This window comes from Pseudorhodoferax sp. Leaf265 (assembly GCF_001422365.1).
GTDB lineage: Bacteria > Pseudomonadota > Gammaproteobacteria > Burkholderiales > Burkholderiaceae_C > Pseudorhodoferax.
Genome location: NZ_LMMT01000037.1, coordinates 1 through 57,055 on the forward strand (window position 1 = coordinate 1; position 57,055 = coordinate 57,055).

Sequence of the window (57,055 nt, forward strand, 5' to 3'; positions counted from 1 at the left end):
TGAGATAGCCCCCTGATTCCCCGGCCCCGTCCTGTCGCTTATCTTTGGAGATAGGAACAGGACAGTGCATATGACTAGGCATACGGAGTCAGTAGAGGTAGTCGTCAAAGACCAGCGCCGCAGGCGCTGGTCCCTGGCCGAGAAGGCGGCCCTGGTGCGCCGCACCTACGAGCCAGGCATGAGCGTGTCGCTGGTGGCTCGCCAGGAGGGTGTCTCGGCTGGGCTGCTGTTCCAGTGGCGCAAGCTCGAGCGCCAGGGCGCGTTGACCGCGGTGTCGGCTGGCGAAGCGGTGGTGCCGGCATCCGAGCTGGCGGCCGCTCGCGCGGAGATCGCCAAGCTGCAGCGTGTGCTCGGCAAGAAGACCCTGGAGAACGAAATCCTCAAGGAAGCAGTGGAGTACGCCGCAGAAAAAAAGTGGATTGCGCGCTCGCCCTTGTTGCCCGGGGACGACCAGTGAAAACGGTCTGCCGGACGATGGGGTTGGCGCGCTCACATGTGCGCGACCTGCTCGGGCGCGAGTCGCAGCCACCGCACGCCCATTGACGATGCCGGGCTGCTTGCTGAACTACGCCAGCAGATTGCGCAGCTGCCCAGCTATGGCTACCGACGCGCCTGTGCCTTGGTCAACCGCCAGCGCGCTGCTCAGGGTGCGCCGAAGGTCAATGCCAAACGCGTTTATCGCGTGATGGCGGCAGCCGACCTGCTGCTGCCCAAAGCACCACGCCGGCGCCAGTCCGCACGCACCCATGAAGGCCGTGTGGCGGTCTCGCGCAGCGACCTGCGTTGGTGCTCCGATGGCCTGGAAATCAAGTGCGACTCGGGCCAGACCGTGACGGCCACGTTCACGAAGGATTGCTGTGACCGCGAGGTGATGGCCTGGCGGGCCTGGGAGGGCAAGGGGCTGCCAGGCGAGCCGGTACGCGAGATGCTCATCGAAGCCGTCGAGCGTCGCTTCGGCACGGTGGAGGCGGTGCCGGCAGGCCAGGAGTTGGAGTTCCTGAGCGACAACGGCGGCGCCTACATCGCAGCCGACACCAGGGCGCTGGCGCGTGCACTGGGCCTCAAGCCCATCAACACGCCCGTCTGTAGCCCGCAGAGCAACGGCATGGCAGAGAGCTTTGTGAACACCTTCAAGCGCGACTACGTGGCCCGCATGGACCTGCGTGACGCGCGCACGGTGCTGGCCCAGCTGCCGGCGGCCTTCGAGCACTTCAACGAGGTGCATCCGCACTCGTCGCTGAAAATGCGTTCGCCTCGGGAGTTCAGGCGGCAGCAGGCCACCGCAGCCGACCAGGCGCTTTATTGCGAATAGGGCGGGACCGGGAATACGGGGGCAACATCACGCGTTCGCCTCGGGAGTTCAGGCGGCAGCAGGCCACCGCAGCCGACCAGGCGCTTTATTGCGAATAGGGCGGGACCGGGAATACGGGGGCAACATCAGACCAGCAAGGCGCCATTCGGCTGGCGCGGAGGGACACCACATGTCCTTGCATCTAGTTGGTATGCACGCCGACCTGGTGCGTGTACCGGCCTGCGTGAATCTGAACGCTATCCGAAGGGTAGGCTCTGGCTACACTCGGTTACTTTTGATGATCGGAGATTGCCGTGGCCAAGAAGCGTGTCTTTATTAGCTTTGACTTCGATAACGATGCTCGCATGAAAGACCTGCTTGTGGGGCAGGCGAAGCACGAGGGCTCGCCCTTTGATTTTGCTGACTGGCCCTCTAAAGAACACCTGACGGGCGATTGGCGTGCGAAGATCAAGGCCAAAATGGCATACGTTGACGTTGTATGCGTTCTATGCGGAAAGAACATGGCCACAGCGACTGGGGTTTCGCACGAGATCAACATTGCACGTGAGACGGGAACGCCATACTTCCTTCTCGCAGCCTATTCAGATAGTTACTCGCGGCCAACAGCTGCGGTGGCTGGGGACAAGGTTTATAACTGGACTTGGCCGAATCTGAAGAATCTTGTTGGAGGAGCTCGCTGAATGGCGGATCCAAATGTAGATCGTGCAGGCTTGTTTAATGAAATCGCGGACGGGGTAGAGTATCCGCATAACGAAAAGTGGTACAGCCATCTTCTAGACCAGTATAAGCTTTATGTTGAGATGGCGGACAGAATAAGCCAGCGGAGAGCGACTGCAAACACTTACTTCCTGAGTCTTAATTCTGCAATCCTTGCATTTGTGGGTTATCTCTCCGTTAAAGACACTGGAGAGCACAATTGGATGCTTGCATTAGGTGGTATGGCGCTCACGGTGCTTTGGCATGCGTTGATCGTGTCTTATAGCAATCTCAATACGGCAAAATTTAAAGTAATCCATAAGATTGAGAAGCGACTTCCCATTAGTCCATACGAGGCGGAATGGTTGGCAATGGGAGAGGGGAAAGATCCGGAGTTGTATCGACCCATCAGTCGCATTGAGAAAGGCGTGCCGCTCGTATTCCTCGCACTACATGCTTTGGTCTTCATCCGCTCGTTCCCGTGGTGTGCGCTCTTGTACCTACGCGGGCCTCCGTGGGACGCCTGCGTGTCTTAGGAGCCGGGATGGGGGCCGCTTGCGGTATCATTGACGGTTCCCGTGTGTCACTTTGGTGATTCACAGAACGTTGATACAGCGTTGATTTCCCTAGGGAAACTGGCGCGAGAGCGCGGGTTCGAGTCCCCCCCCCGCGCACCACACCCTATTTCTTTTATCCGAGACCACCATGGCCGTTACCGTTGAAAACCTCGAGAAGCTGGAGCGCAAGATCACCCTGTCGCTGCCGGTGGAAGCGATCCAGAACGAGGTCAACAACCGCCTCAAGAAGCTGGCACGCACCGTGAAGATGGATGGCTTCCGTCCGGGCAAGGTGCCGATGAACGTCGTGGCGCAGCGCTATGGCTACTCGGTGCACTACGAAGTCATGAACGACAAGGTGGGCGAGGCCTTCTCGGCCGCGGCCAACGAAGCCCAGCTGCGCGTGGCCGGTCAGCCGCGCATCAGCGAGAAGGAAGGCGCACCCGAAGGCCAATTGGCGTTCGACGCGGTGTTCGAGGTGTTCCCCGAGGTGGTCATCAACGACCTGGGCACGGCCGAGATCGAGCGCCTGTCGGCCGAAGTGACGGACGAAGCCATCGACAAGACGCTGGACATCCTGCGCAAGCAGCGCCGCAGCTTCGCCCAGCGCGCCCAGGACGCCGCCGCTGCCGACGGCGACCGCGTGACGGTCGACTTCGAAGGCAAGATCGACGGCGAGCCCTTCCAGGGCGGCAAGGCCGAGGACTTCCAGTACGTGGTCGGCGAAGGCCAGATGCTCAAGGAATTCGAAGACGCCGTGCGCGGCATGAAGTCCGGCGAGAGCCGCACCTTCCCGCTGGCCTTCCCGGCCGACTACCACGGCAAGGACGTGGCCGGCAAGCAGGCCGACTTCCTGGTCACGGTCAAGAAGATCGAGTCCAGCCACATGCCCGAGATCGACGACACCCTGGCCAAGTCGCTGGGCATTGCCGACGGCACGGTGGCCGGCCTGCGCGCCGACATCCGCAAGAACCTGGAGCGCGAAGTCAAGTTCCGCCTGCTGGCCCGCAACAAGCAGGCCGTCATGGACGCGCTGCTGACCAAGGCCGAGCTGGACCTGCCCAACGCCAGCGTGCAGGCCGAAATCGGCCGCATGATCGAGAGCACCCGCGCCGATCTCAAGCAGCGCGGCCTGAAGGACGCCGACAGCGCGCCGATCCCCGAAGAGATCGTGCGTCCCCAGGCCGAGCGCCGCGTGCGCCTGGGCCTGGTGGTGGCCGAGCTCGTGAAGAAGAATGCGCTGCTGGCCAAGCCCGAGCAGATCAAGGCCCACATCGACGAGTTGGCCGCCAGCTACGAGAAGCCGGAAGACGTGGTGCGCTGGTACTACGGCGACCGCCAACGCCTGGCCGATGTGGAAGCCGCCGTGATCGAGAACAACGTGACCGACTACGTGCTGGCCCAGGCCAAGGTCACCGACAAGGCGATCGGCTTCGACGAGCTGATGGCGCAGCAGGGCTGATGCCCGGGCGGGCCTTGCGTTGCAACGCAAGGCCCCCATCTGACGCTTGCCAACCCAATTTCCGGAGAAAACATGGCCATCCACAACAGTTCGCTCGAGACCCAGAACCTGGGCATGGTTCCGATGGTGATCGAGCAGTCGGGCCGCGGCGAGCGCTCCTACGACATCTACTCGCGCCTGCTGAAGGAGCGCGTGATCTTCCTGGTGGGCGAGGTCAACGACCAGACCGCCAACCTGGTGGTGGCGCAGCTGCTGTTCCTGGAGAGCGAGAACCCCGACAAGGACATCTCGTTCTACATCAACTCGCCCGGCGGCAGCGTGACGGCCGGCATGGCCATCTACGACACCATGCAGTTCATCAAGCCAGACGTGTCCACGCTGTGCGTGGGCTTCGCGGCGAGCATGGGCGCCTTCCTGCTGGCGGCCGGCGCGAAGGGCAAGCGCTTCTCGCTGCCCAACTCAAAGATCATGATCCACCAGGTGCTGGGCGGCGCACGTGGCCAGGCGACGGACATCGAGATCCATGCGCGCGACATCCTGCGCACCAAGGACCAGATGAACAAGATCCTGGCCGAGCGCACCGGCCAGCCGCTGGAGAAGATCAAGAACGACACCGAGCGCGACTACTTCCTGGAAGCCAACGAAGCCAAGGAATACGGCATCGTGGACCAGGTGATCTCGCGCCGCCCCTGATCCGACCACGCGGCAGCCGCGTGGACTGCGCGGAAAACGGCGCCTTTTTGCTGAAAGGCGCCGTTTTTCGTTTGGTTATCATTGCCCAACGTCTTTTTAAAGGCATTCCTCCATGGCCGAGAAAAAAGGCTCCTCCAGCGAAAAGACCCTGTACTGCTCGTTCTGCGGGAAGAGCCAGCACGAGGTGAAGAAACTCATCGCAGGACCGTCCGTGTTCATCTGCGACGAGTGCATCGACCTGTGCAACGAGATCATCCGCGACGAGGTGCCCGCCGCCGGCGAGGCGCGCGAGGGTCGCGGCGACCTGCCGACGCCGCTGGAGATCAAGAACAACCTGGACAACTACGTGGTTGGCCAGGAGGTCGCCAAGCGCACGCTGTCGGTGGCGGTCTACAACCACTACAAGCGCCTGCGCTACAAGGACAAGGCCAAGAAGGACGAGGTCGAGCTCGCCAAGAGCAACATCCTCCTGATCGGTCCCACGGGCTCGGGCAAGACGCTCTTGGCGCAGACGCTCGCGCGCATGCTGGACGTGCCCTTCGTGATGGCGGACGCCACCACGCTGACCGAGGCCGGCTACGTCGGCGAAGACGTCGAGAACATCGTCGCCAAGCTGCTGCAGAGCTGCAACTACGACGTGGAGCGGGCCCAGCGCGGCATCGTCTACATTGACGAGATCGACAAGATCTCGCGCAAGTCGGACAACCCCTCGATCACGCGCGACGTGTCGGGGGAGGGCGTGCAGCAGGCGCTGCTCAAGCTCATCGAAGGCACGATGGCCAGCGTGCCGCCGCAGGGCGGGCGCAAGCACCCGAACCAGGACTTCCTGCAGATCGACACGACCAACATCCTGTTCATCTGCGGCGGCGCGTTCGCGGGACTGGAGAAGGTCATTGGCAGCCGGCAGGAATCGTCGGGCATCGGCTTCGGCGCCGCCGTCAAGAGCAAGGCCGAGCGCGCGCTGACCGAGGTGTTCCGCGAGGTCGAGCCCGAAGACCTGATCAAGTTCGGCCTGATTCCTGAACTGGTCGGCCGCATGCCGGTTGTTGCCACACTGGCTGAATTGAGCGAAGACGCGCTGGTGCAGATCCTGACCGAGCCCAAGAACGCGCTCGTCAAGCAGTACGCCAAGCTGCTGGCCATGGAGGACGTGGATCTGGAGATCCGCCCCGCGGCGCTCAAGGCCATCGCCCGCAAGGCACTGGCGCGCAAGACCGGCGCGCGCGGCCTGCGCTCCATCCTGGAGCTGTCGCTGATCGACACCATGTTCGAGCTGCCGAACACCGTGAATGTCGACAAGGTGGTCGTCGACGAGTCCACCATCGAAGAAAACAAGGCGCCGCTGCTGGTGTACCGCGAAGCGGCCAAGAAGGCCTGACCGTGCTGCCGGTGTCCGCAAGGGCGGTGCCGGCATTCTTCAACCTCAGCCCTGTCGCTTGCGGCACGGGTTGAAAATGTGACACACGCGACCATATTCGCTGGGTCACACAAAGGATTCTGATGTCCGGTCAAACCCCCCTGCCAGCCAAGCCGCTGGACCTGCCGCTGCTGCCGTTGCGCGATGTGGTGGTGTTCCCCCACATGGTGATCCCGCTGTTCGTGGGCCGTCCCAAGAGCATCAAGGCGCTCGAAGCCGCGATGGAGGCCGAGCGCCGCATCATGCTGGTGGCGCAGAAGGCGGCCGCCAAGGACGAGCCCGCGGTCACCGACATGTTCGATGTCGGCTGCGTCTCCACCATCCTGCAGATGCTGAAGCTGCCCGACGGCACCGTGAAGGTGCTCGTGGAGGGCCAGCAGCGCGCGGGCGTCGATGCCATCCAGGACGGCGAGTCGCATTTCACCGCCACCGTCACGCCGATCGAGCCGGTCGATGCGGGCCAGAAGAACACCGAGGTCGAGGCGCTGCGCCGTGCCGTGATGCAGCAGTTCGACCAGTACGTCAAGCTCAACAAGAAGATCCCGCCGGAGATCCTGACCTCGATCTCCAGCATCGACGATGCCGGCCGCCTGGCCGACACCATCGCCGCACATCTGCCGCTCAAGCTGGACAACAAGCAGGTCGTGCTCGACCTGTCGGACGTGCGCGAGCGCCTGGAGAACCTGTACGGCCAGCTCGAGCGCGAAGTCGACATCCTCAACGTCGACAAGAAGATCCGTGGCCGCGTGAAGCGGCAGATGGAAAAGAACCAGCGCGACTTCTACCTGAACGAGCAGGTCAAGGCGATCCAGAAGGAACTGGGCGAGGGCGAAGAGGGCGCCGACATCGAGGAGATCGAGAAGAAGATCCGCCTCGCCAAGATGCCCAAGGAGGCCTTGAAGAAGGCCGAGGCCGAGCTCAAGAAGCTCAAGCTCATGTCGCCCATGTCGGCCGAGGCCACCGTGGTGCGCAACTACATCGACGTGCTGACCAACCTGCCCTGGAGCAAGCGCACGAAGATCAAGCACGACCTGGCCAATGCCGAGGAAGTGCTCAACGAAGACCACTACGGCCTGGACAAGGTCAAGGACCGCATCCTCGAATACCTTGCGGTGCAGCAGCGCGTGGACAAGGTCAAGGCGCCGATCCTGTGCCTGGTCGGCCCCCCGGGCGTGGGCAAGACCTCGCTCGGCCAGTCGGTCGCCAAGGCCACGGGCCGCAAGTACGTGCGCATGGCGCTGGGCGGCATGCGCGACGAGGCCGAGATCCGCGGCCACCGCCGCACCTACATCGGCGCGCTGCCGGGCAAGGTGCTGCAAAGCCTGTCCAAGGTCGGCACGCGCAACCCGCTGTTCCTGCTCGACGAGATCGACAAGCTGGGTACGGACTTCCGCGGCGACCCGTCGAGCGCGCTGCTCGAAGTGCTGGACCCGGAGCAGAACCACACCTTCGGCGACCACTACGTCGAGGTCGATTTCGATTTGTCCGACGTGATGTTCGTCGCCACCTCGAATTCGATGAACATTCCGCCGGCTTTGCTGGACCGCATGGAAGTCATCCGCCTGTCGGGCTACACCGAGGACGAGAAGGTCAACATCGCGCTGAAGTACCTGCTGCCCAAGCAGCTCAAGAACAACGGCGTGAAGGACGAGGAACTGCTGGTCGCCGAAGACGCCGTGCGCGACGTGGTGCGCTACTACACGCGTGAAGCCGGCGTGCGTTCGCTCGAGCGCGAGCTCTCCAAGATCTGCCGCAAGGTGGTCAAGGGCCTGCAGCTCAAGAAGCTGACGCCGCAGGTGGTCGTCAATGCCGACAACCTCAACGAGTTCCTGGGCGTGCGCAAGTACACCTATGGCCGTGCCGAGAACCAGAACCAGGTGGGCCAGGTGGTCGGCCTGGCCTGGACCGAGGTCGGCGGCGACCTGCTGACGATCGAGGCCGCGACCATGCCCGGCAAGGGTGTGATCACACGCACCGGTTCGCTGGGCGATGTCATGAAGGAATCGGTCGAAGCTGCCCGCACGGTGGTGCGCAGCCGTTCGCGCCGCCTGGGCATCAAGGACGAAGCCTTCGAGAAGCGCGACATCCACATCCACGTGCCCGACGGCGCCACGCCCAAGGACGGCCCGAGCGCCGGCGCTGCGATGACCACGGCCTTCGTGTCCGCGCTGACCGGCATCCCCGTGCGCAGCGATGTCGCCATGACCGGCGAGATCACGCTGCGCGGCGAGGTGACGGCCATCGGTGGCCTGAAGGAAAAGCTGCTGGCCGCGCTGCGCGGTGGCATCAAGACCGTGCTGATCCCGGAAGAGAACGCCAAGGACCTGCAGGAGATCCCGGAGAACGTGAAGAACGGCCTGGAGATCGTGCCGGTCAAGTGGATCGACCAGGTGCTGGAAGTGGCGCTGGAGCGCGTGCCCTCGGCGCTGGCCGACGAGGAGCCGGCCGCGGCTGCGCTGGACGTGCCCGCCCCGGCCGAGGCAGACGCCACGCGCGGTGCCTCGACCAAGCACTGAGAGCGAAAATTTCGGAAGGACTTGCCGAAAGGTCGTTATTTAGCCTATAATCTGAGGCTTCGCGGGAATAGCTCAGTTGGTAGAGCGCAACCTTGCCAAGGTTGAGGTCGAGAGTTCGAGACTCTTTTCCCGCTCCAAACATGTACGAAAGTACAAGGCTGCAGAGAAGGCATCGCTCTGTGGCTGCGAAGAACGATGCGGGAATAGCTCAGTTGGTAGAGCGCAACCTTGCCAAGGTTGAGGTCGAGAGTTCGAGACTCTTTTCCCGCTCCAGATGAAGGCCGCAGAGAGGGCATCGCTCTGCGGCTGTGAAGAACGATGCGGGAATAGCTCAGTTGGTAGAGCGCAACCTTGCCAAGGTTGAGGTCGAGAGTTCGAGACTCTTTTCCCGCTCCAGATCAAAAGGCCTTGCGATTCGTCGCAAGGCCTTTTTTCTTTGGCGGCTTCAGCCGCCCCGGGCCGCGCGTGCCACGCTCACCGGCACCGCGATCGGCAGATCCAGCAGCATCTGCGCCATGCCCTTGCCCAGCGGGTCCATGCGCATGGACGAGGGGCCACCGCCGTCCAGCGCCTCGTGCAGCAGCAGGTTCATGGCCGCGATGCCGGGCAGGTAGAAGCGTTCGACGCGGCCGTGTACCAGGTGCGCGAAGTAGGCCGCCACCACCTGCGGCGTGAGCCGGTTCCACAGCAGCGGCAGCCATTCGGGCCGGCGCGCTACGATGCCGATGTTGGAGATGTCGCCCTTGTCGCCGCTGCGGGCCCAGGCCAGGTCGATCAGCCGGACTTCCGCGGCGGGCTCATCGGGTTCGTGCCATGCCGGCGGTTGCGGCGCCGCTGTCGTGTCGTCGCTCGGCGCGCCTGCGGCCACGTCCACGGCCTGACGCTGGCCGTCCAGCGACATGCTGACCGGCACGGCGTCCTTGCGCAGCAGGAAAGCGAAGGGCTTGACCAGCGGCGACACGGCCGGGCGGCCGCCGCCCGGACTGGTCGTGCCCGGCGCCCAGGAGGTGCCCGACGGTGCGATCTCGCGCGCGAACATGGCCAGCGCGTTCTTGTCCGGATGGTTGGCGACCACGCGCAGCATCACCTCACGGGCCGCGCCTGTGCGCGCATGCGGCCCGTACAGCGTCTCGGCGCCCAGCACCTCGAGGTAGGTCGAGGTGTACGGCGGCAGACCTTGGGCCTGCAGGATCTCGCTCGTGCGCTCGAGGATCGCCTCGCCCGTGCGGCGTGCCTTTTTCGCTGCATCGATGCCGACGAACACCATGCTGCCGGCGCAGCGAAAGCCCTCCAGCTGCGTGGCCGAGACCTTGTAGTGCGGCGTCGGCGCGCTGCCGCGGGCCGGGCCCACGCGCACGCGTTCCGCATCCAGCTGCGTGATCTCGACGCAACGGAAATCGCAGCGCACATCGGGCAGCAGGTAGTCGCCCGGATCGCCGATCTCGTAGAGCAGCTGCTCGGCCACGTTGGCACGCAGCATCCGTCCGCCCGTGCCCTCCGGCTTCGTCACGACGAAGCTGCCGTCGGCGCTGCACTCCACGACCGGGTAGCCCATGTGGGCCCAGTCCGGTACGTCTTCCCAGTCGGTGTGCAGGCCGCCCGTGGCCTGGCAGCCGCATTCGATGATGTGGCCGGCCAGGCTGCCCGAGGCCAGCCGGTCGTGGTCGTCGGCCGCCCAGCCGAAGGCGTGCATGAGCGCACCCAGCGTCACGGCGCTGTCCACGCAGCGGCCCGTGATGACGATGTCGGCCCCGGCCGCGAGGGCGGCCGCGATCGGCGTGGCGCCCAGGTAGGCGTTGGCACTCAGCACCTTCTCGGGCAGCGGTTCACCGGTGAACATGTCGCGCGCGCCGGCCGCGCGCAGCGCCGGCATCTGCGCGCTCACGTCGTCGCCCTCGACCACCGCGATGCGCAGCGCGATGCCCTGCGAATCGGCCAGCGCTTGCAGCGCCGCAGCGCAGCCCTGCGGGTTGATGCCGCCGGCGTTGCTGACCACGCGGATTCCCTGGCGCTTGACCTCGGCCAGCACGGACTTCATCGCGATGTCGACGAAGTCCGTCGCATAGCCCAGCTCCGGCTTCCTGGCCCGCGCGGCGGCCAGGATGGCCATGGTGGTCTCCGCCAGGTAGTCGAACACCAGGTAGTCGAGCCGGCCGCCGCGCACCAGCTGCGGCGCCGCCACCATGCTGTCGCCCCAGAAGCCCGAGGCCCCGCCGATGCGGACGGTCCTGGCGGCGGCAGATGTGCTCATGCGGTGTCTCCTGTCGATGGCAGACAAGCAGCTTAGCCCCTGGCCTCTGCCGCCGCTTGTGTCGAGGCGCTGGCGAAGAAGATTGCAATTTGTTCATTTCGCATCACATAATTCGGCGAGATATCGTTCATTTTTCAGACAAGTAACCATGCCGATCGCCCCCGGTCCCCCGGTGGCGTCCTGTAGACCTTCGCCACGGCGTACAGCCCGTCTTCAACCATGTTCCTCAACCGCTTGCGCGTCGCCCACAAGCTCTGGTCCTCCATGCTGCTGCTGTTGCTCGCCGTCGTCGCGCTCGGCGGCTTGACGCTGTACAACGCCGGCCAGGCGTACCGGCAATCCCTGCTGGCCATGACGGCGGCGAATGCCCTGATCGAGCAGTCCATGCTCTGGAAGGGCCTGACCGAAGCAGCGGTCATCCGCAGCATGGCTTCGGCCATCAGCGCCGACCCTGCGGTGGGCGAGCTCTTCAAGGCCAACGTGGCGGGCGACGCCGACCGCATCGCCAAGCTGCGCGAGAGCATCACCCAGCAGGCCGCTGCGCCCGCGGACCAGGCCCAGCTCAAGGACATCGTCGCCAAGGGCGGCGCGCTGCTGGCGGCCAGCCGGAAGGCCCGCGAACTCGGTGCCGCCGGCGATCGGGCCGCGGCGATCGCACTGGTCCAGGGCGAGTACAGCGCCGCCGCCCGTGCCTACCTGGAGTCGATCGACGTGTTCGTCGAGCTGCAGCGCCGCAAGGGCGTCGACGCGGCTGCCGCGGCCGACGGCGCGCGCGAGGCCAGCGCGTCGTGGGGCGCGGCGGGCGCGGTCGTCGTGGTGTTGCTGGGCATGCTGGTCGCATGGTGGCTGGTGCGTTCGATCCGCCTGCCGCTGCAGGAGTCCATCCGCGTGGCCACGGCCATCGCCGAGGGCGACCTGACGCAGCGCATCGATGCGCGCCGCCTCGACGAATTCGGTGAGCTGATGCGCGCGCTGCAGCACATGAACAGCTCGCTGGCGAACATCGTGGGCAATGTGCGTTCGTCCACCGACAGCATCGCCACCGCCTCCAGCGAGATCGCGCAGGGCAATGCCGACTTGTCCAACCGCACCGAGCAGACGGCCAGCAGCCTGCAGAGCACCGCCGCGTCGATGGAACAGCTGACCGCCACGGTGCAGCAGACCGCGGGCTCGGCCGGTACCGCCAGCCAGCTGGTGGCCTCGGCCACCGAGGTGGCCTCGCGGGGTGGCCAGGTCGTCTCGCAGGTGGTCAGCACCATGAGCGACATCAACACCAGCAGCAAGAAGATCAGCGACATCATCGGCGTGATCGACGGCATCGCGTTCCAGACCAACATCCTGGCGCTCAACGCGGCGGTGGAGGCCGCGCGCGCGGGCGAGCAGGGGCGCGGCTTCGCCGTCGTCGCCAGCGAGGTGCGCAGCCTGGCCGGCCGGTCGGCCGAGGCGGCCAAGGAGATCAAGGGCCTGATCGGCGCCTCGGTGCAGAAGGTCGAGAGCGGCACCCAACTGGTGGCCGACGCGGGCCGCACGATGGAGGAGATCGTGCATTCGGTGCAGCGCGTCAACGACATCATCGGTGAGATCCGCAGCGCCACATCGGAGCAGAGCCAGGGCATCTCCGGCGTCAACCGGTCGGTCGCGGAGCTGGACCAGATGACGCAGCAGAACTCCGCCCTGGTCGAGCAGAGCTCGGCGGCCGCGCAAAGCCTGCGTGAGCAGGCACAAGGCCTGGCCGGGCTGGTGTCGGTGTTCCGGGTGGGTGGCGTGCAGGGCGCACGGCCGGCCTTGCGGGGCTGAGCGGCGCTGCAAGGGGCGGGGCTCCAGCCAGTTCGCGCAAGACCGGGGCGTGCGCTGGCCGCTAGCCTTGGCGGCTACCTGGAGCCCCCATGGACTTTCTCGACGCCCCCGCGCTGCCCTTTTACTTCACGCCCGAGCACGAACAGTTCCGGGCCGCGCTGCGCGGCTTCATCGCGCGCGAGATCACGCCGCATGTGAGCGCCTGGGACGAGGCCGAGACCTTCCCGCGCGAACTCTATGCGCGCGTGGCCGAACTCGGCGTGCAGGGCCTGGGCTATCCTGAGGAGTACGGCGGCACGCCGGCCGACATCTTCTACCAGCTCATCGTGGCCGAGGAGTTCGCGCGCTGCGGCTGTGGCGGCGTGCAGGCCTCGCTGAACTCGCACAGCATCGCGCTGCCGCCCATTCTCAAGGCCGGCAGTGCCGCCATCCAGCGCCGCGTGATCCCGCCCGTGCTGCGCGGCGAGAAGATCGCGGCCCTGGCCGTGACCGAGCCCAGCGGCGGCTCCGATGTGGCCCACCTGCGCACCACGGCCATCCACGATGGCGGGCACTATGTGGTCAACGGCGAGAAGACCTTCATCACCTCGGGCATGCGGGCCGACTTCATCACCACGGCCGTGCGCACCGATCCCGCGGTCAGGGGTGCGGGCGGCATCTCGGTGCTCGTGATCGATGGCGACACGCCCGGCCTCACGCGCACGCCGCTGCGCAAGATGGGCTGGTGGAGCTCGGACACCGCCCACCTGCGCTTCGACAACTGCCGCGTGCCGCTGGCCAACCTCGTGGGCGAGGAGCACCAGGGCTTCAAGGTGATCATGAACAACTTCAACAGCGAGCGCCTGTTCATGGCCGCGCTGGCCTGCGGCTTCGCCGAGGTCTGCCTGCGCGAGGCCGTGGACTGGGCGCGCCAGCGCCAGATCGCAGGCAGCCCGCTGGCCGAGCGCCAGGTGGTGCGCCACAAGCTGATGGACATGACCCAGCGCATCGACGCCGCGCGCACGCTGGTCTACGAACTGGCCTGGCGCATCGAGCACCGGCATGCGCGCCCTGCCCAGCTCGTCGCCCGCGTGTGCCTGGCCAAGGTGCAGGCCACGCAGGCCATGCAGTTCTGCGCCGACCAGGCGGTGCAGCTGCTGGGCGGCATGGGCTTCATGCGCGGCACGGCCAGCGAGCGCATCTACCGCGAGGTCAAGGTCATGATGATCGGTGGCGGGTCCGAGGAGGTCATGAAGGACCTGGCGGCACGGCAGCTGGGCTTGTAGCCAGTTGGCACAAGACCCCCGGCGGGGCGCTGCCTAAGCTGCCGGCACCACCCTGGCCCAGAGCACCATGAGCACCATCGAGTCCATCATCTCCCCCGGCAGCGACGCCTTCGAAGCCAACCGCACCGGCATGCTGGCCTTGCTCGAACGCGTGCACGGCTACACCCAGCGCAGCGTTGCCACCTCGGGCAGGTCGCGCGAGCGCTTCGCGCAACGCGGCCAGCTGCTGCCGCGCGAGCGGCTCGCGTTGCTGCTGGACCCGGGCACGCCGTTCCTGGAGATCGGCGCGCTGGCCGGGCTGGGCCTGGACAACCCCGACCTCGACAAAAGCGTGCCGGGCGGTGGCGTGATCGGCGGCATCGGCTGGGTGTCGGGCGTGCGCGTGATGGTCAATGCCTCCGACTCTGGCATCGACGCGGGCGCGCTGCAGCCCATGGGCATTCCCAAGCAGCTGCGCCTGCAGGAACTGGCCCTGGAGAACAAACTGCCCTACGTGCAACTGGTCGAGAGCGCGGGTGCCAACCTCATGACCTACCAGGTCGAGGAGTTCGTGACGGGCGGCAACCTGTTCCGCAACCTCGCGCGCCTCTCGGCCGCGGGCCTGCCCGTGGTCACCGTCACGCACGGCTCGTCCACGGCCGGCGGCGCCTACCAGACCGGTCTGTCGGACTACATCGTCATGGTGCGCGGCCGCTCGCGTGCCTTCCTGGCCGGCCCCCCGCTGCTCAAGGCCGCCACGGGCGAGATCGCGACCGAGGAGGAACTCGGCGGCGCCGAGATGCACACCAGCATCTCGGGCCTGGGCGACTACCTGGCCGAGGACGACCGCGACGCGATCCGCATCGCGCGCGAGATCCTGGACGGCATCGACTGGCAGCGCGGCATGCCGGCAGAGCCCCCACGCAGCTTCAAGCCGCCGCGCTACGACGCCGAGGAACTGCTGGGCATCATGCCCATGGACCACAAGCGGCCGGTGGACATGAAGCAGGTCATCGCGCGCATCGCCGACGACTCCGAGTTCCTGGAGTTCGGCGCGAACTACGGCAGCGCCACGGTGGTCGGCCACATCAAGATCGAAGGGCTGCCGCTGGGCATCGTGACCAACAACGGCCCGATCGACCCGGCCGGCGCGAGCAAGGCCACGCACTTCATCCAGGCCTGCTGCCAGAGCCGCACGCCCATCCTGTACCTCAACAACACGACGGGCTTCATGGTCGGCAAGTCCTACGAGGAGGCCGGCATCATCAAGCACGGCTCCAAGATGATCCAGGCCGTGACCTGCGCCACGGTGCCGCAGATCACGATCTACTGCGGTGCCTCCTTCGGCGCCGGCAACTACGGCATGTGCGGGCGCGGCTTCCACCCGCGCTTCTGCTTCTCCTGGCCCAACGCCAAGACCGCCGTGATGGGCGGCGAGCAGGCCGCGCAGACCATGGTCAACGTGACCGAGGCGGCGATGCGGCGCAAGGGCGGCGAAGTCGACCGCGACAAGCTGGCGGAGATGGAGCGCCGCATCATCGAGCGCTTCGACAGCCAGATGAGCGTGTTCACGACCAGTGCCCGCATGCTGGACGATGCCGTGATCGACCCGCGCGACACGCGCGAGGTGCTGGCCCGCGTGCTGTCGATCTGCCGCGAATCGGAGCTGCGCCAGCCGCAGCCCATGCAGTTCTCCGTCGCCCGCCCTTGAGGAATACCCCCATGCAACTGACGCCCGAACACGAGAGCGTGCGCGACACGCTGACCCGCTTCATCGACAAGGAGGTCAATCCCCATGTCGACGAATGGGAGCGCGCGCAGATCTTCCCGGCCCACCAGGTCTTTCGCCGGCTCGGCGAGCTGGGCATGCTGGGCCTGACCAAGCCCGCGGAGAACGGCGGCGCGGGGCTGGACTACTCGTACGGCGCCGTGATGGCCGAGGCCCTGGCCCACATGCACTGCGGCGGCATCCCCATGGCCATCGGCGTGCAGACCGACATGGCCACGCCGGCGCTGGCCCACCGCGGCAGCCAGGAGCTGCGCGAGGAGTTCCTGGCGCCCGCCATCGCGGGCGAGTACGTGGCCTGCCTGGGCGTCTCCGAGGTCGGCAGCGGCTCCGACGTGGCTTCCGTGAAGACCACGGCGCGCAGGGAGGGTGGCGACTACGTCATCGACGGCGGCAAGATGTGGACCACCAACGGCACGCAGGCCGACTTCTGCGTGGTGCTGGCCAACACCTCGGAAGGTTCCTCGCACAAGAACAAGTCGCTGATCGTCGTGCCCATGAAGACGCCCGGCGTCAGCGTGGCGCGCAAGCTCGTCAAGATGGGCATGCACGCGTCCGACACGGCGCAGCTGCACTTCGACAGCGTGCGCGTGCCGCAGCGCTACCGGATCGGCGAGGAGGGCATGGGCTTCATCTACCAGATGGAGCAGTTCCAGATCGAGCGGCTATGGGGCGCGCTGAATGCGGGGGCGATGGCGCAGCGCGCCATCGACACCACCGTCGCCTACACGCGCGAACGCCGCGCCTTCGGCCGTTCCATCCTCGACAACCAGTGGGTGCACTTCAAGCTGGCCGAACTGCAGACCGAGGTGGCGGCCCTGCGTGCGCTGAGCTGGCAGGGCGTGCAGGAGGTCGTGGCCGGCCAGGACGCCACGCGCACCGCCACCATGGCCAAGCTCAAGGCCGGCCGCGTGGTCCGCGCCGTGGCCGACGGCTGCCTGCAGTTCTGGGGCGGCATGGGCTACATGGACGAGACGCCGATCTCGCGCATCTTCCGCGACGGCCGCCTGACCTCCATCGGAGGCGGCGCTGACGAGGTCATGTTGCAGATCCTCTCCAAGTTCATGGGCACCTTCCCCTCGGGCCATTGAGATGTGCGCAGCTTCCACCCCCTTCCGCAAGATCCTGATCGCCAACCGCGGCGAGATCGCGCTGCGCATCATGCGCACCGCGCGCGCCCAGGGCTACCGCACGGTGGCCGTCTACTCCACGGCCGATGCCGGCGCGCGCCATGTGCGCGAGGCCGACCAGGCCGTCTGCATCGGCGAGCCGCTGCCGGCCCAGTCCTATTTGCGCATCCCCGCGCTGATCGAGGCCGCGCGCCTGGCCGGTGCCGATGCCGTGCATCCGGGCTACGGCTTCCTGGCCGAGAACGCCGACTTCGCCCAGGCCTGCCAGGACGCCGGCCTGGTCTTCATCGGCCCTTCGGCCGAGGCCGTCCGTTCCATGGGCCACAAGGCCGGCGCCAAGGCGCTCATGCTGGAGGCCGGCGTGCCCTGCATCCCGGGCTACCAGGGCGAGGACCAGGGCGAAGCGCGCATGGCACAGGAGGCCACGCGCATCGGCTACCCCGTGATGGTCAAGGCCACGGCCGGCGGCGGTGGGCGCGGCATGCGGCTGGTTCCCTCGGCAGATCAGTTCGCCGACCTGCTGCGCAGCGCGCGCTCGGAGGCGCAGAGCGCCTTCGGCGACCCCGAAGTGATCCTCGAGCGCGCCATCGTGGAGCCGCGCCACATCGAGATCCAGGTCTTCGCCGACCGCCACGGCAACGCCATCCACCTGGGCGAGCGCGACTGCTCTGTGCAGCGGCGCCACCAGAAGCTCGTGGAGGAGGCGCCGTCACCGGCGGTGGACGCCGCGCTGCGTGCGCGCATGGGCGCCGTGGCCGTGCAGGCCGTGAAGGCCATCCGCTACGAAGGTGCAGGCACGCTGGAGTTCCTGCTCGATGGCGACGGCAACTTCTACTTCATGGAGATGAACACGCGCCTGCAGGTCGAGCACCCGGTCACCGAGGCCATCACGGGCCTGGACCTCGTGGCCCTGCAACTGCGTGTGGCGGCCGGCGAGCCGCTGCCGCTCACGCAGGAGCAGGTGCGCTTCGAAGGCCATGCCATCGAAGTGCGCCTGTGCGCCGAGGACGCCGACCAGAACTTCATGCCGCAGAGCGGCAGCATGGCGCTGTGGTCCATGCCCGAGGCCCTGCGTGTGGAGCATGCGCTGGCTTCGGGGGCCGAGATCCCACCGTACTACGACTCCATGATCGCCAAGCTCATCGCGCACGGCGAAACGCGCGAGGCGGCGCGCCGCAAGCTGCTGGCGGGCCTGGAGGACGCCGTGGCCCTGGGCGTCACGACCAACCAGGCCTTCCTGCAGCGCTGCCTGGCGCACCCGGTGTTCGCGGCCGGCGGCGCCACCACGGACTTCATCGCCCGGCACCAGACGGCCTTGCTGGCGCCCGACCCCGTGCTGCGCGCGCGCGCTGCGGCGCTGGCGGCCGTGCTGCTGCTCCAGACGCAGGCGCCGGACGCGCGCGCGCAGGCCGGGCACATGACCTACAGCCTGCCCGTGGGCCTGCGCTTCACGCTGGGTGGCGAGACGCTGGAGGCCCGCGTGACCCAGCCGCGCCGCCACCGCTACGTGGTGGAGATCGGCGGCACGCACGCGACGCTGGTGCTCGACGAGGTCGGTGCGCAGGCCCTGCGTTTCAGCTGCGAGGGCCTGGGCGAGCGGGCGTGGTTCCGCCGCGACGGTTCCAGCCTGCTGCTGCACTACCGCGGCCAGCCGCTGCGCGTGCAGGACCTCACGCGCGCCGCCGCCGTGCGCCAGGGCGAGGCGGGCGGCGACGGCAAGCTGCGCGCCTCCATGAACGGCCGCGTCGTCGCCGTGCTCGCAGCCGTGGGCGAGGCCGTGCAGGCTGGCCAGGCACTCGTGACGCTGGAGGCCATGAAGATGGAGCACATCCACGCGGCGCCGCGTGCGGGCCGCCTCGTGGCGCTGCATGTGAAGGCTGGCGACCAGATCGCGGCCCAGCGCGTGGTCGCCGAGATTGCGGATTGAACACCGGGAGACACCATGGGAGACCTTGCCAACGATGCCGTGGTCTGGGAGCGGCGCGGCCACGCGCTGTGGATCACGATCAACCGCCCCGACAAGCGCAACGCGATCAACAAGGACGTGGTGGCCGGCATCCGCGCCGGCTGGCGCGCCGCCCATGCCGACCCCGGCGTGCGCGTGGTCGTGCTGACGGGTGCGGGCGAGAAGGCCTTCTGCGCGGGCGGTGACCTGCAGCCAGGCGCCGGCTTCGCGTTCGACCTCTCGCAGCCCAGCGTGGATTACGCCGACATGCTGCGCGAGGTGCAGAACAGCACGCTGCCCTCCATCGCGCGCATCAACGGCGTCTGCATGGCCGGCGGCGTGGGCCTGGCCTGCATGACCGACCTGGCGATTGCGGCCGACCATGCGCAGTTCGGCCTGCCCGAGGTCAAGATCGGCATGTTCCCCATGCAGGTGCAGAGCCTGTTGCAGGACATCGTTCCGCGCCGCACCGTGCGCGAGTGGTGCCTGACGGGCGAGCCCTTCGGCGCGGCCGAGGCGCACGAGACCGGCCTCGTCAACTACGTGGTGCCGGGTGCCGATCTCGACGCCAGGACCGACTGGCTGGCCGAGCGCCTGGCCGGCAAGTCGCCCACCGCGATCCGGCGTGGCAAGTACGCCATGCGCGCCATGGCCGCGATGTCCTTCGACGAGGGCATCGCCTACACTGAGAGCCAGATCGCCCTGCTGGCCATGACCGAGGATGCGCGCGAGGGCCTGGCAGCGTTCAACGAGAAGAGGAAGCCGGTTTGGACGGGGCGCTGAGCGGCGGTGCAGCCCGTCACAGCGGCAGCTCCAGCGTCTCCCACCGGCGCAGCATCTCCACCTGCCGGCGCAGGTAGTCCGTCGGCATCGCCTGCGAACCCCAGACCGGCACCCGGCCCGCGTACTCGCCAAGCAGCCAGAACTGCCGCATGGCCATGCAGGGCGCGATGGCGGCCAGGTCTGCCTCGGCCACAGGCCGTGCCGCGCGGTAGGCCCGGATGAAGTGCTGCCACTGGCCCAGCACCTTGGCGCTGGGTGCGGCATCGGCGGCGCGAGGAAACAGGCTCCAGGGATAGACCGCCAGTTCGTAGGCCAGAAAGCCCGGGCCGGCCTCATCGAAGTCGAAGAACCAGGCTTGGCGCAGGCCGGCCGCGTCTGCCATGACGAAGTTGTTGCTGCCATGCGCATCGCCATGGCACAGCACGCGGCGCAGCGGCCCCATGGCTTCGATGCGCCGGTGCAGCCGTGTGCCGAGTTGCTCGAACTGCAGGCGCAACTCGGCGGTCATGGTGGGCGCGCGCAGCAGGCCCTGCAGCGGGCGCAGCAACAGGTGCTCGCAGTCCAGCGTGTAGGCGCTGGTCGTGCCGCGGTAGCTGTGGCCTGCAGCGTGCAGGGCGGCCAGCCCGCGTGCAAAGGCCTGGATGTCCTCGGCCTGGTCGCTGGTGGCCTCGCCGTCCACGTGTTCGAACAGGGCGAGCGCGCGTTCTCCCTCGGGCAGCGGCACCGCGATGGCGACCTTGCCGCGCGCAGTCGGCAGGCAGCGCGCCACGGCGCAGCCAGCGTCGGCCCAATGGGCCAGAGCTTGGGCTTCGAAGGCGAGGTTGTCCGCGCCGCGCGGCCGCTGGGAGCACAACCGTGCCACGGCGCGTCGGCCATCGGCGAAGTCCAGCCGGTAGACCTGGTTGAAGCTGCGGCGCAGGAATTCGGCCGCCACCACCGGCCCGAAGCCGTAGTGCGGTGCGACCAACCGCGCGATGCTTTGCGCCGTGGGGGTGGACTGCGCGATCTCCAATTGCATGCGAGGACCTTGCCGAGGAAAGGGCGCGATCCTAGGCAGGGCCCGCGCCGGTGACAAGCCGGCGTTTGGGAAACCTTTGGGAAGTTCTCAGCGCTGCTGTGCCGGGAAGCGCCGCCCCAGCCACTCCAGCAGCAGCGTGTTGACCTCGTCGGGCTTCTCCTGCTGCGTCCAGTGCCCGCAGTCGGTCACGGTGGCGCGCTCCAGGTCGGGCACGACGCGTTCCATGCCGCGTGTGGTCGCGGGTGGCAGAAAGATGTCCTGCGCGGCGCTGACCATGAGGGCGGGCACACCCACGTGGTCGGGCGTGCCGGCCGTGTCCTCCCAGTTGCGGCGCAGGTTGCGGTACCAGTTCAAGGGGCCCGTGAAGCCGCTGCGCTCGTAGGCGCGTACGAACACGGCCAGCTCCTCCTCGCTGAGCAGCGGCGCGCCCATGACCTTGTCGTGGCCTCTGAACAGCTCGGCCGGCAGCGCCTGCAAGTCGGGGGACACCTGTTCGAACTCGGCCAGGGTCACGCCGGGGCGGCGCATCAGGCCCCGCAGCGTGGCGTCCACATCCTCGCCCAGCAGCTGCTCGCCCACCCCGGGCTCCTGGTACTGCACCATGTAGTGCGTGGGGCCGCGCGTGCGCCGCATGGTCTCCACGAGGTCGGTCTCGGTGCGGCGCGTGTAGGGCGTGTTCAACGAGACCACGCCCAGCACGCGGTCGGCATGGTCGCGTCCCAGCGTCCAGGCCAGCGCGCCGCCGAAGTCGTGGCCGACGACGACCGCGCGCGCGATGCCCAGCGCATCGAGCAGGCCGGTCACGTCCAGCGCGAGGTTCTGCATGCGGTAGTCCTCCACCGCGCCTTGCGCGCCGGTCTCGCCGTAGCCGCGCAGGTCGGGCGCCAGCACGCCGTAGCCGGCTGCGGCCAGCGCGGCGACCTGGTGGCGCCACGAGTAGGCCAGTTCGGGAAAGCCGTGCAGCAGCACCACGGTAGGCCGGCCCGGCGTGGCCTCGACCACGCTGGTGGCCACGGAGATGCCGTTGCTCTGCAGGCGGCGCCAGCCCGGCAGGCCCGGGGCGGTCGCGGAGGAGGGGGCGGCGGTGTTCATGCCGCGCACTCTAGCGCGGCGCCGGCGGGCGCGGTGTCGCGTGCGGGCAGTCTGCGCTCAGGCGCCTGCCAAGGCCGCGGACAGGGTGCCGCCGGAGCGCTCCGCATGGCGCGCAGCAGGCTGCGCGGTCTCGGCCGCCAAGAGGCGGAACACCGCCACCGCACCGACGAGCTCGCGGGCCTGGCTTTGCAGGCTGCTGGCCGCGGCGGCGCTTTCCTCGACCAGCGCGGCGTTCTGCTGGGTCGTGAGGTCCATCTGTGCCACGGCCTGGCCGATCTGGTCCACGCCCAGGCTCTGCTCCTGGCTGGCGGTGCTGATGGCGGCCATGAGCTCGCACACGCGCTGCACCGCTTCCACGATCTCCTGCATGGTGCTGCCGGCGCGGCCGACGAGGGCCGTTCCGTGCTCCACGCGGGCCGTGCTGGCCGTGATCAGCTTGCGGATCTCCTGGGCCGCTTCGGCGCTGCGCTGGGCCAGCGTGCGCACCTCGCCGGCCACCACCGCGAAGCCGCGGCCCTGTTCGCCGGCACGGGCCGCTTCCACGGCCGCGTTGAGCGCCAAGATGTTGGTCTGGAAGGCGATGCCGTCGATCACCCCGATGATCTCGCCGATCTGCTGTGCGCTGTCCTGGATGCCGCCCATGGTGGTCACGACATCGCCGACCACCGCGCCGCCGCGTGCGGCCACGGCGGAGGCGGCCCCAGCCAGTTCGCCCGCCTGGCGGGCGTTCTCGGCGTTGTGGCGAACGGTGGTGCCCAGCTGCTCCATCGCGGCGGCGGTCTGCTGCAGGGCGGAGGCCTGCTCTTCGGTGCGCTGGCTGAGGTCGTTGTTGCCCAGGGCGATCTGGGTGCTGGCGGCAGACACGCTTTCGGCGTTGCCGCGCACCGTCTGCACGGTGTCGACCAGGCCCTGCTGCATGCGTTGCAGCGCGGCCAGCAGGCGGCCGGTCTCGTCGGTCGAGGTGGCGGCGACGGGCGTGCCGAGGTCGCCGGCGGCGATGCGGTCGGCCGCCCGCACTGCGGCGTCCAGCGGCCGCGTGATGCCCCGTGTGATCCACCAGCCTGCCACGATCGCCGCGGCCATGGCCAGCAGGCACAGCGCAACAAGCTGGCCGCGCTGGCGGCCGTAGTCCACGGCGGCCTGCAGCTCCAGGTCGCGGGTGCGTTGTTCGGTGTAGTCCGCGTAGGCTTTGGTGGCGCGCACCAGGGCGGCCAGCAGCGGGCGGCATTCGGCGTTCATGCGCGCGATGGCCTGCTCGCGCTGGTGGTTCAGCGCCAGATCGGCGATGGCCAGTGCCACGGGGCCATAGCGCTGCTCGACCTGGCCGATGTCGGCCGCGAGCCGGCGTGCCTGCTCTGGGGCCGTGGTGTCGGCCGCCAGCATGCGGCCCAGCTGCGCGAGCTGCTCCTGCACCTGCTGGTGTGCGGCAGTCACGGCAGCCTTCTCGGCGGCGAGGTCGGCGTCCTGGGTGACGAGCACGAGGTTGCGCGCGGCGATGGCGCGGTCGTCCACGGCGGCACGCACGTGGGCGGCCACGGTGGCGCGGGCGTTCAGGCCCTGGGTGTAGTGCAGGAAGCGGTGGTTGGCGGCCGCCAGCTCCAGCAGTGCCAGGCCGGCGACGGCCAGCACCAGGGCGGTCAGGCCGCCGAACGCCAGGGCCAGCCGGGCGCGAATGCTCAAGTTGCTCAACATCGTCCTCGTCCTGTTGTGTCTGGAGTCCGGTCTGCGCCGGGGTGGCGGAACTGTAGGAGCAGAGCAGGCAGCAAATGTCGCGCAACTGTGACTTGGCGCTCGTGGTGCACCACGGGTAAACCCGAGGCTTCGTCTGTCTTGTGTATCGATATAGTAAATCGATTCAGTAAATCGATACACCAACACCTCAGGAGACCGCCATGCCATCCCGCCGAAGCTTCTTGCAGACCGCCGCCTTGTCTTCCGTCGCCGCCGCGCCCTGGGTGGCGCGGGCCCAGGCGCCGATCGCGCTGCGCTTTTCCTCGTCCATGCTGGCCGACGACAACGCCGCGCATTACGTCTGGTACCGCAGCTTCGAGACGGCGCTGAAGGCCGGCACCGGCGAGCGCTTCAAGATCGACTACTTCCCGAACAACCAGCTCGGCAAGGAGGCCGACGTGGTGCAGCAGGTCAAGGTCGGCTCCATCGACATGGTGGTCACGGGCTCGTCGATCTTCGCCACGGTGGCGCCCGAGATCGGCATGCTGGACCTGGGCTACCTGTTCGACAGCTACGCCCACGCAGGCAAGGCGCTGGACGGCAGCGTCGGCAAGCAGCTGGACGAGATCCTCAACAAGCGCTCGGGCTGCTCGGTGCTGACCTGGGCCTCGCACTTCGGCGCGCGCAGCGTCTACACCAAGGCCCCCGTCAAGTCGCTGGCCGAGATCAAGGGCGTCAAGCTGCGCGTGCTGCCCACGCCGGCCTTCATCGAGACCTTCAAGGCCATGGGCGCCATCCCCACGCCCATCCCGTTCGGCGAGCTCTACATGGCGGCCCAGACCGGCGTGGTCGACGGCTTCGAGCACGACGCCGCCACCGTGCTGGCCAGCAAGCTCAACGAAGTCACCAAGTCCTGCTGGCTGACCGAGCATCTGTTCAGCCCCATGGTGGTGGTGATCGGCAAGCGCGGCCTGGGCAAGATCCCGGCCGAGCTCAAGCCCGCCTTCATGAAGGCCGTGGCCGATGCCACCGCGCAGCAGCGCACCATCGCCAGCCAGAAGAGCACGGCGGCGGTGGAGGAACTCAAGGCCAAGGGCATGACCTTCTTCCCGATGGCCGCCAACGAGCGCGCCACGGTGCGGGCCGAGATGCAGAAGTCGCTGTGGTCGGGCTTCGCCAAGCAGTACCCGGTGACCGAGCCGCTGTTCAAGGCGATCGATGCCGCAAGGGGGCAGGCGTGAGCGCAGCAGTTGGCACAGCACCCATGCTGGGTTTCCGCTCCGACACCACGGCCGGCAACTGGCTCGGCCGCCTCACGCGCGCGACCGAGGCCCTGTCGGGCATCGTGCTCGCGGTCGACGTGGTCGTGGTGTTCCTGTCGGTCGTCTTCCGCTATTTCCTGCACGACCCGGTGGACTGGGCCGAAGAGATCGCGCGCGCACTCATGATCGTGCTGGTGTTCTTCGGCGCGGCCACGGTGCTGGCACGCAGCCAGCACGTGGGCGTGGACCTGTTCCGCGACATGCTGCCCAGCGCCTGGCGGCCCGCGATGATCCAGGTCGTGCACTGGATCATCGCCGGCGTGTCGGCCAGTCTGTGCCTGTCCTCGGTGCTGCTGCTGGTGGACACCTGGGAGCAGACCACCTCGATCGGCCTGCCGCAATGGCTCTACGTGTTCCCGGTGGTGTTCGGCAGCGCGTTCATGACGCTGTTCGGCATCGCCAACGCCTGCAACGGGCCGGGCCGGCTGGTGCGCGCCACGCTCATCGGCTGTGTCGTGGCCACGCTCGTGGTCTACGGCTGGAACCTCGTGTTGCCCAGCCACGCCATTCCGCACGGGCTGCTGCTGGCCGTGGGCTTCGTCGGCGGCCTGGTGCTGGGCGTGCCGATCGGCTTCGCGCTGGCCTTCGCGGCGCTGCTGTACTTCCTGTCCGATCCCAGCCTGCCGATGCTGGTGTACTCGCAGCAGGTCATGGCCGGGGCCGACCACTTCGTGCTGCTGGCGATCCCGTTCTTCGTGCTGGCCGGCCTGCTGATGGAGGCCAACGGCATGTCGGCCCGGCTCATCGAGCTCTTGCTGCGCATGTTCGGCCGCGTGCGCGGCGGCCTGGGCATCATCTCCATCCTGGCCACGGCTTTCTTTTCGGGCGTGTCGGGATCCAAGCTGGCCGACATCGCGGCCGTGGGCGGCATCGTGATGCCGGCCGTGCGCCGCACCAAGCAGGACCCGAACGAGGCCGCGGGCCTCTTGGCCTGCACGGCCGTGATGGCCGAGACCATCCCGCCGTGCATCAACATGATCATCATGGGCTTCGTCGCGAACATTTCGATCGCGGGGCTGTTCATGGCCGGGCTGGTCCCGGCCGCGGTGCTGGCGCTGTCGCTGGCCGTGATTGCGGTGATCGTGGGCAAGAAGATCAACCCCGACGACGCCTTCGACAAGCGCACCGCGTTGCTGCCGCTGATCGGCGGCGCGCTGGTGGCGCTGCTCATGGTCGGCATGATCGGCAAGGGCGTGACCTCGGGCGTGGCCACCTCGACCGAGGTCTCGGCCTTCGCGGTGGTCTACGCGCTGGTGGTCGGCGGCCTGGCCTTCCGCGAGCTGAGCATGGCCTCGGTGGCGCGGCTGTTCGTGCGCTCGGCGTCGATGGCGGGCAGCATTTTGTTCATCGTGGCGGCGGCCTCCAGCGTGTCGTTCGCGCTGACCATCGAGCAGATCCCGCAGATGGTCTCAGGCTGGATGATCGCGTTCGCGCAGGACTACGGCAGCACCATGTTCCTGCTGCTGGCCGTGGGCATCATGATCGTGTTCGGCGCCGTGCTGGAAGGCGCGCCCGCGCTCATCATCTTCGGCCCGCTGCTGGCCCCCATCGCGCAGCAGCTGGGCATCGACCTGCTGCACTTCGGCACGGTCATGGTCATCGCCATGGGCCTGGGCCTGTTCGCACCGCCGATCGGCCTCGGCCTGTTCGCCACCTGCGCGATCACGGGCACCACGGTGCGCGATGTGGCCCGCCCTATGATGAAGTACCTGGCAGTGCTGCTGGCCACGCTCATCGTGCTGGTGCTCGTGCCCGCGTTCTCGCTGTGGCTGCCGAACCGGCTCGGCCTGTGAAATGAAACCACCCCGTTTGGACTTCTCACTGCGTGTAGAAGTCCCATCCCCCTCCAGGGGCGCACCCAGCGGTCCGGCAGAGCCGGCCCCGCGGGTGCACTTGCATGGCCTGCTCCGCGGCCTTCTGAACCGCTGCTTGCGAGCCGGTTTCGTGCCCTGCGACTGCGCGCTGGCCCCTTGAACAACTGAACAGCTTCTTCCCACGTGACCACCATCCAGGACGTCGCCCGCCATGCCGAGGTGTCGGCCAGCACGGTCTCCAACGTGCTGAACGGCCGGGCCGACCGCATGCGGCCCGAGACGCGCGAACGCGTGCAGGCCGCCATCGCGGCCCTGCAGTTCCGCCCCAGCAAGCTGGCCCAGCAGCTCAAGACCGGGCAGACGCCGCTGCTCGGCCTGCTCGTGCCTTCGATGGCCAACCCCATGTACGGCTTCATCGCGCGCGAGGTCGAGACCTGCGCGCAAGAGCGCTTCGGCCTGCGGCTGCTGATCGGCAGCACCTACCGCGACGCGGCCAAGGAAGCCGCTTTCTTCGAGGACATGCTGGCCCATGGCGTGCGCCGCGTGATCGTGATCTCCTCGCTGGCCGAGGAGCGGCACCTGGAGTCGGCCGTGGAGCGCGGCATGGCCGTCATGAGCTACGACCGGCGCGCCACGCCGGGCCAGCCCTCGGCCGTGGGCCACGTGACGCCCGACAACTTCGAGGCCGGCCGCCTGGCCACCGCCCACCTGGTCGCGCACGGCCACCGCCGGCTGGCTTTCGTCACGGTGGCCGGCATGACCATGAGCCGGCGCGACAAGATGGCGGGCTTCCATGCCGCCGCCGCGGCCGCAGGGCTGGCCGACAGCGCCAGGGTGCTGGACGGGGGGCCGCTGGACGAGTACGGCGACTCGGTGATCGCCGAGGTCGGCCGCGCCATGGGCCTGCAACTGGCGGCCGACCCCGGGCGGCCGACCGGCCTGGTCGCGCTGAACGACCTCATGGCGCTGGGCCTCATGGCCGGGCTGCGCGAGGGCGGGGTGGATGTGCCCGGCCAGGTCTCGGTCGTGGGCATCGACGGCCTGTTCCTGGCCGCGCTGTCCAACCCCGGCCTGACCCATGTGCAACTGCCCATCCGCGAGATGGCGCAGGCCATGGTCGAGGCCATCGCGGGCGAGGGCGCGCCGCCGCCCGAACAGATCTTCCACCAGGTGCGGCTCGTCGAGCGCGCCTCCGTGGCCGCACCGCCCGGTGCGCCGACACGATGAGAACAAGGCAGACATGACGACGGTTTTCGTGAGCCATCCGCAGGACAAGTTCGACCACTACTTCGGCCAGCGCGCGCTTGCACAGCTGCGCAGCGTGGCGCAGGTGCGCTGCAACCCCGAGCCGCGCGAACTCACGCTGCCCGAGCTCGTGGACGCGCTCGACGGCTGCGACGCGCTGATCGCCTACCGTGGCACGGCGGGCCCCGAGGCGCTGTTCGCAGCGCGGCCGCAGCTGGCCGCCTTCGTGCGCTGCGCGATCGACATCCGCACCGTGGACGTGCCGGCCGCCAGCCGCCACGGCGTGCTGGTCACCCAGGCCAGCGCCGGCTTCATCGCCTCGGTGTCGGAATGGATCGTCGGCGCCATGGTCGACCTGGGCCGCGGCACCAGCCGCTACACCGCGGCCTACCACGCGGGCCAGGTGCCGGCGCCGGTCATGGGCCGGCAGCTGCGCGGCAGCACGCTGGGCGTGGTGGGTTATGGCCAGATCGCGCGCTACCTGTGCGAGCTGGCGTTGGCGCTGGGCATGCAGGTGCGCGTGGCCGCGCCGGAAGCCGTGCCTGCCGAGGGCGCGCTGCGCCAGGCGCCGCTGCCCGCGCTGCTGGCCGAGAGCGACTTCGTGGTCTGCCTGGCACCGGCCAAGCCCGAGACGCACCACCTGTTCGACGCGGCCGCCTTTGCCGCGATGCGGCCCGGCGCCTTCTTCGTGAACGCCGCGCGCGGCGAGCTCGTGGACGAGGCTGCGCTGCGGGCCGCGCTGGACAGCGGCCACCTGGGCGGTGCCGCGCTCGACGTGGGCATGGCGCCCGACCAGATGCCCAGCCCCGCGCTGGCCCGCCATCCGCGCGTGGTGGCCGCGCCGCACATCGGCGGGCTCACGCCGCCGGCCATCGAGCACCAGGCGCTGGAAACCGTCGCGCAGATCGGCGCACTGCTGCGCGGCGAGATGCCGCCCGGTGCCGTCAACGCGGGCGATGCCACGCGTGTACGGCGCTGGCCCGCGTTCGCCGCCGCCACGGCCTGACTCCCCTGGAACTTCCATGACCACTGCCACTTTCGACGGCGCGTGCGACTGCCACGTGCACATCTACGAGCCCGGCTACGCGCTGGCGCCCACCGCCACCTTCACGCCGCCCGATGCGCCGCTCTCGGCCTACCGCGCCGTGCAGCAGGCCCTGGGCCTGCGCCGCGCGGTGGTCGTGCAGCCCACGGGCTATGGTTTCGACAACGCCTGCACGCTGGCGGCCGTGGCGGGGCTGGGCGCCGACGGGCGGGCCGTGGTGGTGGTGCCGCCCGACGTGTCCGACGCCGAACTCGAACGCCTGCATGCGGCCGGCGCGCGCGGCATCCGCTTCATGATGCTCGCCGGTGGCCTGCTGACCTGGGACGCGCTGGAAACCCTGGCCGCGCGGGTCGAGCCGCTGGGCTGGCACATCGACCTGCAGTTCGACGGCCGCGACATGCCGCAGCATGTGGAGCGGCTGCGGCGACTGCCAGGCAAGCTCGTGATCGACCACATCGGCAAGTTCCTGGGACCGACCACGCCGGACGACGCGGCCTTCGGCGCGCTGCGCCGTGTGCTCGACGCCGGCCGCTGCTGGGTCAAGCTGGCTGCGCCCTATGAAACCTCGCGCAGCGGCCCGCCGGCCTATGCCGACGTGGCGCCGCTCGCGCGTGCGTTGGCCGAGCACCATGCCGAACGCTGCATCTGGGCCAGCAACTGGCCGCACCCCAACGTGCAGCCCCAGCCCGACAACCGGGCGCTGCTCGACTGGGCACTGGCGTGCATCGGCGACACGCAGCGCGCCCAGCGCATCCTCGTGGACAACCCGGCCGCGCTGTACGGGTTCTGAGCGGACCGGCGCACAAGGCCGCAGGCCGGCCACTGCGTGCGCCTGTGTCCCCGCGCGGCGTCTGTGCGCGCATTCATCCATCGCAGGCGCCGCCAAGTCTTGCGCCCAGGCGCTGCGCTGATCGGCGGTCCGTCCGGGCAGACCCGCAGTGCCACAGCGAGTTGACGCAAGAGCCGGTGCAACCCCGCCGGTAGCCTTCCGCCATCGCCACGAGGGCACGGTGGCCGGTTGCAGGCGGCCGGCCGCTGGGCCGCCGGACCTGCTATCCAACGAAGGACATGCGCATGCAAGACCCCGCCACGAACGACCGCACGCTGGTCGATGGCCTGGCCCGCCAGTTGGCCACCCGGCCCCAGGCCACGGCCTACCGCTGCGGCGAGCGCCGCCTCACGTTCGCCGATGTGGAGCGCGAGACCAACCGGCTGGCCAACGCGCTGGCCGCCACTGGCGTGGGTCGCGGCAGCCGCGTGGCGGTGCTGACCAAGCACCACATCGAGTGCCTGCTGGTCACGCTGGCGGCCTGCAAGCTGGGCGCCGTGTGCATGCCCGTGAACTGGCGCCTCACGGGGGCCGAGGCGGCCTACATCGTCAACCACGGCGAGGCCAGCTTCCTGATGGCCGATGCCGAGTTCCTGCCCACCGTGCAGGCGGCGGAACTGCCGGGCATCACAACCCTGGTCAGCACGCTGGGCGGCAGCGGCGCCGTGCCCGGCCTGGCCGACTGGTACGCCGGCTTCGACGCGCACTGCACGCCCGTGGCCGTGGATGCGCAGGACGCGGCGCTGCAGCTGTACTCCTCGGGAACGACCGGCCTGCCCAAGGGCGTCGTGCTCTCGCATGCCGGGCTGCTGTCGACCTCGCGCGTGGTGGCGCGCGACTGGAACTTCGACGCGCGCCATGTGCTGGGCAACCCGCTGCCGGTGTTCCACGTGGCCGGCATGACCATGCTGCTGCTCACGCTCTACACGGGCGGGCAGACCGCCTCGTATCCGGACTTCGACCCCAAGGCCTACCTGGCGGCCTTCGCCGCGCACGGCATCACCCACACCTTCGTGGTGCCGGCCATGCTGCTGTTCATGCTGCAGGTGCCGGATGCGAAAGACCTGCCCAAGCCCGCCCTGCAGCTGATCGCCTACGGCGGCTCGCCGATCAGCGAGACCGTGCTGCAGCAAGCCTTCGAGGTGTTCGGCTGCGACTTCCTGCAGGTCTACGGCCTGACCGAGGTCTCGGGCCCAGCCACCTTCCTGATGCCCGAGGACCACCGCGCTGGCGATGCCGAGTTGCTGCGCGCGGCGGGCCGGCCCATCGGCGGTGCGCGGCTGCGCATCGTCGATCCGATCACGCAGCAGGACGTGGCCGGCGATGGCGCGGTGGGCGAGGTCTGGATCGAGTCCGACCGCAACCTGCTGGAGTACTGGCGCAACCCCGAGGCCACCGAGGCCGCCTACCCCGAGGGCCGCAACGCCCGCGGCGGCTGGTTCCGCTCGGGCGACGGTGGCTACCTGAAGGATGGCTACCTCTACATCCACGACCGCATCAAGGACATGATCGTGTCGGGCGGCGAGAACATCTATCCGGCCGAGGTCGAGAACGTGCTGATGCGCCACCCGGCCGTGGCCGATGGCGCCGTGATCGGCGTGCCAGACGCGACCTGGGGCGAGGCGGTGAAGGCCTGCGTGGTGCTGCGGCCCGGCCACACGGCCGACGCGGCCGGCGTCATCGCCTTCATGCGCGAGCATCTGGCGCACTACAAGTGCCCCAAGAGCGTGGACATCGTCGAGGCGCTGCCGCGCAACCCGAGCGGAAAGATCCTGAAGCGCGTGCTGCGCGAGCCCTACTGGAAGGGCCAGCGCCGCGCCGTGGGTTGACTGCGCCAACACATCGAAGGAGACAAGCCATGCTAAAGAAGCGCATCCTCGCCGCCACCGCGGCCCTGGCCTGCTGGGCCGCGCCGCACGCCGTGCTGGCCCAGGCCGGCAAGCCCATCAAGATCGCGCTGATCGCCAGCAAGACCGGCCCGTCGGAGCAGTACGCGCGCGACACCGAGCGCGGCGTGCGCCTGGCGCTGGAGTACCTGACGCAGGGCTCCATGACGCTGCTGGACCGCAAGATCGAGCTGATCGTCAAGGACGACCAGATGAAGCCCGAACAGTCCAAGGCGCTGCTCACGCAGGCGCTGGCCGACGACAAGGCCGACATCGCCATCGGCACTTCCTGGTCGGGCGGCGCGCTGGCCATGGCGCCGGTGGCCGAGGAGTACGGCAAGATCCTGATGCTGGAGCCGGCGATTGCCGATTCGCTGACCGGCTCGGCCTGGAACAAGTACCTGTTCCGCGCCAGCCGCAACTCGTTCCAGGACGCGCTGGCCACGGCCGCCGCGCTCAAGGATGGCGACAACGTGGCCTTCCTCGCGCCCGACTACGTCTACGGCAAGGACGGCGTCAAGGCCTTCAAGGACGCACTGGGCGCCACCAAGCGCAAGGCCAACCTTGTGCACGAGGAGTTCATCCCGTTGGCCACCACGGACTTCACGGCGCCCATGCAGCGCATCTTCGACCGCATGAAGGACTTGAAGGGCAACAAGTACCTGGTGGTGATCTGGGGCGCGCCGAACCCGATCCGCAAGATCTCCGAGCTGAACCCGGGCCGCTACGGCATCGAGTTCCTGTCCATCGGCGGCGCCAACCTGGAGAACGCCAAACCCTGGAAGGGGCTGGACATTGGCGGGGGCACCTTCTACTACTACGACTTCCCCAAGAACCCCATGAACGACTGGCTCGTGGCCGAGCACAGGAAGCGCTACAACGTGCCGCCCGACCTGTTCACCGCGGGGGGATTCACGGCTGCGGCGGCCGTGGTGGCGGGCATCCGCAAGGCCGGCAGCGTGGACACGCCCAAGCTCATCGCCGCGATGGAGGGCATGGAGTTCGACACGCCCAAGGGCAAGATGACGTTCCGCAAGGAAGACCACCAGGCCATGCAGGTGCAGTACCAGTTCCGCATGAAGAAGGACGGCAGGAGCGAGTGGGACCTCTTCGAGCTGGTGCGCGAGATTGCGGCGAGCGAGATGCCGGTGCCGATCACCGTCAAGCCGTAACGGCATGGCGAGCACTTGCGCGCTGGCCAGCCGGGACTTGAGCATCCGCTTCGGCGGCCACGCGGCCGTGGACGACGTGAGCGCGTCCTTCGAAGCCGGCACCTTGACGGCCATCGTCGGCCCCAACGGTGCCGGCAAGACCACCTACTTCAACCTGCTGTCGGGCCAGCTCCAGGCCAGCGCCGGCCAGGTGCTCTACAAGGGCGAGGACATCACGCGCCTGAGTGCCGCGCAGCGCACCACGCGCGGCATCGGCCGTGCGTTCCAGCTGACCAATTTGTTCCCGCGCCTGTCGGTGGGCGAGAACGTGCGCCTGGCGGTGCAGAGCCGCCACCGCGCCGGCTTCAACATGCTGGCCATGTGGCGCCAGCGCGCCGACCTCATCGACGAGGCCGACGCCTGCCTGGAAGAAGTGGGCCTGGCCGCGCGCCGCGACGACCAGGCCGCCAAGCTGCCGCACGGCGACAAGCGCAAGCTGGAGGTGGCCATGCTGATGGCGCTGCGGCCCGAGGTCGTGATGTTCGACGAGCCCACGGCCGGCATGAGCGTGGACGAGGTGCCGGTGATCCTGGAGCTGATCCGGCGCCTGAAGGCGCGCGGCGACAAGACCATCCTGCTCGTGGAGCACAAGATGGACGTGATCCATTCGCTGGCCGACCGCATCGTGGTGCTGCACAACGGCCGGCTCGTGGCCGACGGCCTGCCGGCCGAGGTCATGGCCTCGCCCATCGTGCAGGAGGCCTACCTGGGCGTGCGCCGCAAGGCGAAAGAGGTGACCCATGCCGCATGACGTTCTGCTGCAGCTCGAAGGCGTGCACACCCACATCGGCGAGTACCACATCCTGCAGGGCGTGGACCTCGCCGTGCCGCGCGGCGCGCTCACGGTGCTGTTGGGCCGCAACGGCGCGGGCAAGAGCACCACCTTGCGCACCATCATGGGCCTGTGGCAGGCCAGCCGCGGACGCACCACCTTCGCGGGCCGCGACATCACGGCGACCAGCACACCCGACATCGCGCGCGCCGGCATCGCCTTCGTGCCCGAGGACATGGGCATCTTCGCCGGCCTCACGGTGCAGGAGAACCTGCGCCTGGCGGCCATCGCCGGGCGCTTCGACGAAGCCCGGCTGGACTGGATCTTCGGCCTGTTCCCCGCGCTCAAGCGCTTTTGGCTGCGGCCCGGCGGCCTGCTCTCGGGCGGGCAGAAGCAGATGCTGGCCATCGCGCGTGCCATCGTCGAGCCGCGCCAGCTGCTGCTGATCGACGAGCCGACCAAGGGCCTGGCCCCGGCCATCATGGACAACCTGGCCCAGGCCTTCGAGGACCTCAAGGCGCGCGACACCACCATCCTGCTGGTGGAGCAGAACTTCCATTTCGTGCGCGGCCTGGGCGACCACGTGGCCGTGATGGACGACGGCCGCATCGTGCACACGGGCGCCATGGCCGCGCTGTCCGCCAACGAAGCCTTGCAGTCCCGATTGCTCGGCCTGCACGCCGGAGCCATCCACTGATGCGCGCCGCCACCCCATCGCCTGGAGAGAGCATGGCCGTTGCCGAACCGCCGCCGACGATCGCCGCGCCCGAGCCCCTGCCGGGCCGCCAGCGCGACTGGCTGCCCGCTGCCATGATCGCCGGCGGGATCGCGCTGGCGCTGCCCCTGGTCGGCAGCGTGCCGACCTGGATCACGCTGACCGTGGCCGCGCTGGCCATGGGCATGATGCTGTTCATCATGGCCAGCGGGCTCACGCTGGTGTTCGGCCTCATGGACGTGATGAACCTGGGCCACGCGGCCTTCGTCGCCGTGGGCGCCTACACGGCCACGCTGCTGGTGGTGCCGCTCAAGGGGCTGCTGGCCTCGCCCTCGGTCGGCGCCAGCCTGCTGGCCATCGCCGCCGTGATCGTGGCGGCCATGGTGGTCACTGCTGCGCTGGGCTGGGTCTACGAGCGGCTGTTCGTCAAGCCCGCCTATGGCGACCACTTGAAGCAGATCCTCGTGACCATCGGCTCCATGATCATCATCGAGCAGTTGGTGCTGGTGCTGTTCGGCGTGAACCAGATGCTGCTGCCGCTGCCCGAGGCCGTGCGTGGCTCCATCGTCATCGGCGATGTGGGCGTGGAGCGCTACCGGCTCGTGGCCGTGGGCGTGGGCGCGGTGGTCTTCGTCGGCCTCACGCTGCTGCTGGGCCGCACGCGCATCGGCCTGTTGATCCGTGCCGGCGTGGAGAACCGCGCCATGGTCGAGGCCCTGGGCTACCGCGTGCGCGGCATCTTCGTCGGCGTGTTCGTGGCCGGCTCGGCGCTGGCCGGCCTGGGCGGCGTGATGTGGGCCTTCTACCGCGAGCAGTTCACGGTGGCCATCGGCGCCGAGGTGTTGGTGCAGATGCTCATCATCGTGGTGATCGGTGGGCTGGGCTCGGTCACGGGCTGCTTCGCGGGCGCCATGCTGGTCGCGCTGGCCACCAACTACGTGAGCTTCCTGCTGCCGGATCTGGCGCTGGTGTCCAGCATCCTCGTGATGACCGTGGTGTTGCTCTGGCGACCTCAGGGCCTGTACCCCGTGAACCAACACTGACCATGCTCACACACCTGTTGTCCGGTGACTTCCCGCGCAGCCGCCTGCTCTCGGGCGTGCTGTTGTTGATCCTGCTGTACCTGGCGACCGCGCCCTTCCTGTTCCCGGGCGCACGCGCGCTCAACGTGGCGGCCACGGTCTGCGTGTTCGTGGTGCTGGTTGCGTCCTTCGACCTGCTGCTGGGCTACTGCGGCGTGGTCTCGTTCGCGCACGCCATGTTCTACGGCATCGGGGCCTACGGCGTGGCCATCGCCATGCACAAGCTGGGGCCGAACTGGGGCGCGATGGCGCTGGGCGCGCTGGCCGGCATCGCGCTGGCCGTGCTGCTGTCCTTGCTGATCGCGCTGATCTCGCTGCGCGTGCGCGCGATCTTCTACACCATGATGACGCTGGCCTTCGGCGCCGCCTTCGGTGCGCTGGTGCTGCGCCTGTCGGACCTCACGGGCGGCGACGATGGCCGCAGCTTCCGCCTGCCCGAGGTGCTGATGCCAGTCTTCCGCCCGTTCGAGGAGGACGTGTTCGGCGTCACGGTCAACGGCAAGGTCTTCGTCTACTACCTCGTGTTCGTGGTGTCGCTGGCGCTGTTCCTGTTCATGCTGCGCGTGGTCAATTCGCGCTTCGGCCGCGTGCTGGAGGCCATCCGCGAGAACGACTTCCGCGCCGAGGCCATCGGCTACCGCACGCTGCACTACCGCATCGCGGCCAACTGCCTGGCCGCCGCCATGGCGGCCTGCGCCGGCGTGCTGATGGCGCTGTGGCTGCGCTACGTGGGGCCACAGACCACGGTGGGCTTCAACGTCATGCTCAACATCCTGCTCATGGCTGTGATCGGTGGCCTGGGCACGGTCTACGGCGCGGTGGTCGGCGTCACGCTCTACGTGCTGGCCGAGAACTACCTGCAGAGCCTTCTGGGCGGCGTGAGCGGCGGTTTCAAGGGCCTGCCGCTGCTGCCCGAACTGTTCCACCCGGACCGCTGGATGCTGTGGCTGGGGCTGGTGTTCGTGCTCTCGGTGTACTTCTTCCCGAGCGGCATCGTGGGCCGGCTGCGCAGCCTGCGCGCGCGCCCCGTATAGCTGCGCATGTTGGATGCCAGACCAGGGCTGGCTTCAAGACCGAAGCGCGACACGTGCTCACTGAGCGAGAACCGGGGCCTGCTGGGCCGTGGCCAGCAACTGCAAGAACACCGCCGGCGGCGTGTTGAAGCCATGGGTCGCGCGAGGCCTTGCCGTTCAAGCTGGCACAGTTCGAACCCGGAGCGATTCAAGGGCTCGGCCGCAACGACTATCTGAGCTTTGGGCCCGGAGATGCCGGCGCCGGAGTGTGTGCCGCGTTCATCACCATGGCGAGCATGGCGTAGTAGCCATTGACGCCAATCAAGTCGATGGTTCCCTGCTCGCCGAGCATCTGGATCGACTGTTCCCACACGGCCTCGCTCACCGTTTTGGTGGCGTGCAGCTCTTGGCAGAAGCGGAACACCAAGGCCTCGTCCGGCGGAAGGCCCACAGGCTCGCGGCCATCCAGAATGGCATCCATCGTCGAGGGAGCGATTCCTTGCTCCAGCGCGATCGGCGCATGGATTGCCCACTCGGCGCTCTGGTTCCAGAACCGGGCAGTCAGCAAGATGGCAAGCTCCGAAAGACGCAATCCGATGCTGCTGCGGTAGCGCAGGTACTCTCCCATGCGCTGGCAATGCCCCATCAGCTCCGGGCTGCGTATCAAGGGGATGAACGGGGTGATCAGCTTTCCCCTGGGGCCGTTGATGATTTCCTGTGCTTCAGCACGCTGGGCTGGGGTCCATGCGTCTGGATGGATGGGAGGGAGGCGGTCGGCGTCAGAAGACATGGTGAGATGCTGGTGGTCAGGAAATCGACGTTCCGTTCAGTCGCGCAGGAACGCACAAAGCGCCTCTGTGAAACGCATGGCCTGCTCGACGTTGCCGATGTGCGCGGCATCTGCGAGGGCCAGGAACTCGGCCTGAGGCAGCCGATTCGCCATGTCCTCACTGACCTCCAGCGGCACGGCCATGTCGCGCCCCCCGCCGATGACGAGCGTGGGCATGCGCAGTGCTCCAAGCTGGCCGTGGTGGTCCAGACCGCAGATTGCGAGCGCGGCGGCGACGTATCCATCCACAGGTGTGTCGGCGACCATCTGACCGACCCAGGCCGTGGCTCCGTGGGCCTGTGCAAGAAACTCCGGCGTGAACCAGCGTGCGAGCGTTGGCGATGCTTGTGCCGCCATGCCTTCGAGCCTTGCAGCGGCGATGCGCTGGCGCCACAGTTGCGCAACGGCTGGGTTGGTATGCGCGCCGCAATGGGCAAGCACCAGCCGCTGGACCCGTTCGGGCGCGGCAAGCGCCAGTGACTGGGCAACCATGCCGCCGAAAGACAGTCCCGCCACGGCGAACGTGCCCAGTTCCAAGGGCGCGATCGCGTCGAGCACGGCCTGCGCATAGTCGGCCAACGCCGGTTCGCCAGGGAGCATGCCCGAGTCGCCATGGCCCGGCAGGTCCGGCACGATGACCAGTCTGCGACGTGCCAGCACCGGAATCTGCAGACTCCAGATGTCCCCCACCGTGGCGATCGGGTGCAGCAGCAGGACGGGCATGTCCCCGTGCGATCCGAACGTGCGGACGCGTAAGCGCTTCGCATCTTCAGGGACCGTCATCGCTGTGTGCTCCAGGAACCCAGCGCGATGCCGGTGTACCAGCTGGGGACCGCCTCGTAGAACCGGTTGTGGAACCCGCGGCCGCCTGCCGCACCGTGCGCGACAAGCCAGTTGCGGATCTCCTCTGCGCCATTGCCTGCCTCGTTCACGTGGTCGGTCGCGAAGCGCGCGAGAGGCTCCTCTTGGCCGCGTTCCAGCAGGCTGAGGAACTCGCGGTCGAACGGTTCATTGACCATGCCCATGCGCGGCGTCGCCACGTCGTGGCTGACGCCGCCCGTGGCCAGAACCGCAATGCGTTCGTCCCCAGGATAGGAGTCGATGGCGGCGCGCAACATCCGCCCCCACTTCAGACACCTGCGCATGGTGGGCAACGGGGGTTGCACGCAGTTGATCAACAGCGGCACGATCTTCAGTTGCTCACCCAAGCCAGCCAGCATCAAGGGAGTCAAGACACCGTGGTCGAGTGTCAGATGCATCGAGAACGAGGGGTCGAAGTCTGCGTTCAATGCCTCGCCAAGCAGATGGGCGCCAAACCCGGCATCCCCGGCAAGCTCGACTGCGGGCGCCTTCAGCCAATGCTCGGCCGGAGCCGGATAGCGGTTTCCTGCGCCGATGCAGAAGGCCGGAAAGTTGTCGAGGAAGAAGTTGTGCAGATGGTCGTCCGAGACCAGCACCAGGATGTCTGGGCGGCTGACCGCGATGGCAGCACCCAGCTCCTTGAATGCTGTATAGACCCGTTCGCGCACCGCGTCGCCGACGGCGTTCGGGAAATTGAGCATGACCGGCGTGTGGCTCGCCGCGAAGGACCCGACGAACTCAGCCATGGGAGGCCTCCGATCCGACCGCCCGCAGGGACCGAAGGAACGCGTCCTCAGGCATGCGCACTCCCAATGCATGCGCGCGCAACAGGTAAGGATTGGCGCCTGCAAGGTACAACTGGCCGATGGCGTTGTCGCGGATCAGATGCTTGACCTCGGTCGGCAAGGAAATGTCCTTCATGTAGTCCACGGGGTTGTCCAGGTAACGTTGGAGATGACCGTCCTTGTGGTGCACATCGAAGAGAACGCGGTTGATCCAGTAGCACTCTGGCGTTGGCATGGCAAGTTGCCAATTGCGGACGGCCATCACGCCGCTCCTCTGATCTCTTTGACTTGGGTGGCCAGCCATTCGACGATGGTCGGCAGCGTTTGCGGCGTCAGGCCCATGTGCCCGCCCGGGAAAAGTCGCACATGCTTGGGGTTGCCGTGCTCGGTCAACAAATGCAGGTCTTCGATGGGGCACTGCTTGTCTTCCCGCCCATTGACCAGCAGCAATGGAGCGCTACGGCGGTCCAGCAAGCCTTGGTCCAGCAGCGACAGGCGCTTGAAGAAGGCCAGGTACTCCGCGTCATTGCTGGCGCCCAGCATGCGGCACCGTGTTTCCACAAGACCCATCAGGTAGCTGTCCGGGTAGCGCGAGGCGCCAATCCATTCCGGCTGGAACATGTAGTGCGCGCCGCCCCCCCAGTTCACCGCACCGCGAAGTCGGTCGGGGAACAGCAGCGCGAGCTTGGTTGCCCAGTAGCCGCCGAACGAACGGCCTAGGCAGGCCATGCGCTTGCCGTCTAGATCGGGCTGCTTCTCCACCCAGTCGAACACGGTGGCGAACTGCCGCTCCGCGTCCTGGACACCGCGGACGGGAGACTCGCCGGTGCCAGCGTTGTCCATGGCAACCGTGGCCACGCCAAGTGCGAGCAGCGCATCGCAGGCCAGTGTCATCTGCTCTTTCCAGGCGTCGACACCACCCCACATCACCACCACGGGAGGTCGCTCGATGCCAGGGGGTCTGCGCAGCAGAACCACCACCTCACGGCCTTCGCCTTCGCGCCCGTCGAACGCGATGGACACCCGCTTCACAGGGCTGGGCCAATGCGCGGACGCCTGCAGGTAGGTGTCGCGCTCCAGCTCTGCGCAGAGCTGCTTGTCCGGATGGTCGGGGCATGGAAAGCGCCCCATGAAGTACAGACCGCTCGCCTTCATGAACAGTCGACTGGCCGTCTGGACGTCGCCGCCAGCCCGGGATTGCGCTGCGGCACGCCGGACCGCGTCGCCTGCTGCACGCCAGTGTCCGGCCCAGCTTGCGCCATCCAGTCCAGGCAGTTGATCGATGAGAGCCTCGCCCTCCTGTGGGTCCAAGGCGTTCATGGGGTGTGTGCGCGAAGCGAGCCGCTTCTTCATCCACGCGCGTGCCTCCTCCAGGGTTTTGGGACGGCCCTGGATGTCCCCGTCTTGTGCTGCTGCCTGACTCATGGTGATCGGTCTCCGTAGGAAAAAAGCGCTGTTGCCGGTGTACGGCCGGCGACGGCTGGTGTGCGCTGAAATGGTAGGCAACGCCAGCCTGGGGCGTTTGCCTGAGAGCGCACCCACTGTTGACCGGGAGTGCGTTGAGCCCACACGGGCTCAGCAAGCGTGGACGCGCCGTCTGCGCGCCGTTTGAACGCCGTTTGAGCGTCGTCGGGACGCCGACTTGACCAGGCGCGCGCCCTGTGTTGACCAGGCCGGAAATGGGGCCGCACAGCCGTTGACGCGCTGGTGCTCGGGCCGCTTCAATCGCCCCCCAGCAACCCGGAGGCATCAACAAATGAAGCAGACTCGACGCGCCCTTGTGGTCGGCGGCGGCATCGCAGGAATGGCGTCGGCACTCACACTGCGCCGCATCGGATGGGACGTGGACCTGATCGATCTTGATCCGGGATGGCGGGTCTACGGTGCCGGCATCACCATCACCGGCCCGACCTTGCGGGCCATGAAGCAACTGGGCATCTACGACGAAGTGGCGGCTCAAGCCTACGTGGGCCATGGCATTCAGGTCTGCGACATGCAAGGCCACCGGATCGAGACCGTGGAGACACCGATTGCGCCAGAAGCTGGCGTGGCTGGGTGCGGAGGCATCATGCGCCCGCTCCTGCACCGGATCCTCTCGGAACGTGTGCTTCGGTCGGGCACCAAGGTTCGCCTCGGCCTCACGGTGGGTGCGCTGGACGCTTCGGGCGAAGGCGCACGCATTGAGTTCAGCGATGGCAGCACCGGCGACTACGCGCTCGTGGTGGGGGCCGACGGTCTGTTCTCGACCGTGCGGTCGCTGCTGTTCCCACAGGCCGAGAAGCCGCGCTACATGGGCCAGTACGTGTGGCGCACTGTCGCTGCCCGGCCGGCTGGTTTCCACCAGCGCCACTTCTTTCTGGGTGGTCCGCACAAGGTCGGTCTCACGCCGGTGTCGGCCGACACGATGTACATGTTCCTGCTGGAAACGTGCGACGAGCGCCCACGGTTGGACGACGCGCTTCTCGCTCCTGAACTCGCTCGCTTGCTGCAGGGTTACGGTGGGCCGTTGCAACGGATCCGTGAGGAGCTGTCGCCGCAGTCGCCCATCATCGTCCGGCCGCTGGAGGCCTTTCGATTGGCACCGCCGTGGGCGCGCGGCTGCGTCCAGCTCATCGGCGACGCCGTACACCCCACGACGCCTCAGCTCGCTTCCGGCGCTGGCCTGGCGATCGAAGACGCCTTGGTATTGGGCGAAGAGCTGCAGGCCGCGCCCGATGTGCCTGCCGCGCTCGATCGCTTCTTACAGCGTCGGCATGCGCGCTGCCAGTTGGTGGTCGAAAGTTCTTTCAGCATCGGTGACAAGGAGCGCCAGGGCGCGCCGGCGCACGAACAGACCGCCATCCTGACGCGAAGCCTGGCCGCGCTGGCCGACGACATCTGACTTCTTGCCTCGCAGGCCGCAGCGTCTGCTCTGCGACAAGGGCCCCGATCAACAGCAACGCGGAATCTTCCGCGGGGAGACAAGCATGAAAAATGAATCGAGTTCTCTGGTGCCGCGCGCGGTATTGCCAACCCTTCTTGCGCTTGCAGGCGCGGCCCAGGCGCAGTCCGGTGCGTCGGTGTACGGCATCGTCGACGTCGCCATGGAGCGGCTGACCAATGTGAACAGCGCCGGCGACAACCGCTTGCGCCAGCCGTCGCTGACGGGCTCGCTGCCCTCCCGCCTGGGGTTCCGGGTGCGCGAAGATCTGGGCGCCGGAACGGCTTTGCTGGCCCAATTGGAGATGGGCTTCGCGCCGAACACCGGCAACCTCAACTTCGGCGGCCGGGCCTGGGGGCGTGGCAGCTTCGTCGGCTTCAGCACGCCCTACGGGACGGTGACCGGCGGCCGGCTGCCGGTGATGACCACACAAGCGATCCATTCGGCGATGGGCCCGAGTCTGTACTCCCTGGGATCGATCGATTCCTACATTCCCAATGCGCTCAGCGACAACACGGTCGGCTATCTGGGTACGTTCGGCCCGGTGTCGGTCGGAGCGACTTACAGCCTTGGCCGTGACACTGTCGCGGGGGTCGGGCCTGCCGCCACCAACTGTCCAGGTGGCACCGGTGGGAAAGCTTGCCACCAATGGACCGGCATGCTGAAGTACAGCACCAAGGCGTTCAGTGCCGCGATGGCCCACGACGTGATGAATGGCGGCCCGAACGCCACGTTGGGCCTCAACGATGCGCGCTACCGCGACCGCCGCACTCTCCTGTCCGCAAGCATGCAATGGGATGCCGTGAAGCTGTTCGCCGGCGTGCTGCACCGTTCACGCTCCACGGCAACCGAGCTGCGAAGCAACATCTACTACGTCGGCGCGAGTTACCCCTTTGCTCCACGGTGGACCGCCGATGTCGAGGTCTACCGATACAGCCTGGCTGGCACCGCAAACGATTCCACGCTGCTTTCCGCGCGCGTGAGCCACGCCTTCTCTGCGCGCACCGCGGTCTACGCCAGTGCCGGTCATGTGCGCAATGCGTCGGCCGCAGCCGTGTCTGTGAGTGCGGCATCCACCGTGGGCACAGGCTTGAACCAGTTGGGACTGGCCGCTGGTGTGCGGCACAGCTTCTGACGGCCGGTGCCAACAAACTTCATGGAGAACAACATGTCCTGCTACCCCATCAACCGCCGTTCCCTCCTGCGCCAGCTCGGCGTCCCCTGCGCGTTGACGGCTGTGGCGCCGCTGTCCGTGTGGGCCCAGAAGCCGGCGACGTTGCCGCTGGCTCGCATCGTCGTGGGCTCCGGTGCCGGTTCGGTGATCGACAACTTGGCCCGCCGGGTTTCTGAGCGGCTCCAAGGAGGTTACGCCCAGTCCGTCATCGTGGAGAACCGCACGGGAGCTTCGGGCCAGCTCGCGGTGAGCTACGTCAAAGGCGCGGCGCCGGACGGCGCGACGCTGCTGCTGACGCCATCGCCGCACATGGTGCTGTTCCCGTTCACGTTCCAGAGCCTGCCATACCGTCCTGCGGTGGACTTGCTGCCGGTCTCACTGGGCGCGACGTTCGACCTCGCGTTTGCGGTCGGGCCGCTGGTCCCCACCCAGGTGCGCACCCTCAAGGAGTTCGTGCAGTGGTGCAAGGCGCACCCGGACAAGGCGCAGTTCGGCTCGCCCGCCGCTGGCTCGACGCCACATTTCACCGGGGCCATGTTGGCGCGCGCGGAGAACTTCGCGCTGGACCACGTCGCCTACCGCGGCCCCAATCCGGCCGTGCTGGACATGGTCGGCGGGCACATTGCTGCGGCGTGTGCTCCGTTGGGGGATTTGCAGACCTTTGCCAAGACGGGCAAGTGCCGCGTCCTGGGCACGACGGGCAGAAAGCGAAGCACGTTTACCCCGGGCACGGCGACGTTCCTGGAACAGGGGTATTCCGATGTGGTCATCGAGGACTGGGTCGGTTTCTTCCTGCCCGCCAAAACGCCTGCTGCGCTGGTGCAGTGGGCGCAGGAGGACATCGCCCGGGCGCTGTCGATCCACGAACTCAAGGAGGCCATGGCTTCCAGCTGCTACGAGGTGGTGAGCAGCACCCCGGACGCTCTGGCTGCGCGCATGGCGGAAGAAGCTGCCCGCTGGAAGGGTGTCGTCACGGCACTCGGCTTCACGGCGATGAGCTGACAAGCACCAGCCGGGTGAGGGCGGGCCTGTCAGACGCCTAACTTCGCGCGGGCGGAAGAAGAACGGCACCCTCCGCCTGCCGGCGAAAGTCGCGCGGAGACATACCGAATCGTTGCTTGAAGGAGCGGCTGAAATGCGCCACGTCGTTGAATCCCCAGTAGTACGCGATCTCTCCGATGGAGCGCGATCGCAGTGCCTGCGAAGCCAGGTCTTGACGGCACTGGTCCAGTCGCAACGACCACACACGTTTCATCAGTGGATCGCCATCTCCGGCAAAGATGTCGTAAAGGTACCGGGTGGACAGGCCCATCGAGGCCGCGATGGCACCGGCGTCCAGCGTGCTGTCGCGCAGGTTGTCGCGCAGGTGCTCCATGACTCTTTGCCGGTGCACCGCACGGATGCGCGAGGGCGCTGCCTCCTGGGTACGGGCCGTGGCCTGCAGCGCTGCACCGAGAGTGTGTGCCAGCGCATCCGCAAGGTGGTCGGCCTCTTGCTCGTCGAGCCCGTTGGCGCAGCCGAACAGATCGTCGACGAACCGTGCGAAGAGCCGCGCGGCTCCGGCTTGGCAGGGCACGGCCGTTGCCGTGAGCGAGTCCGCTTCGGGCATCAGGCGCCTCAGTGTGTCCGGCTCCAGGTAGATCGAGTGCGTGTAGATGTGGTCCGTGCGGATGGAAAACGGCCGCGAAGGATCGATCAGAAACATGTCGCCTGCATGGACGGCGGACGACCGCCCGTCCTGCGTGACGAACGCGGTGCCTTCACGCTGCAGCGTCACAAGCCAGCGGGTCGGCCGGACAAACTGCTGGGACCGCGTGAAATGGGGCGAGAAACGCAATGCGGCGAATCGAAGCTTGCGACCGCTGTAGGCGCTCACCTGTGTTTTGAACGAGGCAGCCTCGGGCTGCTCGATGGCCAGGTCGACCGCGAACAGCCTGTGCATCGCATCGGAGAAAACTTCGGGCCCCGGTGCTCCTTCGAAGGAGATGTTCTGGTAGATCGTCATGGCAGGTCTGGGGCGCGCAGCGAGGTCCGGCATGGTCTTCGCACGGTGGACATTCGTCAATGCCGGTAAACCCCCTGCGCGCACCGATGGCGCGTTCAGCCGATGCCTTGGAGGGCGGCGCGATGTTGGGGCGTCCGCCTGCCACAGGGCCGCCTGCAGGACTGCTCCGCCCCCGCCACACCGCGCCATTGCACACCAGACTTTGAACGAGAGACATTGAACATGCACCCCATTCCCATGACCCGCCGCGGCCTGCTCGGCTCGATCGGCGCGCTGGCCGCCGCAGCGTCCTCCGCTTCACTGAGCGGCTGTGGTGGCGCCGAAGCCGCCACCAGCCCGTCCTCGGGCGAACTTCTGATCAAGGGCGGGCGCGTGCTGGCGCTCGATGCCGCCGGCAGCCAGTTGGCGACGGGGGACGTGCACATCAAGAACGGCATCATCGTGGCTGTTGGCGAGAACATCACCGCCGCTGGCGCCCAGGAGATCGATGCGACCGGCACCGTTGTCATGCCTGGCTTCGTCGAGACGCACTGGCACATGTGGAACGGCCTGTGGAAGGGCATGGCCAATGATGCGACCGAATACTTCCGCCTGCGCAGCCTGGCGTCCAGCTACACCGTGCAGGACCACTATCTGGCGGTCCGGTATGCGGCCTTGCAGGCACTCAATGTCGGCATCACCACGTGCCACGACTGGGCAGACGGCGTCCGAAACTACGCGGACTTCGCCGCCCATATGATGGCGTTGTCAGAGGTCGGCATCCGCGCCAAGGCGAGCTATCCGGGCACCAGCTCTGGCAACGTGACGCGCCGTGAGGACCTGGTGCAGGCCCGCGACTGGCTGCAGTCCAACGGGCAGAACCGAATCCAGCTCGGGTTGCTGCTTGACGGCGCTGGCGCACAGTTCGAGCAGCAGGTGCGTCTGGCTCGCGAACTCGGCATTGCGCCCATCACAAACCATGAAGGGTTCTTCAACCATCCGAACGTGCTCGGCCCGGAATTCGTCTACACGCATGGCACCGACGTGAGCGATGCTGAGATCGATGCCATCCGATCCAACAACATCAAGGTCGCGCTGTGCCCGACCACCGATCCGATGATTGGTGTGGGCCTGCCGCCGGTCTACCAGCTTCTGAGCAAGGGCGTGAAGCGCGAGAACATGGGCTTCTCGGTCGACGTGTCCTGCCAGACTTCGCCAGAGCCGTTCGAAATGATGCGCACATTGGTCAATGCGTCGCGCATCCAGCAGACTGGCCTCAACGCCATCTTCGACGTGGTCAGGGCTGCGCCCAAGTGGATCTTCGGGTATGGCGACGCCCTCAGGGTGGCCACTGCTGGTGGCGCCAACGTGCTGGGCCTGTCGGAAGAAGTGGGGGCGCTCGCTGCAGGCAAGAAGGCAGATGTGATCCTGGTGCGGCTAGACGACATCAACATGCAGCCTTCAGCTGGCTCCAACATCGAATACCAGTTGGTGCAATGTGGCAGCAGCCACAACGTAGACACCGTCATTGTCGATGGCATCGTCCGCAAGCGGCACGGTCGGCTTGTAGACGTGGACGTCAAGGCGTTGACGCGCGATGTTGCTGCCGCACAGGAAGCGCTGAAGTTGCGAGGGGGATTGAGCTGAAGGGCTTCCAACGTGCTTGCTATCGGGCCGGTTGCAGGCCATGGGAATTCGGATGGCAGCCCGGGTTTTTGTGGCCACCCGGCAGCTGCGCGCGAGTCCGGCGGAACTGTTTGCGACGCCTCCGCCCGATCGGATGCGCGAGCGGCAGCCTGTGAACGGCTGCGCACAGCGTTGACCAGCCGGTCGATGCGACCCGCCGAGCGGCGCCTTGTGGCCGTTCGGAAACACCCGGGCCGTCCCGACTGCGGTCCCGCATCCCGGCTGCGTGCGGCCTTGGCCTGATGGCAGCTGGACTGTCGCGCTGGTCCTCGGCCGCGCGACCCTGGCGCTCGCCAGAAGCGCTGAGCGCCGTCGGCTCTCCCGACCGCGAAATGGCGCTGAACCACTCCCGCGCGCCCTTCCCGCACACTGTTGGTGTCAGTGGTTTTTTCACCGAGAGGACCGGGGCTCACTTTTGCATCGACGCCGACACTTGAGGTTGGCGGGCATGTTCGGCTCTTCAGCGAGAAGGGGGCGGGGCAGGGGGGGCCGGAGGTGGGCTGCCTGGCCACCGGACGGTCACGGTGTCAGAAGTTGGTCCAATCGTCGGTGCCGGTCCTGGGCAACTGCGCAGTGCCACGCGACAGGGCGCGCTTCGTCGATCCGAATGGCGGTCGGACCACGTTGGCGCCGGGGCGGTGCTCCGTCCGACCCGAACGCTGCGCATCCGGCGTCGCCGTGGCGTGCGCAGCACCATCGCCTTGGAGGGAGAACACGGCGACGGCCTGGACCAGTTGATCGGCTTGGTTGCGCAGGCTTTCGGCGGCAGCGGCGCTTTCCTCGACCAATGCCGCGTTCTGCTGGGTCACCTGGTCCATTTGCGAGACCGCCTCGCCCACCTGCCCGACACCGGTGCTCTGTTCGCTGCTGGCCGAGCTGATCTCGCCGACGATGTCGCTGACCCGCCGGATCGCGCCGACGACTTCTTCCATGGTCTGCCCGGCGCGGTCCACAAGCGCTGAGCCTTGCTCCACCTGCTCGACGCTGGCGGAGATCAAGGTCTTGATTTCCCTCGCCGCCTGTGCGCTGCGCTGTGCCAGGTTGCGGACTTCGCCGGCCACCACCGCGAATCCCCGGCCTTGCTCACCGGCCCGGGCCGCTTCGACCGCTGCATTCAGGGCCAGGATGTTGGTCTGGAAAGCAATGCCGTCGATGACCCCGATGATGTCCGAGATCTTCTTGGAGCTTTCGTTGATTCCCTTCATCGTGCTGACGACTTCGCTGACCACGTCGCCGCCCTTGGCGGCCACGCTGGAGGCCCCCAGCGCCAACTGGTTGGCCTGCTCGGCGTTGGCCGCGTTGTGGCGAACCGTGTTGCCCAGTTCATCCATGGTGGCGGCCGTCTGTTGCAGGGCGCTGGCCTGCTCTTCGGTGCGCTGGCTGAGGTCTGCGTTGCCTGTCGCGATCTCGGTGGAGCCGGTCGCAATGGAATCGGAAACCTCGCGCACCTGCTGGACGATGGCGGCCAGGCTGCCCTGCATCGCGCCGAGCGACGCCAGGACGCTGCCGGCGGGCGCCTGCGCGGCGCCAGTCACGGGGCTCAGATCCCCACCGGCCACCTTCTGCGCGGCGACGCTCAGGTCGGCGGGCTCCGCCCCCAGCGCGCGCGACAGGCGACGGACGATGAAGACGCCTGCCACGATGGCCGCGACGAGGGCGAAGGCGCAGGCCAGCAGCAGGTAGTTGCGTTCCGTCGCGAACTGCTGCGCCGCGGCGTGGATCATCTGTTCGGCGTGTTGCTCGGTGTAGCGCGAATAGGTCGTTGCCGCCTTGGTCAGCGCCGCGAGCAGCGGACTGCATTCCTCGTTCATCTTGAGGATGGCCTGCTCGGTCTGCTTCTTGAGCGCCAGATCCACGATGCCCAGCGCGACCGGCGCGTACTGTTGTTCGATGCGCGCCATGTCGGCAACCATGTCCCGCACCTTCTGCGGTACGCCGTCGACCGCAGCCATCTGCTGCAGCTTGGCCATGCGCTCCGTGACATCGCTGTGGGCATGGTTGACCTCCTTCTTCTCGACTTCCAGGTCGGCAGCCTTGGTCACCAGGACGAGGTTGCGGGCCGCGATGGCGCGTCGATCGACCGCCGTGCGCACGCCGTTGGCCATCAGCGCGCGCGCGTTGATGCCCTCGACGTAATGGACGAAGTTCTGGTTGGCGTCATTGAGAAACTTCAGGGACAGTCCTGCGACCAGCAGAACCAGCAGCGCAAGGCTGCTGAAGGCCCAGATCAATTGGGCCCGAACGGTCATGGTCTTGGTGTTCACGATGATTTCCCTTGGTCGTTTAGAGGGCCAGGCCGAGACGTTGGCCGCGCCCGGGTCGTTGGAGGTCCACGGTGTTGGTGCCCGTAGGGTGTCGAATGGGGGGCGATCAAGCCTGCGCTTGTGCGGAATCCGGCTGCGGGAGGTGGCCGAGCAAGGCCGCTGGATCGAGCAGGATCAGGGGTCGCGTCTGGCCGTGCTCGGAGACGTTGGCCAACCCAAGGACGCCGGCGCGATCGGGGCTGGCACCCAGGGGCAGTGCGCGCATGTCGTCCACGCGCAGTTCCAGCACATCGGAGACGCCGTCGACCACGATGCCTGTGGTGCGGCTGCCCAGATCCAGCACGGCCGTCACCGTGCGCTGCTCAAACTGCGCAGGCAGGCCCAGACGGATGCGCAGGTCGACGATGGGAACCACGGTGCCACGCAGGTTGGTGACGCCGAGCAGCCAATCGGGTGTGTCGGGCAGTGGCGTGGGCGACTCGAACGAACGCACCTCTTGGACCTTGCGGATGTCGATGCCGTAGGTTTCGGGACCCAGTTCGAAACTCAGGACCTTGTGCGTGACGCCTTCGTGCATCGCGCAAGCCTGCCCTGTGAACGTCGCGAGAGCCGGAGATGTGTTCATGTGCGCTCCTTGAAAAGTGCGCAAATGATAATTCGTCTGTCAAAAAATGATAGTTATCCGCTCGGCTCGGTGTCAAATATTTCGCATATTTATCATTGTTTCTGCGACAAATGTTCCAGCACCTGTGCCAGCGCGGGCCACAGCGCGATCGCGCTGGACTGGCCTTGTGCGCAGGCATGCTGCAGAGCGCGTGCCTGCGTTGCCGCGGCCTCCTCGCCCAGCGTGGCGAACACGCTGGCCAGGCTGTGGGCGTGGCGCCGCAATCCCGGCAGGTCGCCCGCGCGCGCCAAGGCGTTCCCTTGGGTGACGTCCAAGGCAAACTGGGCCGCGCAACTGGTGCGGAATGCGTGGAACAGCGCGGCGTCGCCGCCGAAGTGCAGGTCGATGGCACGCTGCTCCGGGGTGGCGTCCGGCGTCACGCGCCTGGGCTTGTCCGGCTCCAGAACGGGCTGCTCCATTCCCAGCGCCGCGCGCACGGCGGTCTGCAACTCCGAGACGGCGATGGGCTTGTGCAACTGCCGCCACACGCCCTGTGCCTCCAGGCGCTGGCTGGTGGCGGAGTTCAGGCCCGCGCTCAACACCACAATGCGGGCGCTGCCGAGCAGTGCAGGAGTCGCCCGCAGCGTCCGCACCAGATCGACGCCGCTGGCGCCTGGCAGCATCAGGTCGGTCAGGATCAGATCGACCGGGCCTTCGCTGCGCAGCAGCGCCACGGCCTCGTCGACGCTGCCGGCCTGCCGCAGTTCCAGGGCCTCGGTGTCCAGTGCCATCTGCACGAAGCGCTGGATGATCTCGTCGTCGTCGACGGCCAGCACGTGCGGCAGGCTCATACCGTCGCCTCCAGCCGCTTCAGCGCCTGCGCCAGCAACGGCGGCAAGGCCGTCACGACCTGCGGCTTGTGCACCACCGGAACATCTTCCAGGGCGAAGGCGTACGGTGCCCGCTGCTCGGCGTCCAGGCCCGTGACCACGATCAACTGGCTGCGCGCGAACTGTGGATGCGAGCGCAAGCCGGTGATCAGGGTGGCGCCGTCGATGCCCGGCAGCAGGATGTCGACGATCAGGATCTCCGGCTGCAACTGTCCGGCCAGGATCAGGCCCGTGATGCCATCCGGCGCCACATGCAGGTCGACGCCGGGAAAGCGCTGGCCGATCAACAGGCGCAGAAGATTCTGGTAGTGCACCGAATCCTCGATCAAGAGCACCACCGGCCGGCCGCCGGGGGGCTGCACCGGCGCTGCCGGGGTGTCCTGGCCCGGTTCGGGCGCCCCCTGCGCCGGAACCACGTGGCGCGCGTCGACCCAGGCGTGCACGGCCTGGCGGGCGATGCGCCGATGCCCGCCGCCGGTCTTCCAGGCCTGCAGTTCCCCGCGGTCGACCATGAGTTGCACCGATCGCACGGCCATGCCCATCAAGCGCGCGGCTTCCAGCGTGGTGTAGGTCTCCGCATCAGCGGGGTTGTCATTTTTCACAAAAATACGACTTAAAATCGGCAAATATGATTTGACGAATGTGATTTGATGATAATCGGCCCCAGACCATCAAGGGGCCAAATGAAAAACGTACTGATCGTAGAGGATCATGCCGACATCCGGCGTCTGATCCGCATGACGCTGGAGTTCGAGGACTGCGAGATCCACGAGGCCGGCGATGCCGCCGAAGGGCTGGAGAAGGCCCGCAAGCTGTCGCCGGACCTGATGTTCCTGGACGTGATGATGCCGGGAGAGCGCAATGGCCTGGACCTGTGCCGTGACGTGAAGTCCGACCCGCTGCTGCGCGGCATCAAGGTGCTGCTGCTGTCGGCACGCGGCAACACCGCAGACCGTGAAGCGGGCCTGCAGGCCGGCGCCGATGCCTATGTCGTCAAGCCCTTCAGCCCGATGGAGCTGCTCGCGCTGCTGAACGCGGAGGTCGCATGAGCGCCGCGGTGGACCAGCCGCTGGCGGCCGCCAGCGCCGAGGCCTGCAGCCCCTCGGCCCTGCAGGCCGCGCCCGGTGTCGGCATCGGCGAGCGGTCCTTCGCCGACGCGGCAGCGGCGCAGATGGAACGTATGCTGGCCGACTTCGGGCAGATGTACCAGGAGCGCAACCAGGCGCTGCAGGAGGTCACGCGTGCGCACCACGAAGCCCTGCTGCTGCTGGCACGTGCCGCGGAACTGCGCGACGACGACACCGGCGTGCACATCGTTCGCATGGGCTACCTGGCCTGGGGACTGGCACTGTGCCTGGGCCAGAGCCGCGCGCAGGCGGGCCTGCTGCGCCAGGCCGCGCCGATGCACGACATCGGCAAGATCGGCATCCCGGACGCGGTGCTGAAAAAGCCCGGCAAGCTCAACGACGGCGAGCGTTTCTCGATGAACACCCATCCCGAGATCGGCGCCCGCATCCTCGGCCGCTCGCGCATCGCCTTGTTCCAGCTGGCCGCCGAGGTCGCGCTCACGCACCACGAACGCTGGGACGGCAGTGGCTATCCCCACGGCCTGGCGGGCGAGGCGATTCCCCTGTCCGGACGCATCGTGGCGGTCGCGGACTTCTTCGATGCGCTGACCATGGACCGCTGCTACCGCCCGGCCTTCAACGACGCCACCGCGCTGGAGATGCTGGCGGCAGAACGGGGGCGCAACTTCGACCCCCGGGTGGTCGACACCTTTCTCGCCAACGCCAGGCGGCTGATCGCCATGCGCGACGAGGTGAACCGCAGCAGTCTGGGATTCGCAGAACTGATGCAGGACCCGCCACAGCTCGCGGCGACGGCCGCCTTCCTCTGAGGACTCGCCATGCAAACCCATGCCTGCGCACGCGCCGTGCGCCATCTCGCGACCACCGCACTCGGCCTGGCCCTGGCCGCCGCACTGCCTTCGCATGCTGGCAGCGTGCTCGACCGCGTCCGGGCCACCGGCACCGTGCGGGTGTGCATCTGGCCGGACTACTACGGCATCACCTACCGCAACCCGCGCACGCACCAGCTGAGCGGCATCGACATCGACCTGGCGGCTGCGTTGGGCGAGGACCTCAAGCTCAAGGTCGAGACCGTGGACTCTTCGTTCGCGACGCTGGTGCAGGACGTGCGTGGCGACCGTTGCGACCTCGCCATGTTCGCCGTGGCCGTCCTGCCGCAGCGCAAGGCGCAGCTCGCGTTCTCGCAGCCCTATCTGCGCAGCGACGTCTACGCGATCACCACGCGCAGCAGCCGCGTGGTGCGCGAGTGGGGCGACATCGACCAGCCTGGCGTGCAGGTGGCGGTGCAGGCCGGCACGTTCATGGAGCCGGTGATGGCCCAGGCGCTCAAGCAGGCCACGCTGGTCGTGGTGAAACCACCCGCCACGCGTGAACAGGAGCTGGAGGCCGGGCGCGTCGATGTGTTCATGACCGACTATCCCTACAGCCGGCGGCTGCTCGACAGCGCCGACTGGGCGCGCCTGGTGGCTCCGCCCACGCCCTTCCACGTGCTGCCTTACGGCTATGCGGTGAAGCCAGGCGATGCCGACTGGCTGGCGGAGATCGATGACTTCGTGGCCCGGATCAAGCGCGACGGCCGCCTGGAGGCCGCGGCCCGGCGCCATGGGCTGACGCCCGCCTTGGCAAAATGATGGCGGCGCACGCCATGGCCTTGCCTTGGCCGCAGCTTCGCTGGGCGGGATTCGCCGGCTGGCGCGAAAACCGCATCGTGCTGCTGCTCGGCATGGGGCTGACGCTGCTGGTGGTGGCTGCCGTGGCATGGGTCGGCGCCATCGCCTACCAAAGCACCATTGACGTGGCCCTGGAAGACCAGGCCTTGAAGGCGCGCGTGCTGGAGCACCACGCAACGCTCTCGATCGACACCGCGTCGCTGGCGCTCTCCTCCCTGGCCGACCGGGTCGCGGCCCGGCCCGGCCTGGCGGCCGGGGAACTGGAAGGCTTGCTGCGTGAAGCCCTCGCCGGCCTGCCCATCATCCGCGGCGTCGCCGTCGTGGACGCGCAGGGCGTGGTCCTCGCCAGCACCTCGCCGGCCGAACGCCAACGGCGCACTGTGCCGCTGGCCGTCCTGGGGGCCTGGCCCAAGCCTGGGCAGGACCGGCTGGGCGCGCTGGTGCCGGGCCGCAGTCTGGCCGACATCGGCCGCAGCGGTTCGGCGCCAGCCGGTGTCGGTTTCATCCCGCTGCTGCGGACGTCGGCTGGCGGCAATGCCTTGTTCGTGGCACTGCTGAACCCGGACGCGTTCTCCAACTACCAGACCTTGGCCCTGGCCGATCCGCGCGCTTGCGCGGCCATGCTGCGCTACGACGGCGACGTGCTGGCTGCCACGGCCGGTGCGGGCATGGCACCCGGTGAGCGCATTGCGAACCTGCCCCGCTTCCGCGAGCAACTGGCCCAGCGTGCGCACGGCGCCTCCGTTGGTGCAGGCCTGGGTGTGGGGCCACAGGAGCAGGTCGCCGCCTACCGTGCGTCGCCCACCTGGCCGTTGGTCATCGTCGTGGAACGGCCCCTGGCCGCCGTGCGCGCGGACTGGTGGCGTGCGGCACGCCAGGTGGTCTGGGTGCTGGGCGCCGCGGTGGTGCTGCTGGTCACGATGACGCTGGTCGCCTGGCGCGGCCTGCAGGCACGCGAGCGCACGCGCCGGCTGCTGCAACGGGCCCAGGCCGTGGTGGCACAACGCGAGCGCGAACTCAGCGTCACGGTGAAGAGCGTGCAGGAGCTGATCTTCCGCACCGACCTGCAGGGCCGGATCACCTATGTGAACGCCCGGTGGAGCGCTGTCGGCGGGACCGAGCCGCGCCAGGCTGTCGGCCTGGAACTTGCCTCGCTGGCTGTCCCGGAGCAGCGGGCCATGGTGCAGGCGCTGTTCGCGGCCGATGACCGGGCCGGAACGCGCAACGCACAGGTGTGCGTGCGCACCCCGGCCAGCGGCGGCACGCGGGTGTTCGACCTGGCCGTCGTGCCACTGATCCAGGACGAGCAGTTGGTCGGTTTCGCGGGCAGCGCCGCGGAGGTGACGGAACGTGTCACCGCCCAGCGTCGCCTGCAAACCCAGCTGCAGATCACCGAGCTGATGCTCGAGGCCAGCCCGCTGCCCTTGTCCGTGCGTGATCTGCAAGGGTGCTATCTGAGCGTCAACCAGGCCTGGGAGGCGTTCACGGGCATCCGGCGCCAGGAGGTGCTGGGGCGTGCCAGCGCGCCGCATCTGACGGCGGCCCAGCTCGACCGCCTGCGGGCGCAGGAGCGCGAGCTTGTCGCCAAGGGGGGGCGCATGCGCCATGAAGCGGAGTTCACCCACGCGGATGGGTCATGCCGCGATGTGGTGCTCGAGCAGGTGCTGATGCCCGGCGACAACGGCGCGCCAGCCGCCATCCTGGCCGTGCTGATGGATGTCAGCGAGTTCCGCGCCGCCGAGCGCGCCACACGCGAGGCACGTGACGCCGCGGAAGAGGCTTCACGTGCCAAGTCCGAATTCATCGCCAACATCAGCCACGAACTGCGCACGCCCCTGCAGTCCATCCTCGGATTTTCCGAGCTGGGCACCATGCGTGGGCGCGACCAGCCCAAGCTGGCGGCGATGTTCTCGGACATCCACACCTCGGGCCGGCGCATGCTGGCACTGGTCAACGACCTGCTGGACGTGGCCAAGATCGAGAGTTCGGTGGGCACCTTCCACCTGGAGCGTGCCGACCTGCGGCCACTGGTGCAGGAAGTGCTGCGCGAACTGGAGCCGCAGCTGGGCGAGCGCGGCCTGCGGATCGCGATGGCATTGCATCCGGTGCCGCAGATCGCCAAGGTGGATCCGCGGCGCTTCCAGCAGGTCGTGCGCAACATCCTGGCGAACGCCATCCGGTTCTCGCCGCCACAGGGAACCATCAGCGTGGACAGCCGAACCACGCCCGAGAGCGAGATCGTGCTGCGCATCGCCGACCAGGGGCCGGGCATACCGCCGGCGGAACTGGAACGCATCTTCGACGCCTTCGTGCAGTCCAGTGCGACCAAGGACGGCTCCGGCGGCACCGGCTTGGGCCTGACGATCAGCCGCAAGATCCTCGAGGTGCACGGCGGGCGCATCAGCGCCGCCAACCAGGCCGCCGGCGGGGTGGCGTTCAGCGTGGCGCTGCCGGCCCGGTCCATGGCCGAGACCATCCAGGCACCGCTGTAGCGCGTGACGGGAGCGATGCCGTGTGGCGTGTCGTCTGCATCGGTCTGAGCGGGCCGGGCTACCCGCACCGGGCGGTGGACCGCGGGCCCCTGCTCGTGCGGGAGGAGCGGGCGCAGGCCATTGCGCAGTGGCTGGAGCGTACCGGGATGTATGCCAGGGTGTCCGTCGAGCGTGTCGGCGGGGTGCAGACCGCGTCGGCGGTGGGGCCGAACGCGCTGCGGGATGGGATGCGCTCTGCCACCTGACCAGCGGGCAGGCGCGCCGTGTCGGCTACGGGACAACCATCTTGACAATTCGACACATCACAATAAATTGCAACAATAAACGAGTCGGTCTGTTCGCTCGATGATCGGATGCGTCCCGTTTGGTGCGCAATGGACGGATGCGCTCTGCAGTTCGCACCCTATGCAACGTTCCTGGCTTCCCTGGATCTGCTCCGGCATCGTGCTCGTTTGCGGCGGCGTCGCAGCGCTCCTGGCCGACCGGCATGTCGCCGCGACGCAGGAGGCCGTCAGGCAGGCCCGCTTCGACGCCGCTGTGCAGCGCATGGTCGGCGACCTGACACAACGCATCAACCTGTACGAATACGGCCTGCGTGGCGCCCGCGGTGCCATCGTCACGGCTGGCGCCGACCGCATCACGCACGCGCAGTTCCACGCCTACGCCGCATCGCGCGAGTTTGCGCGCGAGTTCCCGGGCGCGCGCGGCTTCGGCTTCATCCGGCGGGTGCCGCAGGAGGCGCTGGACCTCTACGGGCGCGCGCAGCGAGCCGCCGGCCGAGCGGACTTCGCGGTCCGGCATTTGGCCGACGCCCGAGGCGACGCGCTGGTCATCGAGTACGTCGAGCCAGAGGCCCGCAACCGGCAGGCCATCGGCCTGGACATCGCGTCGGAGGAGCACCGTCGCATTGCCGCCCACGAAGCCCTGCGCAGCGGCCAGCCGGTCCTGTCGCGGCCGATCACCCTGGTGCAGGCCGCACAGGAGAACAAGAGCGGCTTCGTCTTCCTGATCCCGATCTACCGGCCGCATGCGCCCACCGACACGCCCGAGCAACGCTGGCAGGCGGGCGTGGGCCTCGCTTACGCGCCACTGATCATCGACGAAGTACTGAAGGGCATCGAGGCGCGGAACGACCGCATCGTCGTTGCCCTTTACGACATGGAAGCCGGCCCGGGCATGCCGCCGCAGCGCTTTTTCACGGAATCCGGGGCCGACGGACCTGCGGCGGGCGGCATGGCGGCGCGCCTGCCCCTGTCGCTGTACGGACGGCAGTGGCAAGCGGAGTTCAAGGCCACGCCCGCGTTCATCGCGGGGCTGGATCTGCCGGCCCCCCACACCATCGGACAGGTCGTCGCGGGTGTCTCGGCGCTGCTGGCCGTGCTGCTGTTCTTCGGGATGGTGAACCTGCAGCAGCGGCGCCACACGGCTCTGGTCCATGCGCGCATGGGTGCCATCGCCGACAGCGTCAGCGATGGCATCGTCGGGCTGGATGCGCGGGGGCGGG

General features: G+C 67.9%; 47 protein-coding genes, 3 tRNA genes and 1 pseudogene (1 of these 51 cut by a window edge). 37 read left to right on the forward strand and 14 right to left on the reverse strand.

Annotated elements, in window-relative coordinates:
• Positions 1 to 70: 70 nt before the first annotated feature.
• The 10 genes and pseudogenes from ASF45_RS25535 to ASF45_RS25570 all read left to right on the forward strand — a co-directional run bounded on the left by ASF45_RS25535 (position 71) and on the right by ASF45_RS25570 (position 9,049).
• Positions 71 to 1,312, forward strand: a pseudogene (locus ASF45_RS25535) (IS3 family transposase).
• A gap of 293 nt (positions 1,313 to 1,605) precedes the next feature.
• Positions 1,606 to 1,992: a TIR domain-containing protein gene (locus ASF45_RS34800; protein ID WP_082551270.1), complete on the forward strand. Its 387-nt coding sequence runs from the start codon at positions 1,606 to 1,608 to the stop codon at positions 1,990 to 1,992.
• Entirely contained in the window at positions 1,993 to 2,544 is a 552-nt protein-coding gene (locus tag ASF45_RS34805; RefSeq protein WP_082551271.1) for a hypothetical protein, read from the forward strand. It abuts the gene before it with no gap.
• Between the two features lie 169 nt (positions 2,545 to 2,713).
• The gene (gene tig / locus ASF45_RS25540; protein WP_056670060.1) at positions 2,714 to 4,027 is read left to right on the forward strand and encodes a trigger factor; all 1,314 of its coding nucleotides are present in this window, start codon (positions 2,714 to 2,716) and stop codon (positions 4,025 to 4,027) included.
• 72 nt (positions 4,028 to 4,099) lie between these two features.
• On the forward strand, positions 4,100 to 4,720 hold the full coding sequence (gene clpP, locus ASF45_RS25545) for an ATP-dependent Clp endopeptidase proteolytic subunit ClpP (RefSeq protein WP_056670062.1): 621 nt from the start codon (positions 4,100 to 4,102) through the stop codon (positions 4,718 to 4,720).
• Between the two features lie 112 nt (positions 4,721 to 4,832).
• Complete coding sequence (gene clpX / locus ASF45_RS25550; protein ID WP_056670065.1) at positions 4,833 to 6,098, forward strand: ATP-dependent Clp protease ATP-binding subunit ClpX; 1,266 nt, start codon at positions 4,833 to 4,835, stop codon at positions 6,096 to 6,098.
• A gap of 122 nt (positions 6,099 to 6,220) precedes the next feature.
• Complete coding sequence (lon, locus tag ASF45_RS25555; RefSeq protein ID WP_056670068.1) at positions 6,221 to 8,653, forward strand: endopeptidase La; 2,433 nt, start codon at positions 6,221 to 6,223, stop codon at positions 8,651 to 8,653.
• Positions 8,654 to 8,714: 61 nt separating this feature from the next.
• A tRNA-Gly gene (locus ASF45_RS25560) sits at positions 8,715 to 8,790 on the forward strand.
• A 60-nt stretch (positions 8,791 to 8,850) separates the two neighbouring features.
• Positions 8,851 to 8,926 (forward strand) — tRNA-Gly (locus tag ASF45_RS25565).
• A gap of 47 nt (positions 8,927 to 8,973) precedes the next feature.
• Positions 8,974 to 9,049, forward strand: a tRNA-Gly gene (locus tag ASF45_RS25570).
• A gap of 49 nt (positions 9,050 to 9,098) precedes the next feature.
• Here ASF45_RS25570 and ASF45_RS25575 read toward each other — a convergent pair.
• The gene (locus tag ASF45_RS25575; RefSeq protein ID WP_056670071.1) at positions 9,099 to 10,904 is read right to left on the reverse strand and encodes an acyclic terpene utilization AtuA family protein; all 1,806 of its coding nucleotides are present in this window, start codon (positions 10,902 to 10,904) and stop codon (positions 9,099 to 9,101) included.
• Between the two features lie 219 nt (positions 10,905 to 11,123).
• Between ASF45_RS25575 and ASF45_RS36650 the strand changes: the two genes are divergently transcribed.
• From ASF45_RS36650 to ASF45_RS25605, 6 genes are all read left to right on the forward strand, one after another.
• A complete protein-coding gene (locus ASF45_RS36650) occupies positions 11,124 to 12,701 on the forward strand; it encodes a methyl-accepting chemotaxis protein (RefSeq protein WP_056670072.1) in 1,578 nt (525 codons plus the stop codon).
• 89 nt (positions 12,702 to 12,790) lie between these two features.
• Positions 12,791 to 13,966, forward strand: coding sequence for an acyl-CoA dehydrogenase family protein (locus ASF45_RS25585; protein ID WP_056670073.1), 1,176 nt, complete (start codon positions 12,791 to 12,793; stop codon positions 13,964 to 13,966).
• A 67-nt stretch (positions 13,967 to 14,033) separates the two neighbouring features.
• Positions 14,034 to 15,656 carry an acyl-CoA carboxylase subunit beta gene (locus ASF45_RS25590; RefSeq protein ID WP_056670077.1) on the forward strand — a complete coding sequence of 541 codons (1,623 nt, stop codon included), beginning with the start codon at positions 14,034 to 14,036 and terminating at the stop codon, positions 15,654 to 15,656.
• A gap of 11 nt (positions 15,657 to 15,667) precedes the next feature.
• Complete coding sequence (locus tag ASF45_RS25595; RefSeq protein WP_056670080.1) at positions 15,668 to 16,822, forward strand: acyl-CoA dehydrogenase family protein; 1,155 nt, start codon at positions 15,668 to 15,670, stop codon at positions 16,820 to 16,822.
• 1 nt (position 16,823) lies between these two features.
• Entirely contained in the window at positions 16,824 to 18,788 is a 1,965-nt protein-coding gene (locus ASF45_RS25600; RefSeq protein WP_056670084.1) for an acetyl-CoA carboxylase biotin carboxylase subunit, read from the forward strand.
• Between the two features lie 15 nt (positions 18,789 to 18,803).
• Positions 18,804 to 19,589: an enoyl-CoA hydratase/isomerase family protein gene (locus tag ASF45_RS25605; RefSeq protein ID WP_056670087.1), complete on the forward strand. Its 786-nt coding sequence runs from the start codon at positions 18,804 to 18,806 to the stop codon at positions 19,587 to 19,589.
• 16 nt (positions 19,590 to 19,605) lie between these two features.
• Here the strand turns inward: ASF45_RS25605 and ASF45_RS25610 are convergent, their stop codons facing one another.
• The 3 genes from ASF45_RS25610 to ASF45_RS36975 form a co-directional block, all read right to left on the reverse strand.
• Positions 19,606 to 20,607, reverse strand: a complete 1,002-nt coding sequence (locus ASF45_RS25610; protein WP_056670090.1) for a phosphotransferase enzyme family protein — start codon at positions 20,605 to 20,607, stop codon at positions 19,606 to 19,608.
• An 87-nt stretch (positions 20,608 to 20,694) separates the two neighbouring features.
• The gene (locus ASF45_RS25615; RefSeq protein WP_056670092.1) at positions 20,695 to 21,699 is read right to left on the reverse strand and encodes an alpha/beta fold hydrolase; all 1,005 of its coding nucleotides are present in this window, start codon (positions 21,697 to 21,699) and stop codon (positions 20,695 to 20,697) included.
• Between the two features lie 57 nt (positions 21,700 to 21,756).
• A complete protein-coding gene (locus tag ASF45_RS36975) occupies positions 21,757 to 23,391 on the reverse strand; it encodes a methyl-accepting chemotaxis protein (RefSeq protein WP_063887785.1) in 1,635 nt (544 codons plus the stop codon).
• Positions 23,392 to 23,591: 200 nt separating this feature from the next.
• Between ASF45_RS36975 and ASF45_RS25625 the strand changes: the two genes are divergently transcribed.
• From ASF45_RS25625 to ASF45_RS25675, 11 genes are all read left to right on the forward strand, one after another.
• Positions 23,592 to 24,611 carry a TRAP transporter substrate-binding protein gene (locus tag ASF45_RS25625; protein WP_056670095.1) on the forward strand — a complete coding sequence of 340 codons (1,020 nt, stop codon included), beginning with the start codon at positions 23,592 to 23,594 and terminating at the stop codon, positions 24,609 to 24,611.
• Positions 24,612 to 24,634: 23 nt separating this feature from the next.
• Positions 24,635 to 26,485, forward strand: coding sequence for a TRAP transporter large permease subunit (locus ASF45_RS25630; protein ID WP_056670099.1), 1,851 nt, complete (start codon positions 24,635 to 24,637; stop codon positions 26,483 to 26,485).
• A gap of 204 nt (positions 26,486 to 26,689) precedes the next feature.
• Entirely contained in the window at positions 26,690 to 27,733 is a 1,044-nt protein-coding gene (locus ASF45_RS25635; protein ID WP_056670102.1) for a LacI family DNA-binding transcriptional regulator, read from the forward strand.
• A gap of 13 nt (positions 27,734 to 27,746) precedes the next feature.
• The gene (locus ASF45_RS25640; RefSeq protein WP_056670108.1) at positions 27,747 to 28,757 is read left to right on the forward strand and encodes a hydroxyacid dehydrogenase; all 1,011 of its coding nucleotides are present in this window, start codon (positions 27,747 to 27,749) and stop codon (positions 28,755 to 28,757) included.
• Between the two features lie 16 nt (positions 28,758 to 28,773).
• The gene (locus tag ASF45_RS25645) at positions 28,774 to 29,586 is read left to right on the forward strand and encodes an amidohydrolase family protein (RefSeq protein ID WP_056670110.1); all 813 of its coding nucleotides are present in this window, start codon (positions 28,774 to 28,776) and stop codon (positions 29,584 to 29,586) included.
• 284 nt (positions 29,587 to 29,870) lie between these two features.
• A complete protein-coding gene (locus tag ASF45_RS25650) occupies positions 29,871 to 31,454 on the forward strand; it encodes a long-chain-fatty-acid--CoA ligase (protein ID WP_162244056.1) in 1,584 nt (527 codons plus the stop codon).
• 29 nt (positions 31,455 to 31,483) lie between these two features.
• Positions 31,484 to 32,683, forward strand: a complete 1,200-nt coding sequence (locus tag ASF45_RS25655; RefSeq protein ID WP_056670117.1) for a substrate-binding domain-containing protein — start codon at positions 31,484 to 31,486, stop codon at positions 32,681 to 32,683.
• Positions 32,684 to 32,687: 4 nt separating this feature from the next.
• Entirely contained in the window at positions 32,688 to 33,473 is a 786-nt protein-coding gene (locus ASF45_RS25660) for an ABC transporter ATP-binding protein (protein ID WP_056670120.1), read from the forward strand.
• Positions 33,463 to 34,191 carry an ABC transporter ATP-binding protein gene (locus tag ASF45_RS25665; protein ID WP_056670122.1) on the forward strand — a complete coding sequence of 243 codons (729 nt, stop codon included), beginning with the start codon at positions 33,463 to 33,465 and terminating at the stop codon, positions 34,189 to 34,191. Before ASF45_RS25660 ends, ASF45_RS25665 begins: the two co-directional genes overlap by 11 nt.
• Before the next feature lie 32 nt (positions 34,192 to 34,223).
• Positions 34,224 to 35,252, forward strand: a complete 1,029-nt coding sequence (locus ASF45_RS25670) for a branched-chain amino acid ABC transporter permease (protein ID WP_056670125.1) — start codon at positions 34,224 to 34,226, stop codon at positions 35,250 to 35,252.
• A gap of 2 nt (positions 35,253 to 35,254) precedes the next feature.
• Positions 35,255 to 36,325, forward strand: a complete 1,071-nt coding sequence (locus ASF45_RS25675; RefSeq protein ID WP_056670127.1) for a branched-chain amino acid ABC transporter permease — start codon at positions 35,255 to 35,257, stop codon at positions 36,323 to 36,325.
• A gap of 208 nt (positions 36,326 to 36,533) precedes the next feature.
• Here the strand turns inward: ASF45_RS25675 and ASF45_RS25680 are convergent, their stop codons facing one another.
• The 5 genes from ASF45_RS25680 to ASF45_RS25700 are packed head-to-tail and all read right to left on the reverse strand — an operon-like array spanning position 36,534 to position 40,204.
• Entirely contained in the window at positions 36,534 to 37,094 is a 561-nt protein-coding gene (locus ASF45_RS25680; RefSeq protein WP_056670131.1) for a carboxymuconolactone decarboxylase family protein, read from the reverse strand.
• Between the two features lie 36 nt (positions 37,095 to 37,130).
• Positions 37,131 to 37,916, reverse strand: coding sequence for an alpha/beta fold hydrolase (locus ASF45_RS25685; protein ID WP_056670134.1), 786 nt, complete (start codon positions 37,914 to 37,916; stop codon positions 37,131 to 37,133).
• Entirely contained in the window at positions 37,913 to 38,740 is an 828-nt protein-coding gene (locus tag ASF45_RS25690) for a 2,3-dihydroxyphenylpropionate 1,2-dioxygenase (protein ID WP_056670142.1), read from the reverse strand. Before ASF45_RS25690 ends, ASF45_RS25685 begins: the two co-directional genes overlap by 4 nt.
• On the reverse strand, positions 38,733 to 39,041 hold the full coding sequence (locus ASF45_RS25695) for a subunit of meta cleavage enzyme (RefSeq protein WP_056670145.1): 309 nt from the start codon (positions 39,039 to 39,041) through the stop codon (positions 38,733 to 38,735). Before ASF45_RS25695 ends, ASF45_RS25690 begins: the two co-directional genes overlap by 8 nt.
• Positions 39,041 to 40,204, reverse strand: coding sequence for a S9 family peptidase (locus ASF45_RS25700; RefSeq protein ID WP_056670148.1), 1,164 nt, complete (start codon positions 40,202 to 40,204; stop codon positions 39,041 to 39,043). Before ASF45_RS25700 ends, ASF45_RS25695 begins: the two co-directional genes overlap by 1 nt.
• Before the next feature lie 331 nt (positions 40,205 to 40,535).
• Between ASF45_RS25700 and ASF45_RS25705 the strand changes: the two genes are divergently transcribed.
• From ASF45_RS25705 to ASF45_RS25715, 3 genes are all read left to right on the forward strand, one after another.
• Complete coding sequence (locus ASF45_RS25705) at positions 40,536 to 41,660, forward strand: FAD-dependent monooxygenase (RefSeq protein WP_056670151.1); 1,125 nt, start codon at positions 40,536 to 40,538, stop codon at positions 41,658 to 41,660.
• Between the two features lie 85 nt (positions 41,661 to 41,745).
• The gene (locus ASF45_RS25710; RefSeq protein ID WP_063887786.1) at positions 41,746 to 42,834 is read left to right on the forward strand and encodes a porin; all 1,089 of its coding nucleotides are present in this window, start codon (positions 41,746 to 41,748) and stop codon (positions 42,832 to 42,834) included.
• Positions 42,835 to 42,867: 33 nt separating this feature from the next.
• A complete protein-coding gene (locus ASF45_RS25715; protein ID WP_056670156.1) occupies positions 42,868 to 43,875 on the forward strand; it encodes a tripartite tricarboxylate transporter substrate-binding protein in 1,008 nt (335 codons plus the stop codon).
• 37 nt (positions 43,876 to 43,912) lie between these two features.
• Here the strand turns inward: ASF45_RS25715 and ASF45_RS34815 are convergent, their stop codons facing one another.
• Positions 43,913 to 44,878, reverse strand: a complete 966-nt coding sequence (locus ASF45_RS34815; RefSeq protein WP_056670160.1) for a helix-turn-helix domain-containing protein — start codon at positions 44,876 to 44,878, stop codon at positions 43,913 to 43,915.
• A gap of 222 nt (positions 44,879 to 45,100) precedes the next feature.
• On the opposite strand from ASF45_RS34815, the gene ASF45_RS25725 reads away from it, so the two are divergent.
• Positions 45,101 to 46,504, forward strand: a complete 1,404-nt coding sequence (locus ASF45_RS25725) for an amidohydrolase family protein (protein ID WP_162244057.1) — start codon at positions 45,101 to 45,103, stop codon at positions 46,502 to 46,504.
• Positions 46,505 to 47,070: 566 nt separating this feature from the next.
• On the opposite strand, the gene ASF45_RS25730 is transcribed toward ASF45_RS25725, so the two are convergent.
• From ASF45_RS25730 to ASF45_RS25745, 4 genes are all read right to left on the reverse strand, one after another.
• A complete protein-coding gene (locus ASF45_RS25730) occupies positions 47,071 to 48,807 on the reverse strand; it encodes a methyl-accepting chemotaxis protein (RefSeq protein ID WP_082551274.1) in 1,737 nt (578 codons plus the stop codon).
• A 106-nt stretch (positions 48,808 to 48,913) separates the two neighbouring features.
• A complete protein-coding gene (locus tag ASF45_RS25735; protein ID WP_235581036.1) occupies positions 48,914 to 49,432 on the reverse strand; it encodes a chemotaxis protein CheW in 519 nt (172 codons plus the stop codon).
• Positions 49,433 to 49,524: 92 nt separating this feature from the next.
• A complete protein-coding gene (locus tag ASF45_RS25740) occupies positions 49,525 to 50,262 on the reverse strand; it encodes a response regulator (RefSeq protein WP_056670177.1) in 738 nt (245 codons plus the stop codon).
• A complete protein-coding gene (locus tag ASF45_RS25745) occupies positions 50,259 to 50,843 on the reverse strand; it encodes a response regulator (RefSeq protein ID WP_235581049.1) in 585 nt (194 codons plus the stop codon). Before ASF45_RS25745 ends, ASF45_RS25740 begins: the two co-directional genes overlap by 4 nt.
• A 141-nt stretch (positions 50,844 to 50,984) precedes the next feature.
• Here ASF45_RS25745 and ASF45_RS25750 point away from each other — a divergent pair, with 141 nt between their 5' ends.
• The 6 genes from ASF45_RS25750 to ASF45_RS25775 all read left to right on the forward strand — a co-directional run.
• Positions 50,985 to 51,350: a response regulator transcription factor gene (locus ASF45_RS25750; RefSeq protein ID WP_056670182.1), complete on the forward strand. Its 366-nt coding sequence runs from the start codon at positions 50,985 to 50,987 to the stop codon at positions 51,348 to 51,350.
• 122 nt (positions 51,351 to 51,472) lie between these two features.
• Entirely contained in the window at positions 51,473 to 52,198 is a 726-nt protein-coding gene (locus tag ASF45_RS25755) for an HD-GYP domain-containing protein (RefSeq protein WP_082551300.1), read from the forward strand.
• Between the two features lie 9 nt (positions 52,199 to 52,207).
• On the forward strand, positions 52,208 to 53,020 hold the full coding sequence (locus ASF45_RS25760) for an ABC transporter substrate-binding protein (RefSeq protein ID WP_056670185.1): 813 nt from the start codon (positions 52,208 to 52,210) through the stop codon (positions 53,018 to 53,020).
• 14 nt (positions 53,021 to 53,034) lie between these two features.
• Complete coding sequence (locus tag ASF45_RS25765) at positions 53,035 to 55,551, forward strand: ATP-binding protein (RefSeq protein ID WP_063887797.1); 2,517 nt, start codon at positions 53,035 to 53,037, stop codon at positions 55,549 to 55,551.
• Positions 55,552 to 55,571: 20 nt separating this feature from the next.
• Positions 55,572 to 55,796: a hypothetical protein gene (locus ASF45_RS25770; protein ID WP_056670191.1), complete on the forward strand. Its 225-nt coding sequence runs from the start codon at positions 55,572 to 55,574 to the stop codon at positions 55,794 to 55,796.
• Positions 55,797 to 55,956: 160 nt separating this feature from the next.
• A protein-coding gene (locus ASF45_RS25775; RefSeq protein WP_056670194.1) for a CHASE domain-containing protein crosses the window boundary here: on the forward strand, positions 55,957 to 57,055 show its 5' portion. Its footprint extends 3,275 nt past the window's final position; only the first 1,099 of its 4,374 coding nucleotides appear in the window; it begins with the start codon at positions 55,957 to 55,959; its stop codon lies off the right edge, out of view.

Bases quoted from the DNA above. Each gene is read 5' to 3' on its own strand.
- ASF45_RS34805 (WP_082551271.1), top strand. From the start codon at position 1,993: ATGGCGGATCCAAATGTAGATCGTGCAGGCTTGTTTAATGAAATCGCG.
- tig (WP_056670060.1), top strand. From the start codon at position 2,714: ATGGCCGTTACCGTTGAAAACCTCGAGAAGCTGGAGCGCAAGATCACC.
- clpP (WP_056670062.1), top strand. From the start codon at position 4,100: ATGGCCATCCACAACAGTTCGCTCGAGACCCAGAACCTGGGCATGGTT.
- clpX (WP_056670065.1), top strand. From the start codon at position 4,833: ATGGCCGAGAAAAAAGGCTCCTCCAGCGAAAAGACCCTGTACTGCTCG.
- lon (WP_056670068.1), top strand. From the start codon at position 6,221: ATGTCCGGTCAAACCCCCCTGCCAGCCAAGCCGCTGGACCTGCCGCTG.
- ASF45_RS25575 (WP_056670071.1), bottom strand. From the start codon at position 10,904: ATGAGCACATCTGCCGCCGCCAGGACCGTCCGCATCGGCGGGGCCTCG.
- ASF45_RS36650 (WP_056670072.1), top strand. From the start codon at position 11,124: ATGTTCCTCAACCGCTTGCGCGTCGCCCACAAGCTCTGGTCCTCCATG.
- ASF45_RS25585 (WP_056670073.1), top strand. From the start codon at position 12,791: ATGGACTTTCTCGACGCCCCCGCGCTGCCCTTTTACTTCACGCCCGAG.
- ASF45_RS25590 (WP_056670077.1), top strand. From the start codon at position 14,034: ATGAGCACCATCGAGTCCATCATCTCCCCCGGCAGCGACGCCTTCGAA.
- ASF45_RS25595 (WP_056670080.1), top strand. From the start codon at position 15,668: ATGCAACTGACGCCCGAACACGAGAGCGTGCGCGACACGCTGACCCGC.
- ASF45_RS25600 (WP_056670084.1), top strand. From the start codon at position 16,824: ATGTGCGCAGCTTCCACCCCCTTCCGCAAGATCCTGATCGCCAACCGC.
- ASF45_RS25605 (WP_056670087.1), top strand. From the start codon at position 18,804: ATGGGAGACCTTGCCAACGATGCCGTGGTCTGGGAGCGGCGCGGCCAC.
- ASF45_RS25610 (WP_056670090.1), bottom strand. From the start codon at position 20,607: ATGCAATTGGAGATCGCGCAGTCCACCCCCACGGCGCAAAGCATCGCG.
- ASF45_RS25615 (WP_056670092.1), bottom strand. From the start codon at position 21,699: ATGAACACCGCCGCCCCCTCCTCCGCGACCGCCCCGGGCCTGCCGGGC.
- ASF45_RS36975 (WP_063887785.1), bottom strand. From the start codon at position 23,391: ATGTTGAGCAACTTGAGCATTCGCGCCCGGCTGGCCCTGGCGTTCGGC.
- ASF45_RS25625 (WP_056670095.1), top strand. From the start codon at position 23,592: ATGCCATCCCGCCGAAGCTTCTTGCAGACCGCCGCCTTGTCTTCCGTC.
- ASF45_RS25630 (WP_056670099.1), top strand. From the start codon at position 24,635: ATGCTGGGTTTCCGCTCCGACACCACGGCCGGCAACTGGCTCGGCCGC.
- ASF45_RS25640 (WP_056670108.1), top strand. From the start codon at position 27,747: ATGACGACGGTTTTCGTGAGCCATCCGCAGGACAAGTTCGACCACTAC.
- ASF45_RS25645 (WP_056670110.1), top strand. From the start codon at position 28,774: ATGACCACTGCCACTTTCGACGGCGCGTGCGACTGCCACGTGCACATC.
- ASF45_RS25650 (WP_162244056.1), top strand. From the start codon at position 29,871: ATGCAAGACCCCGCCACGAACGACCGCACGCTGGTCGATGGCCTGGCC.
- ASF45_RS25655 (WP_056670117.1), top strand. From the start codon at position 31,484: ATGCTAAAGAAGCGCATCCTCGCCGCCACCGCGGCCCTGGCCTGCTGG.
- ASF45_RS25660 (WP_056670120.1), top strand. From the start codon at position 32,688: ATGGCGAGCACTTGCGCGCTGGCCAGCCGGGACTTGAGCATCCGCTTC.
- ASF45_RS25665 (WP_056670122.1), top strand. From the start codon at position 33,463: ATGCCGCATGACGTTCTGCTGCAGCTCGAAGGCGTGCACACCCACATC.
- ASF45_RS25670 (WP_056670125.1), top strand. From the start codon at position 34,224: ATGGCCGTTGCCGAACCGCCGCCGACGATCGCCGCGCCCGAGCCCCTG.
- ASF45_RS25675 (WP_056670127.1), top strand. From the start codon at position 35,255: ATGCTCACACACCTGTTGTCCGGTGACTTCCCGCGCAGCCGCCTGCTC.
- ASF45_RS25680 (WP_056670131.1), bottom strand. From the start codon at position 37,094: ATGTCTTCTGACGCCGACCGCCTCCCTCCCATCCATCCAGACGCATGG.
- ASF45_RS25685 (WP_056670134.1), bottom strand. From the start codon at position 37,916: ATGACGGTCCCTGAAGATGCGAAGCGCTTACGCGTCCGCACGTTCGGA.
- ASF45_RS25690 (WP_056670142.1), bottom strand. From the start codon at position 38,740: ATGGCTGAGTTCGTCGGGTCCTTCGCGGCGAGCCACACGCCGGTCATG.
- ASF45_RS25695 (WP_056670145.1), bottom strand. From the start codon at position 39,041: ATGGCCGTCCGCAATTGGCAACTTGCCATGCCAACGCCAGAGTGCTAC.
- ASF45_RS25700 (WP_056670148.1), bottom strand. From the start codon at position 40,204: ATGAGTCAGGCAGCAGCACAAGACGGGGACATCCAGGGCCGTCCCAAA.
- ASF45_RS25705 (WP_056670151.1), top strand. From the start codon at position 40,536: ATGAAGCAGACTCGACGCGCCCTTGTGGTCGGCGGCGGCATCGCAGGA.
- ASF45_RS25710 (WP_063887786.1), top strand. From the start codon at position 41,746: ATGAAAAATGAATCGAGTTCTCTGGTGCCGCGCGCGGTATTGCCAACC.
- ASF45_RS25715 (WP_056670156.1), top strand. From the start codon at position 42,868: ATGTCCTGCTACCCCATCAACCGCCGTTCCCTCCTGCGCCAGCTCGGC.
- ASF45_RS34815 (WP_056670160.1), bottom strand. From the start codon at position 44,878: ATGACGATCTACCAGAACATCTCCTTCGAAGGAGCACCGGGGCCCGAA.
- ASF45_RS25725 (WP_162244057.1), top strand. From the start codon at position 45,101: ATGCACCCCATTCCCATGACCCGCCGCGGCCTGCTCGGCTCGATCGGC.
- ASF45_RS25735 (WP_235581036.1), bottom strand. From the start codon at position 49,432: ATGAACACATCTCCGGCTCTCGCGACGTTCACAGGGCAGGCTTGCGCG.
- ASF45_RS25740 (WP_056670177.1), bottom strand. From the start codon at position 50,262: ATGAGCCTGCCGCACGTGCTGGCCGTCGACGACGACGAGATCATCCAG.
- ASF45_RS25745 (WP_235581049.1), bottom strand. From the start codon at position 50,843: ATGGGCATGGCCGTGCGATCGGTGCAACTCATGGTCGACCGCGGGGAA.
- ASF45_RS25750 (WP_056670182.1), top strand. From the start codon at position 50,985: ATGAAAAACGTACTGATCGTAGAGGATCATGCCGACATCCGGCGTCTG.
- ASF45_RS25755 (WP_082551300.1), top strand. From the start codon at position 51,473: ATGGAACGTATGCTGGCCGACTTCGGGCAGATGTACCAGGAGCGCAAC.
- ASF45_RS25760 (WP_056670185.1), top strand. From the start codon at position 52,208: ATGCAAACCCATGCCTGCGCACGCGCCGTGCGCCATCTCGCGACCACC.
- ASF45_RS25765 (WP_063887797.1), top strand. From the start codon at position 53,035: ATGGCCTTGCCTTGGCCGCAGCTTCGCTGGGCGGGATTCGCCGGCTGG.